This window comes from Vreelandella nigrificans (genome assembly GCF_002374315.1).
GTDB lineage: Bacteria > Pseudomonadota > Gammaproteobacteria > Pseudomonadales > Halomonadaceae > Vreelandella > Vreelandella nigrificans.
Map to the genome: position 1 here is coordinate 1 of NZ_NWUX01000010.1, position 57,671 is coordinate 57,671.

General features: G+C 52.3%; 50 protein-coding genes (1 of these 50 running past the window's edge). 21 read left to right on the forward strand and 29 right to left on the reverse strand.

Annotated features, from left to right (window positions below; all coding sequences use genetic code 11):
• From CPA45_RS12200 to CPA45_RS12235, 8 genes are all read right to left on the reverse strand, one after another.
• Window positions 1–3,866 (reverse strand): non-ribosomal peptide synthetase (locus CPA45_RS12200; RefSeq protein WP_165771549.1); only part of this gene is annotated, 3,866 nt, incomplete at its 3' end.
• A gap of 58 nt (window positions 3,867–3,924) precedes the next feature.
• Window positions 3,925–7,128, reverse strand: coding sequence for a non-ribosomal peptide synthetase (locus CPA45_RS12205; protein ID WP_096651825.1), 3,204 nt, complete (start codon window positions 7,126–7,128; stop codon window positions 3,925–3,927).
• Window positions 7,129–7,153: 25 nt separating this feature from the next.
• Window positions 7,154–11,806 carry a condensation domain-containing protein gene (locus CPA45_RS12210; protein ID WP_096651826.1) on the reverse strand — a complete coding sequence of 1,551 codons (4,653 nt, stop codon included), beginning with the start codon at window positions 11,804–11,806 and terminating at the stop codon, window positions 7,154–7,156.
• Between the two features lie 153 nt (window positions 11,807–11,959).
• Entirely contained in the window at window positions 11,960–12,670 is a 711-nt protein-coding gene (locus tag CPA45_RS12215) for a 4'-phosphopantetheinyl transferase family protein (RefSeq protein WP_096651827.1), read from the reverse strand.
• The gene (locus tag CPA45_RS12220; protein WP_096651828.1) at window positions 12,648–13,388 is read right to left on the reverse strand and encodes a thioesterase II family protein; all 741 of its coding nucleotides are present in this window, start codon (window positions 13,386–13,388) and stop codon (window positions 12,648–12,650) included. The genes CPA45_RS12215 and CPA45_RS12220 overlap by 23 nt, the downstream gene beginning before the upstream one ends.
• On the reverse strand, window positions 13,378–13,623 hold the full coding sequence (locus tag CPA45_RS12225; RefSeq protein ID WP_096651941.1) for an MbtH family protein: 246 nt from the start codon (window positions 13,621–13,623) through the stop codon (window positions 13,378–13,380). The genes CPA45_RS12220 and CPA45_RS12225 overlap by 11 nt, the downstream gene beginning before the upstream one ends.
• A gap of 363 nt (window positions 13,624–13,986) precedes the next feature.
• Entirely contained in the window at window positions 13,987–14,193 is a 207-nt protein-coding gene (locus tag CPA45_RS12230; protein ID WP_096651829.1) for a FecR/PupR family sigma factor regulator, read from the reverse strand.
• A gap of 135 nt (window positions 14,194–14,328) precedes the next feature.
• Window positions 14,329–14,853, reverse strand: a complete 525-nt coding sequence (locus CPA45_RS12235) for an RNA polymerase factor sigma-70 (RefSeq protein ID WP_096651830.1) — start codon at window positions 14,851–14,853, stop codon at window positions 14,329–14,331.
• Between the two features lie 312 nt (window positions 14,854–15,165).
• Here CPA45_RS12235 and CPA45_RS12240 point away from each other — a divergent pair, with 312 nt between their 5' ends.
• A complete protein-coding gene (locus CPA45_RS12240) occupies window positions 15,166–15,960 on the forward strand; it encodes an inositol monophosphatase family protein (RefSeq protein ID WP_096651831.1) in 795 nt (264 codons plus the stop codon).
• Window positions 15,961–16,079: 119 nt separating this feature from the next.
• Window positions 16,080–16,847 carry an ATP-binding cassette domain-containing protein gene (locus tag CPA45_RS12245; protein WP_096651832.1) on the forward strand — a complete coding sequence of 256 codons (768 nt, stop codon included), beginning with the start codon at window positions 16,080–16,082 and terminating at the stop codon, window positions 16,845–16,847.
• A gap of 197 nt (window positions 16,848–17,044) precedes the next feature.
• Here CPA45_RS12245 and ykgO read toward each other — a convergent pair whose 3' ends face one another.
• The gene (ykgO, locus tag CPA45_RS12250; RefSeq protein ID WP_078086519.1) at window positions 17,045–17,188 is read right to left on the reverse strand and encodes a type B 50S ribosomal protein L36; all 144 of its coding nucleotides are present in this window, start codon (window positions 17,186–17,188) and stop codon (window positions 17,045–17,047) included.
• Between the two features lie 14 nt (window positions 17,189–17,202).
• Window positions 17,203–17,469, reverse strand: coding sequence for a type B 50S ribosomal protein L31 (locus CPA45_RS12255; RefSeq protein WP_096651833.1), 267 nt, complete (start codon window positions 17,467–17,469; stop codon window positions 17,203–17,205).
• 198 nt (window positions 17,470–17,667) lie between these two features.
• On the opposite strand from CPA45_RS12255, the gene CPA45_RS12260 reads away from it, so the two are divergent.
• Entirely contained in the window at window positions 17,668–19,014 is a 1,347-nt protein-coding gene (locus CPA45_RS12260; protein ID WP_096651834.1) for a glycerophosphodiester phosphodiesterase family protein, read from the forward strand.
• 127 nt (window positions 19,015–19,141) lie between these two features.
• Here the strand turns inward: CPA45_RS12260 and CPA45_RS12265 are convergent, their stop codons facing one another.
• The 4 genes from CPA45_RS12265 to CPA45_RS12280 form a co-directional block, all read right to left on the reverse strand.
• Window positions 19,142–19,864 carry a hypothetical protein gene (locus tag CPA45_RS12265; protein WP_096651835.1) on the reverse strand — a complete coding sequence of 241 codons (723 nt, stop codon included), beginning with the start codon at window positions 19,862–19,864 and terminating at the stop codon, window positions 19,142–19,144.
• Window positions 19,865–19,935: 71 nt separating this feature from the next.
• Window positions 19,936–20,493, reverse strand: a complete 558-nt coding sequence (locus CPA45_RS12270; RefSeq protein ID WP_096651836.1) for a cytochrome b — start codon at window positions 20,491–20,493, stop codon at window positions 19,936–19,938.
• Between the two features lie 64 nt (window positions 20,494–20,557).
• The gene (locus tag CPA45_RS12275; protein ID WP_096651837.1) at window positions 20,558–20,746 is read right to left on the reverse strand and encodes a tautomerase family protein; all 189 of its coding nucleotides are present in this window, start codon (window positions 20,744–20,746) and stop codon (window positions 20,558–20,560) included.
• Between the two features lie 36 nt (window positions 20,747–20,782).
• Window positions 20,783–21,655 (reverse strand): LysR substrate-binding domain-containing protein, encoded by an 873-nt coding sequence (locus CPA45_RS12280; protein WP_096651838.1) that lies wholly within the window; start codon window positions 21,653–21,655, stop codon window positions 20,783–20,785.
• 100 nt (window positions 21,656–21,755) lie between these two features.
• Between CPA45_RS12280 and CPA45_RS12285 the strand changes: the two genes are divergently transcribed.
• Window positions 21,756–22,655: a DMT family transporter gene (locus tag CPA45_RS12285; protein WP_096651839.1), complete on the forward strand. Its 900-nt coding sequence runs from the start codon at window positions 21,756–21,758 to the stop codon at window positions 22,653–22,655.
• 69 nt (window positions 22,656–22,724) lie between these two features.
• Here the strand turns inward: CPA45_RS12285 and CPA45_RS12290 are convergent, their stop codons facing one another.
• Together CPA45_RS12290 and CPA45_RS12295 are read right to left on the reverse strand one after the other, a co-directional pair.
• The gene (locus CPA45_RS12290) at window positions 22,725–23,498 is read right to left on the reverse strand and encodes an RsiV family protein (RefSeq protein WP_096651840.1); all 774 of its coding nucleotides are present in this window, start codon (window positions 23,496–23,498) and stop codon (window positions 22,725–22,727) included.
• Between the two features lie 268 nt (window positions 23,499–23,766).
• On the reverse strand, window positions 23,767–25,161 hold the full coding sequence (locus CPA45_RS12295) for a hypothetical protein (protein WP_096651841.1): 1,395 nt from the start codon (window positions 25,159–25,161) through the stop codon (window positions 23,767–23,769).
• A gap of 313 nt (window positions 25,162–25,474) precedes the next feature.
• Between CPA45_RS12295 and CPA45_RS12300 the strand changes: the two genes are divergently transcribed.
• The 3 genes from CPA45_RS12300 (at window position 25,475) to CPA45_RS12310 (ending at window position 29,937) form a co-directional block, all read left to right on the forward strand.
• Window positions 25,475–25,855 carry a septal ring lytic transglycosylase RlpA family protein gene (locus CPA45_RS12300; protein ID WP_078090186.1) on the forward strand — a complete coding sequence of 127 codons (381 nt, stop codon included), beginning with the start codon at window positions 25,475–25,477 and terminating at the stop codon, window positions 25,853–25,855.
• A gap of 222 nt (window positions 25,856–26,077) precedes the next feature.
• On the forward strand, window positions 26,078–27,085 hold the full coding sequence (locus CPA45_RS12305) for an NADP-dependent oxidoreductase (protein WP_096651842.1): 1,008 nt from the start codon (window positions 26,078–26,080) through the stop codon (window positions 27,083–27,085).
• Between the two features lie 272 nt (window positions 27,086–27,357).
• Window positions 27,358–29,937 carry a glucose/quinate/shikimate family membrane-bound PQQ-dependent dehydrogenase gene (locus CPA45_RS12310; protein WP_096651843.1) on the forward strand — a complete coding sequence of 860 codons (2,580 nt, stop codon included), beginning with the start codon at window positions 27,358–27,360 and terminating at the stop codon, window positions 29,935–29,937.
• A gap of 94 nt (window positions 29,938–30,031) precedes the next feature.
• On the opposite strand, the gene CPA45_RS12315 is transcribed toward CPA45_RS12310, so the two are convergent.
• Entirely contained in the window at window positions 30,032–32,176 is a 2,145-nt protein-coding gene (locus CPA45_RS12315) for a TonB-dependent receptor family protein (protein ID WP_096651844.1), read from the reverse strand.
• A 405-nt stretch (window positions 32,177–32,581) separates the two neighbouring features.
• Here CPA45_RS12315 and CPA45_RS12320 point away from each other — a divergent pair, with 405 nt between their 5' ends.
• Window positions 32,582–32,788, forward strand: coding sequence for a cold-shock protein (locus CPA45_RS12320; RefSeq protein ID WP_009095703.1), 207 nt, complete (start codon window positions 32,582–32,584; stop codon window positions 32,786–32,788).
• A gap of 137 nt (window positions 32,789–32,925) precedes the next feature.
• On the opposite strand, the gene CPA45_RS12325 is transcribed toward CPA45_RS12320, so the two are convergent.
• Window positions 32,926–33,885 (reverse strand): AraC family transcriptional regulator, encoded by a 960-nt coding sequence (locus CPA45_RS12325; protein WP_096651943.1) that lies wholly within the window; start codon window positions 33,883–33,885, stop codon window positions 32,926–32,928.
• A 252-nt stretch (window positions 33,886–34,137) separates the two neighbouring features.
• Here CPA45_RS12325 and CPA45_RS12330 point away from each other — a divergent pair, with 252 nt between their 5' ends.
• The 3 genes from CPA45_RS12330 to CPA45_RS12340 are packed head-to-tail and all read left to right on the forward strand — an operon-like array spanning window position 34,138 to window position 35,750.
• Window positions 34,138–34,878, forward strand: a complete 741-nt coding sequence (locus CPA45_RS12330; RefSeq protein ID WP_096651845.1) for an SDR family oxidoreductase — start codon at window positions 34,138–34,140, stop codon at window positions 34,876–34,878.
• Between the two features lie 37 nt (window positions 34,879–34,915).
• Complete coding sequence (locus CPA45_RS12335; protein WP_096651846.1) at window positions 34,916–35,374, forward strand: carboxymuconolactone decarboxylase family protein; 459 nt, start codon at window positions 34,916–34,918, stop codon at window positions 35,372–35,374.
• 19 nt (window positions 35,375–35,393) lie between these two features.
• On the forward strand, window positions 35,394–35,750 hold the full coding sequence (locus CPA45_RS12340; RefSeq protein WP_165771550.1) for an Atu4866 domain-containing protein: 357 nt from the start codon (window positions 35,394–35,396) through the stop codon (window positions 35,748–35,750).
• An 85-nt stretch (window positions 35,751–35,835) separates the two neighbouring features.
• Here CPA45_RS12340 and CPA45_RS12345 read toward each other — a convergent pair whose 3' ends face one another.
• Window positions 35,836–36,702: a putative RNA methyltransferase gene (locus CPA45_RS12345; protein WP_096651847.1), complete on the reverse strand. Its 867-nt coding sequence runs from the start codon at window positions 36,700–36,702 to the stop codon at window positions 35,836–35,838.
• A 70-nt stretch (window positions 36,703–36,772) separates the two neighbouring features.
• Entirely contained in the window at window positions 36,773–37,528 is a 756-nt protein-coding gene (locus CPA45_RS12350; RefSeq protein WP_096651848.1) for a helix-turn-helix domain-containing protein, read from the reverse strand.
• A gap of 136 nt (window positions 37,529–37,664) precedes the next feature.
• Here CPA45_RS12350 and CPA45_RS12355 point away from each other — a divergent pair, with 136 nt between their 5' ends.
• The 4 genes from CPA45_RS12355 (at window position 37,665) to CPA45_RS12370 (ending at window position 43,800) form a co-directional block, all read left to right on the forward strand.
• A complete protein-coding gene (locus CPA45_RS12355) occupies window positions 37,665–40,808 on the forward strand; it encodes an acyl-[ACP]--phospholipid O-acyltransferase (protein WP_096651849.1) in 3,144 nt (1,047 codons plus the stop codon).
• A gap of 413 nt (window positions 40,809–41,221) precedes the next feature.
• On the forward strand, window positions 41,222–42,808 hold the full coding sequence (locus CPA45_RS12360; protein WP_096651850.1) for a flavin monoamine oxidase family protein: 1,587 nt from the start codon (window positions 41,222–41,224) through the stop codon (window positions 42,806–42,808).
• 12 nt (window positions 42,809–42,820) lie between these two features.
• Entirely contained in the window at window positions 42,821–43,222 is a 402-nt protein-coding gene (locus CPA45_RS12365) for a c-type cytochrome (protein ID WP_208858506.1), read from the forward strand.
• Between the two features lie 86 nt (window positions 43,223–43,308).
• The gene (locus CPA45_RS12370) at window positions 43,309–43,800 is read left to right on the forward strand and encodes a RidA family protein (protein WP_208858507.1); all 492 of its coding nucleotides are present in this window, start codon (window positions 43,309–43,311) and stop codon (window positions 43,798–43,800) included.
• A gap of 74 nt (window positions 43,801–43,874) precedes the next feature.
• Here CPA45_RS12370 and CPA45_RS12375 read toward each other — a convergent pair whose 3' ends face one another.
• Entirely contained in the window at window positions 43,875–44,648 is a 774-nt protein-coding gene (locus CPA45_RS12375; RefSeq protein ID WP_096651852.1) for an alpha/beta hydrolase family protein, read from the reverse strand.
• A 148-nt stretch (window positions 44,649–44,796) separates the two neighbouring features.
• The gene (locus CPA45_RS12380) at window positions 44,797–46,575 is read right to left on the reverse strand and encodes a mechanosensitive ion channel family protein (RefSeq protein WP_096651853.1); all 1,779 of its coding nucleotides are present in this window, start codon (window positions 46,573–46,575) and stop codon (window positions 44,797–44,799) included.
• Window positions 46,576–46,826: 251 nt separating this feature from the next.
• Here CPA45_RS12380 and CPA45_RS12385 point away from each other — a divergent pair, with 251 nt between their 5' ends.
• Window positions 46,827–47,714, forward strand: a complete 888-nt coding sequence (locus CPA45_RS12385) for a pirin family protein (protein ID WP_096651854.1) — start codon at window positions 46,827–46,829, stop codon at window positions 47,712–47,714.
• A gap of 96 nt (window positions 47,715–47,810) precedes the next feature.
• Here the strand turns inward: CPA45_RS12385 and CPA45_RS12390 are convergent, their stop codons facing one another.
• From CPA45_RS12390 to ycaC, 4 genes are all read right to left on the reverse strand, one after another.
• A complete protein-coding gene (locus CPA45_RS12390; RefSeq protein ID WP_096651855.1) occupies window positions 47,811–48,758 on the reverse strand; it encodes a pirin family protein in 948 nt (315 codons plus the stop codon).
• A 45-nt stretch (window positions 48,759–48,803) separates the two neighbouring features.
• Window positions 48,804–49,106, reverse strand: coding sequence for a GNAT family N-acetyltransferase (locus tag CPA45_RS12395; protein ID WP_096651856.1), 303 nt, complete (start codon window positions 49,104–49,106; stop codon window positions 48,804–48,806).
• Window positions 49,107–49,170: 64 nt separating this feature from the next.
• Window positions 49,171–49,752, reverse strand: coding sequence for an antibiotic biosynthesis monooxygenase (locus CPA45_RS12400; RefSeq protein ID WP_096651857.1), 582 nt, complete (start codon window positions 49,750–49,752; stop codon window positions 49,171–49,173).
• Window positions 49,753–49,842: 90 nt separating this feature from the next.
• The gene (ycaC, locus tag CPA45_RS12405; RefSeq protein ID WP_096651858.1) at window positions 49,843–50,478 is read right to left on the reverse strand and encodes an isochorismate family cysteine hydrolase YcaC; all 636 of its coding nucleotides are present in this window, start codon (window positions 50,476–50,478) and stop codon (window positions 49,843–49,845) included.
• A 149-nt stretch (window positions 50,479–50,627) separates the two neighbouring features.
• On the opposite strand from ycaC, the gene CPA45_RS12410 reads away from it, so the two are divergent.
• Window positions 50,628–51,539 carry a LysR family transcriptional regulator gene (locus CPA45_RS12410; RefSeq protein ID WP_096651859.1) on the forward strand — a complete coding sequence of 304 codons (912 nt, stop codon included), beginning with the start codon at window positions 50,628–50,630 and terminating at the stop codon, window positions 51,537–51,539.
• Window positions 51,540–51,547: 8 nt separating this feature from the next.
• Here CPA45_RS12410 and CPA45_RS12415 read toward each other — a convergent pair whose 3' ends face one another.
• Genes CPA45_RS12415 through CPA45_RS12425 form a run of 3 tightly spaced genes read right to left on the reverse strand, consistent with a single transcriptional unit; the run spans window position 51,548 to window position 54,136 of the window.
• A complete protein-coding gene (locus tag CPA45_RS12415) occupies window positions 51,548–52,087 on the reverse strand; it encodes a GDYXXLXY domain-containing protein (protein ID WP_096651860.1) in 540 nt (179 codons plus the stop codon).
• Window positions 52,077–53,165, reverse strand: coding sequence for a DUF4401 domain-containing protein (locus CPA45_RS12420; RefSeq protein WP_096651861.1), 1,089 nt, complete (start codon window positions 53,163–53,165; stop codon window positions 52,077–52,079). Before CPA45_RS12420 ends, CPA45_RS12415 begins: the two co-directional genes overlap by 11 nt.
• Window positions 53,162–54,136 (reverse strand): DUF2157 domain-containing protein, encoded by a 975-nt coding sequence (locus tag CPA45_RS12425; protein ID WP_096651862.1) that lies wholly within the window; start codon window positions 54,134–54,136, stop codon window positions 53,162–53,164. The genes CPA45_RS12420 and CPA45_RS12425 overlap by 4 nt, the downstream gene beginning before the upstream one ends.
• Window positions 54,137–54,367: 231 nt before the next feature.
• On the opposite strand from CPA45_RS12425, the gene CPA45_RS12430 reads away from it, so the two are divergent.
• From CPA45_RS12430 to msrP, 4 genes are all read left to right on the forward strand, one after another.
• Entirely contained in the window at window positions 54,368–54,622 is a 255-nt protein-coding gene (locus CPA45_RS12430; RefSeq protein WP_096651863.1) for a hypothetical protein, read from the forward strand.
• Window positions 54,623–54,669: 47 nt separating this feature from the next.
• Window positions 54,670–55,371 (forward strand): response regulator transcription factor, encoded by a 702-nt coding sequence (locus CPA45_RS12435; protein ID WP_096651864.1) that lies wholly within the window; start codon window positions 54,670–54,672, stop codon window positions 55,369–55,371.
• Between the two features lie 3 nt (window positions 55,372–55,374).
• The gene (locus tag CPA45_RS12440; protein WP_096651865.1) at window positions 55,375–56,889 is read left to right on the forward strand and encodes a sensor histidine kinase; all 1,515 of its coding nucleotides are present in this window, start codon (window positions 55,375–55,377) and stop codon (window positions 56,887–56,889) included.
• Window positions 56,890–56,985: 96 nt separating this feature from the next.
• Window positions 56,986–57,671, forward strand: the 5' portion of a protein-coding gene (msrP, locus tag CPA45_RS12445; RefSeq protein ID WP_096651866.1) for a protein-methionine-sulfoxide reductase catalytic subunit MsrP. The gene runs 331 nt beyond the window's last position; only the first 686 of its 1,017 coding nucleotides appear in the window; the start codon lies at window positions 56,986–56,988; its stop codon lies off the right edge, out of view.

A 57,671-nucleotide genomic window follows, 5' to 3' on the forward strand; every position in this document is an offset into this window, starting at 1 on the left:
TTGGGTAACTCATCTGCACGGCCTTGCTGGATCAGGGCAATTTCTTCCACTAGTAGCTCAAGGGTGGTGTGATCCATGACTAAGTGGTGGCTAGGTAGCTGCAGCAGCCAGCGATTTTGCTCGGCATCATATGCAGCAACTGCCCGTAGCATGGGGGCTCGACGCACATCGATACGATGGTGTTCAGGGTCCACCTCAGCATGCAGCCGTTCAGCGACGCAGTGAGAACCATTTCCGTCCAAGTCTAGCCATTCGAGGGCTAGTTCGGCATATCGGTAAACCACCTGAACCGGTTCGTGGAGTCCGTCCCAAAGCACTGCAGTACGCAGAATGTCATGACGGTCAATCAGTTTGTTGAAGCAGGCAATAAATGCTTCCAACCGCTCCTGGCAATCAAAACCGAGTAAATGTTGAGTTACATAGGCATCTCCTTCCTGCTGCAGACGGTGATGGAAGAGGATGCCCTCCTGCAACGGTGCCAGAGGATAGATGTCCTGAATATTGCTAGCACCGCCGGGCACTGCCGCTTCGATCGCGTGGATCTCTTCGGCATTAAGCTCGATTAGCGTCAACATCTCAGACTGGAGAGCCTGGCAATCGAGAGGGACTTGATTTGGCGGGATGATAATTTCATCCCGCAATGGCTTCTGGGCTATAGCCTGAGCAAAGGCTGTCAGTTCCGGGTATTGGAACAGGGTACGCACCTGCGCTGTCAGACCGCGATGCCGCATTTTCTCAAGTACTTTCAGAGCCAGCAGTGAATGGCCACCCAGCTCAAAGAAATTATCGTGTCGGCCCACCCGTTCGACGCCAAGTATCTCTGACCAGATCTCTGCCAGTGCTTCTTCTATTTCGCCTTGAGGTGGTTCGTACTGCGAGCCGCTGGCTAAAGCAGGTTCAGGAAATGCCTTGCGATCTATCTTTCCATTGGCATTCAACGGCAGTGCATCGAGGGTGACTACGACGCCCGGCACCATATAATCCGGTAGCTTTTGACCCAGCGCCTCACGTAGTGAGCTGGCGTTGAGTTCAATGTCGGCCTGGGGAACTACATAGGCCACTAGCCTGGAACCATTAGGGCCTTCCTGGGCAATCACCACCGTCTCACGCACTTCCGGCTGAGATAGCAGTTGCGCTTCGATCTCCCCCAGCTCGATACGGAAGCCGCGTATTTTCACCTGATGGTCGGTACGCCCCCAGTACTCAAGTTGACCGTCTTCATGCCAACGCACCAGATCGCCGGTGCGGTAGAGGCGTTCGCCCTGTACAAACGGATCAGCGATAAAACGTTCTGCGGTAAGGCCAGGGCGGTGCAGATAGCCGCGTGCAAGACCTGCCCCCGACACGTAAAGTTCTCCAGGAACTCCTATGGGGACTCTATTAAGCTGGCTATCCAATACATATGCGCCGAGATCTGGAAGGGCAATCCCAATGGGACTACGCTGACCTGTCAGATCATCAACTGTCACACGCCGGTAGGTGACGTGCACCGTGGTTTCAGTAATGCCATACATGTTAATCAGACGGGGATGATCATCACCGAAATGCTCAATCCAAGGACGCAGGCTTTCCGGCTCTAATGCTTCACCACCGAAGATCACTACACGCAAAGCTAGGCCTTCCGTATTATAGAGATCAGGGGTGGCCATCAACTGCCGGAAAGCTGAAGGGGTCTGGTTTAGCACCGTGATGCGTTGTTGGCAGAGTAATGCGAGGAAGTCCTCCGGCGAACGACTTACCCAATAGGGCACCAAGACAAGTTTACCGCCTGTACACAGAGCCCCAAACACCTCCCACACTGAGAAGTCGAAGGCGTAAGAGTGGAACATCGTCCAGGCATCCTGCCCGTCGAAATTGAACCAAGGCTCCGTGGTATCAAGCAATCGCGTCACATTGGCGTGACATAGCTGCGCCCCTTTAGGTTGCCCTGTGGAGCCCGAGGTGTAGATCACATAAGCAAGATTTTCGCCGTGCAGCGCCACGTTTGGATTGGTCGACGCATGATGCGTCACATCCAACTGATCCATTTCAATGGCATTCAGGCTCCCCACAGCCGGCAAGATGTCGCGCAGGTGCTGTTGGGTAAGCAGCAGCTCGATGCCACTGTCCTCGACCATATAGGCCAACCGATCACTCGGATAATCTGGATCTAGCGGCACATAGGCGCCACCCGCTTTGAGAATACCCAACAGCCCCACCACCATCTCAATAGAGCGCTCAACAGCGATACCCACCCGCGTCTCAGGCTTTACGCCTAGGCCGATCAGGTAGTGGGCCAACTGGTTGGCGCGGGTATTGAGTTCGGTGTAGTTGAGCGACTGATCTTCGAATACTAGTGCCGTAGCCTCTGGGGTTGCCGCAGCTTGGCGCTCTATCACGTGATGGATGGGTTCGACCGGACTATCGGTTGCTTCGCGGCTTCCCCAATCGCGTAACAGTGCTTTTTCGGCATTGTCAGGGAGCTCTATGGAGCAGAGTTGTGTTTCTGGCTTCTCTAATAAGACTCCTAGTACTTCCTGGTAATAACCAATCAATCGGTGGATGGTTTTTTCATCGAATAGATCGGAATTGAACTCTAGAGCGCCAACCACTTGCTCCTGCTCGATGAAAATATCCAGAGATAACTCAAACTTTGCACTCGTCTGCGAAATATCGATCAGTTCGATAGACACATCATCTAACTGAAGCTGTTCGGTATCAGATCTGAACTGAAGGCCAAATATGACCTGAAACAACGGTTGTCGAACGGGATCCCGCTTTACTTTCCGTTGTTCGAGCAAGACTTCCAACGGCATATCAGCATAGTTAAGCGAGCCCACTGCATCCTTTTTAACCTGCCGACATACGTCACGCAGCGTCATAGCAGGATTCACTCGTACTCGAAAAGGCAGTGTCGTGATGAAGAAGCCAACGACCTCCTGAAACTCCTCCTGCTGGCGCCCTGACGACGGTACGCCAATAGCGAAATCATGCTGCCCACAATAGCGGGCCAGGACTACTTGCCAGGCGGCGAAGAGTGGCACGAAAGGAGTAAAGCGCTCTTGGTGACAAAAGGCTTTTAGGGAACTGGCGAGGCTGCTATCCAACACGAAACGCTTTGTGGCACCCCGAAATTCTTGCTGTTTGGGATAGACATGATCAGTGGTGATTTCTAACGGCGGGACATCATCCCCAAGATGCTCATTCCAATACTTAAGTTCCTTATTAATATCTCCCGTTGCCACTCTCTTTTGTTGCTGTAGTACATAGTCGCCATATTGCACGGGCAAGCTTGGAAGCTTTGCATTTCTGTCTTGGCTCAATGCCTGGCGATAGGCTTCACTCAGGTCGGATTCGATGATGCGGTTAGACCAAGCATCCGAGATAATGTGGTGAAGACAAACAACTAATACGTAACTCTTTTCCTCCAGCTTGATCAAACGGGCTACCAGCAATGGTGGCGCGCCTAAATCGAAGACATGCTGCGCGACATTCTGGATAGAACGCTCCAGCCTTTCGCCCTGCTCCGGTGCAGCCAGCTCAGAGAGATCTTCTCTACGAATAGAAAAAGGGACGCTGGGGAGCACAGACTGGTGTGGTACACCGTTGCGCTCGAAGAATCGGGTTCTCAATACGCTATGGCGTTGAATCAGTGCTTGAAAGGCGCGCTCTAGCGCCCCTGCATCCACGTTTCCGGTAAGCTGATAAGCACGCGGCTGGTTGTAGGCGGTAAGATCCGGCGAATAACGATGCAGGAACCAAAGCTGCTGCTGGGAGTATGACAACGGCAACACAACATCTTCACGAACGGCTTCAGACACTCCATCTTGCCCTTCCCTGCCATTACCAGGTGCTGCCACATCTTGTGGATGAGCCACTTCCTTCATCGCTAAATCCTCGTCCTTAACCACATTACAAATATTTTTGCCAGGTAAACTTGGCATCTCAATTGGTATCAAACGCGGCTAGCGCGCTCGTGCTGACTTCAGCGACACTCTCGCGTAGAGCAGCACCCAACTCAGCAACGGTGGGATGATCGAACACCACACCGGGGGCTATCTCGACCCCGAACTGCTTACGAATGCGTGCCACCAGCTTGATCACCAGCAAGGAGTGCCCACCCAGCTCGAAGAAATCGTCATCAATGCCGATCTCATCACGACCAAGCAGATCAGCCATGGCTTGACACAGGTTGGCTTCCACGGCATCCCGGGGCTTCACCAGGGTTTTTCTTTCCGCGGTTTTTTGGGCCAAGGCTTCTAGCGCGGAGGTGTCTACCTTGCCGTTACCTAGGCGGGGGAAATGCTCAACAGGGATAAAATGAGAAGGGCGCATGGGCTCGGGTAGCAGGGCCGTCAGCTGCTTGCGAAGCTGGGCCTGGCCTTCAATGGACGTTACCTCGGCGTCAGCGATCAGGAACGCTACGAGCTCCTGGGTATCACTGCCCCTCCCCATCAGGCGAACCAGGCTCTGTTTAACCCCTGGCTGTGCTTGCAACATGCTTTCGATTTCCGCAGGTTCAACACGAAAGCCGCGTAGCTTGATCTGGTCGTCAGCTCGCCCAATAAGGCGTACGCCACCCTCGGGTAGTACACACGCCAGATCGCCAGTGCGATAGAGCCGTTCACCGGGAATAAAGGGATCTTCGACAAACGAGGAAGCATCGCTATTGAGATAGCCGCGCGCCAGTTGGGCGCCGCCCAGATACAGCTCACCTACGGCACCAGTGGGGGTCGCGTGCAAGTTATCGTCAAGTACTCGATAGCGGCAGTTCGGTAGCAGCTGGGTTAGCGGCAACGGGCCTGCAATATCCTGCGACAGCGATACCGGGTGCACCATAACGCCCACCGTAGCTTCTGTAGGGCCATAGTGGTTGTATAGTTGGCTCTCAGGCGAAATCCGCGCAATGCTCGAAAGTAAGGCAGGTGAAGCTGCCTCGCCGCCTAGAACCAGCGTTTTAGGCAACCGGGGAACTTCGCACTCCAGCAGGGCCTCCAGATGAGACGGCACTATCTTGAGCGCATCGATATCGGCCACCGACATAAAGCGCGCAAAGTGGTCGCCATCCTGCATATCGTCAGGTGCGGCGATCACCAGGCGGGCACCATTGAACAATGCACCGAACAGCGCTGTATTACCCAGGTCGGTGGCTAGCGACCCGGTCAGTGCCCAGCGCTGGCATACCGATAGCCCCATGGCCTTTGTGGCACCGGCGACGTAGTTGAGCAGTTGACCATACTCAATCACCACGCCTTTGGGCGTGCCTGTGGAGCCAGAGGTATAGAGGATATAGGCCACGTCGTTGAGGCCAGGTTCTGGAAACGACAATGCGCCACTAGCCGACTCTTCGATGCCTATTGGCAGCCCTACACTGCGGATACCAGGCAGGGCCAGTGCTGTGAGTTCCGCCTCGTCGTTTTCAGCGCTCACCACTAGAGCGGGCTGGGCATCCTCAAGCACTCGCCGCTTACGCTCTACGGGCCACTCCGTGTCGAGCGGCAGGTAGGCGGCACCTGCACGCCATACTGCCAGTAGCAGCACGACCAAATCGGTGGAGCGGGACAGGTTGAGCGCAACATAATCCCCATGTTTGACGCCCTGGTTATCCAGCCACTGCGCGATACCATAAATGCGGGTTTCTAATTGGGCGTAGCTCAGCGTGCGGCCCTGCTCCTCAATGGCAATGGCATCCGGCGTCGAAGCAGCCCAAGCGGCGATATGGGCAGCTACGCTACGCTCGCCCACGTCGAGCACACTCCCCTCACTCGACAGTAATCCCTGCTGTTGCTCTAGGGAAATCAGCGGCACCGAAAATAGCTTTTGCGCGGGGTCAGCCAGGCCCGCCTGTAGCAGCGTCTGGTACTGACCCAGCAGACACTCGGCCGCTGCTCGGCTATAGCATGATGGGTCGGTATAGAGCGTCGCCACCACGCCGCTCTCAATGCGACCAATGTGCAAGGCAAGTTCAAATTCTGCCGATGGCCCAGGCAATTTTCGCAAGCGCCACTGCAAACCGGTCGTATTTAATTCATCCACTCCCTCTGAAAATCCGAATCCCGCTGCGAGGTGGCGCTTATCGGGCAGCGCATCAATCGACCAATACTCTTGAGCCTGGGTATGCGCCTCTAGCTGCTCTGCTAAACGGGTAATCCAGCTAGAGAAGTCACTATCAGCGACACCTTCAACCAGCACCGGCAGCACCTTGTCGAAGAGCCCGATCGCCCCTTGCATCACCTCGTAATCCTGGCGACAGTCGTGTTGCCAACCACCTATTACACTCTCATTACTACTAATTCTGGCGAGTAACGCCCACCAAGCCGCCTGCAGCACTACCTCTGCGGATACTTGAAGCTCGTCTGCCAGGCTATCGATACGCGCTACCAAGTCTGGTTCTAGTTCCCAGGCCACATACTCATGTTCTGCTCGCACGTCATGGCGGTTCGCTTGCCTGGCAGGTAAACGGCATGCTCCTGCCTGCTCGGCATGCTGCTGGTGCCCTTGCCAGTACTCACGGCCCTCTTCGGCGTCATCGTCGTTTTCGAGCGAAGCGCGCCACTCGATGAACTGGGAATACTGCAGCGCAGACTCATCATCGGCGCCTCCGCTCTGATCGTAAGCATCCGCCAACGCCGAGAACAGCGACTGCAGGCTGCTACGATCCGCCACTAACGCCGAAACAGCCAGTACTAATACCCAGGTTGTTTCACCAGTACGCAGCAGCGCTGGACGCAGCAGCTCACCACTCTCAATGGCCATGGGCCGGTGCTTGAGTGACTCGCTATAGTTATTAAGCCAGTTGTTAAGATCGTCGTTGAGCAGCGCTTCCTTGTCATCGCTGCCACGTAAGTCCTCATGCCGCCACTCGATAGCAGGAAGGTTTTCAAGCGCTTGGTGACGCAGCCCGCGGTACCCGGCCACGCTCTTCAAAGCCGTTGATAGGGCTTCATGCTGTAGCCTAAGGTCGCTCAGTGCACGCTCCAACCGCGAGCTATCAAGAGCACCTTGGATATCGACCACCATGACAGTAGCCTGCGCCGATGCTGCCTGCTGGGTATCATTTTCATTAGCTTCCGCCGCCATCAACACTGCGCGCTGTTCAGGGCTAAGCGGCCAATGGGCAAGGCTCTGCTGTTCCGTTATCGCATTCATTTATCGACTCCCAATACCCGTAACTTTATTGGCCGACCAACTCGGCATCGGCACTTGCCCCTTGGGCCTCTTCCAGCGCCGAACGCTCATAGATGTCTCCCATCGCCACCACAATCTTGCGTGGCCCCTCGTAGGGATCCCGGGCATGGGCCGCTAACATGTTGTCGACCATCACCACATCGCCCCGGCGCCAGTCGAAGCGCACCGCGCAGGCTTCGTAGGCATCGCCGACAACCTTCATCATCTCGTCGCTAATCACGGATCCATCACCGAAATAGACATTGCGTGGCAGGCGCTCCTGGCCAACCATCCCAAGCAGGTCTTCTTTCACATCAGGCTCAAGGCAGCTGACGTGGTGGAGCTGCACCTGATTGAAGAACACTCGATCACCGGTCACTGGATGCGTCACCACTGCAGGGCAGCGCGTGCGTGTCTGCAGCTCATCATCGCCCAACCACTGCCACTCGATTCCCCCCTCTTTGAGCCGCGCTTCAACCTCCTCCCTGCTATCGGTTTTGAAAAAGTCTCGCCAGCTCACGTCCAGATTGCGGGTGAAGGTGCGCACATAAAGCAGCTCTTTGCGCTCGAACTCCTCCACCACGTCGGCGGGCAGTTGGCGTAACATCTCGCGGCAATCAACGATCGGGGTGGCGCCTCCAACAGGAGAGGGGAACTCGCAGAAGAACAGCTGCTTGCGCGGCCAACGCTCCAAATGCGAACTCTCATTGTGATAAAGAATCATCTGGCGCTCAGGGTAGGGAGTTGAACGATAGGTATTGCGCCCCCCTTCTTTCTTGGGCAGGTCACCATAATTGCCGTAAAGGCCCGGCTGGATAGCCTCAGCAAAAGCTTCAAACTCTTGCGGAGTGGTCAGACCAAAGTTACGGAACAGAATGCCTGCGTGCGTGCGTAAGTGTTGCTCGATAAAATCACGCTGGGAGGTTGCCCATGCAACCGCATCAAGGTCAGCGTCCGTCGCTTCGATCACGAGAGGAAAGACTCTTTTTTCGTCGAGCAATGCCGTTCGTATCGGTGAATCACTGTTGGTCGAGGGGCGCGCACCTGGCTGGGATTTCAGGCTGCCAAGCTTGTTGAGTTTGGAACCTTTTGAAAGCTTGTTTTGCATAGCGTGTTTCTCCATTAGGGGTAAGCGAAACTCCTCGACGGGCATGTTGGGAGCTTCCACGATCTGCGCTAGTAGCGACTGCCAGGCACCGGTTAAGTGCTCAATGGTTTCGCGTCGGTACAAGGTAGTGGCGTAGACCCACTCGACTGATAGTCCGGTATCACTCTCATCAACGAATACCGCCATATCGAACTTCGACTCCTGCCTGGGCTGAGGCATTACCTCCACCTCAAGACCCGGTAGTGAGAACCGCTCGGTTGGCGTGTTTTGTAGTACGAAGAGGGTTTGTATTAGGGGGGAGCGATCGCGCTCACGGCCAATCCCCGAAAGCTCGACAATTCTGTCGAAGGGAACATTTTGATGATCGAACGCATCCAGCACGCTGGTCTGTACTTGCTCAAGCCAGTGGCCGAAATCAATCTGTCCATCAGTCAAACGAGACCGCAGCGGGATTACATTGACAAAAAATCCTATCAACGGCTCAACACTGGGATGGCTACGGCCAGCGACATCGGTTCCCACCACTAAGTCATGCTGCCGGGTCTGGCGATGCATCAACAGCTGAAAACTCGCCAACAGCAGCGTAAATAGCGTGGTGCCACGCTGTGCGGCAAGCTTGTTCAACGCTTGTGATAGGTCTGGACTCAGTTTCATGCTCAGGGCACTACCGGCATGCGATACTTGACTAGGCCTAGCGAAATCCGCCGGTAGAGTTGAGAGCGGTGGGGCACTGTTTAGATAACGGCGCCAGAAGGTTGCGCTTTGCTCAAAGGCCTCTCCCGACAGTGCTTTCTCATGCCAAGCAGCATAGTCCACGTACTGAATACCAAGTTCGGGTAACCCAGACTCCTCCCCTTCCAGCAATCCCCCGTACAGAGTGGCAAATTCCCGGATGAATACGCTCGTGGACCAGCCGTCGAAGACGATGTGGTGAATCACCAGGATCAGGGCGTGCTCTTGTGCACCAAAACGCAGTAACCCCGCCTTAATTAGAGGCCCAGTGGCAAGATCTAACGGTGTGTTCGCATACTCGGTGAAAGTATCTTGCAGATATCGCTGTTGCTCCTGCTCTGCAAGATCGCTGCAGTCCAAAACAGGAAGTTCGATGTTTCGCTGATCCTCTACAACCGCGATGGGATCACCGCTCTCGCTTTCAGGGTAGTGGGTACGTAATGCTTCATGCCGCGCAACGATGGCATTAACAGTTCTTTCCAGAACCTCTATATTCAATTCCCCTTTCAGGGAAAATAGCGCAGGAAGGTTATAAGCGGCACGCTCAAGGTCGCCCGCCTGACTTGCTAAGCGATCAACCAACCAGAGCCGACGCTGGACAGGTGCTAAAGGTAGTTCCGAATGGCGAGAAATCGGTATCAGTGGATTCTGGACACCTCCCTGATGGGAGGCCAAAGGAGTCGCCAACCGGCGCTCTACCTCATCAACCACGTCACAAAAGCGCGGCTTTTCCATGACCGATCTGGTTGGGAAATCAATCGCCCAATGGTCGCTAATGCGTGAAGCCAACTGCACCGCCGCCAGAGAATTACCACCGCTGGCAAAGAAGTGGGCATCTCTTCCTAGTGACTTACTTTGCGACAGAGTCTCGTCATCCCCCAGCACTTGGCACCAGAGCTTCGCTAACGTCTGCTCCGTTTTGCTCCCGAATTCCGCGATAGATTGCGATGCCTTTCCACCACTGGTGTTACCGTCACCACCGCTGACAAAATGCCCAAAGGCGTGAACGGCGTAGGCATCCAGACTCCCCGTCTCCCAGCCTTGACGGCAGGCGCTGCGCTGTAGCTTGCCGCTGGAGGTTTTGGGGAGGCCACCGGGGTTGAGTAGTAGCACAACAGAAAGTGGTTCATGGCAAGCGGACCCTACCGCCTCACTCAGCGCTTCGACCAACTTCTCGGCGGGCACTAGCTTCTGTATGCCGCGAGAGACTTCTGCCGCAACGCCGATCCCTTCAGCACCTTCGGGGGTGGTCACTGCAAAGGCTGCAATGCGCCCCTTACGGACCGCTTCTACCTCAGCCTCGATAGCACACTCGACATCCTGGGGGTAGACGTTATGGCCGCGCAGAATGATCAAGTCTTTAATACGCCCGGCGATATACAGCTGCCCTTGGTGTAAAAAGCCTAAATCGCCGGTGCGTAGCCAGCGATCGTCTTGGGCGTCGTGGCCCAGTGCATTGGCATCGTGAGCATCGCTATCGTGGGCACCGGTACGTTGCCAGCTAACGCCATCACGGGTAACAAAGGTTTTGGCGGTTGCTTCAGGGTTATGCCAATACCCATGCGCCACGCTGGGCCCATTGACCCAGATCTCGCCAACGTCGCCTTCGGGCAGCGAGTGAAGCCCTTCGGGATCGACAATATCGATAGTGTGATCGGGTTGCGGCGTGCCACAGCCCACCAGGGTATTGCCTTCGGCTGTTGAGGACGCCTGCCCCTGAGCCAGCAATTGTTGCGAAAAAGCAGTGCCAAGTACCCCCGTACCACGAGGATTACAGCTAACCAGCAGTGTGGCTTCAGCTAAGCCATAGCAGGGAGCGGCGGTGTCAGCGGCGAACCCCGCTGGCAGGAAGCGCTCAATAAAGGCTGTAAGGGTATCGTAGCGCACGGGTTCAGCGCCTGAGAACGCTACCCGCCAGCTGGATAAATCGAGTGTCTCAATCTGTTCGTCGCGAATACGCTCAAGGCACAGCCGGTAGGCGAAATCGGGGCCACCACTGATGGTACCTCCGTAGCGGGAGATCGCTTCCAGCCAGCGTACCGGCCGCTGCAAAAAGAAGGTCGGGCTCATCAATACCGCAGGAATGCCACGATAGATGGGCTGGAGTAGGCCGCCGATCAGCCCCATATCGTGGTAAAGCGGCAGCCAACTAACGAAGACATCGTCAGCACCAATCGAGAAGCCTGTCTCGATAGCGCGCTCGTTAGCCATCAGATTGCCATGGCTGACCATAACGCCTTTGGGCGTGGCCGTGGAACCGGAGGTGTATTGCAAAAAGGCGATATCACCACGCTTAGGGAAATGCTCGACCCAGTGTTCAGCGCGGCTCTCATCTACGGCATCCACGGGGATCAATTCCGCACTACCGAAGCCTTCACTTGCCGATGCGACCACATCGATAATCGTCGTAGAGGTAAGCACACAAACGGCCTGGGAGTCGGCTGCAATGGCCAATAAGCGTGCCAAGTGCTGCTGTTTGGCCGACTCCGGTGGGAAGACCGGTACAGCAATTACCCCAGCGTACAGGCAAGCGAAAAATGCCACTACATAGTGCTCATCGTTATCCAGCAGGATCAAAGCACGCTCACCAACCGCGAACCGCTGCTGTAGCTCGCTGGCCAAAGCACGTGAACGCCACTCTAGGGTGGAGTAATCAAGGATAGTTTCACCTTGAGCGTTCACCACAATCAGCGCCCTGTCGCTGGGCCTTTCACGGGCTAAGCGACTTAAATGCTCGACATAGCTTTTAAAAGCGTCGTTTCTAAGAGCATCGTTATGGGACGGATGGCTGTTCATTGTCTGGGTGTGCCTTGTATCCATGTGCGTACCTGCTAAAAGTTCGAATCCTGAGAATAAAGAGTCAGTACAGAGCGTTGCTGCTGTGGCAGCGTCGAGGAATACTCAAGCTTGGCAGCTCCAGTCCCTTAGATGATTTAAACTCTGTCCTGATATGCCTCACTGATGTGTACATACTTAACCTCCAGAAAGACGGGTGCAGTGACACCCTCTCGGCTCGGTATCGACATACCCCAGGGCTGCCGCATAGCCATATGGCGCTGGCAGCGGCCATGCTTGCAGAGGCAATGAAACGGGAAGCGAATGATCAAGGTAATAGGTGTCTGGCTGCCCTAAAAAGGAGGCAATCGAGAGTGCTTGCAGATGGTCAGCTATGCCCAGTCCCAGTGCCTTGAGCACTGCCTCTTTAACCACCCAGCGCTCAATAAAGGGCAAGGCAGACCGGCCGCTATCGTGATAGCGTCGCTCACTCGGCGATAGAATCAGGTCGCTCAGTGATGCAAGCTCAGCCTCGGGCCGACGGCGTTCAATATCGACCCCCACCTGCCCACAAGTTGCCAGCGCAATAAGGGCATATCCCCCTGCATGGGAGACATTGAACGCCAGTCCATTAGCGCTCTTCAGAAGAGGTTTGCCATAGGCGTTCTCGCTGAACACCAGCTTTTCTGGCGCCATACCGGTTTGTGCTGATAGCAGCCGCCGCAGAGCAGCACGAGTCGTCACGGCACGCACTACATCGGCGTGATGACGAAACCGGCACGCACGCTGCCGCTCTGTTTGACTCAGCAACCGATAGTCCTCATCTGCAATAGGGGCCTCCAGATCAAGAGGCAACTGCCAGACCGTGAGCCCCACGGGTAGCGTTTCAGCTAACCGCAGGCGCTGCATAAAGCACCTCCTCTAGGCGCAGGGTCAGTGCCTGTTCGATGGCTGCCACTACTTGCCCTTCCTGCTGGCGAATAAAGAAGTGCCCTCCCTCGAACCAGTTCAAAGAAAACGCCTCGCCCGCTACGCGCTGCCATGCTTCCAGGCGCACTTTCTCAATATCATCAGCAAGGCCCGCTAACACTTTGACGGGATAGTCGAATGGCGCACTACTGCGATAACGGAAACTACGGCAGAGGCGATAGTCCGCCGCCAGAACATCAAGCGTGAGACGCATCAGCTCTGGGCTTTCGAATACTTCCTCTGGCGTGCCGCCCTGTTGGCGAAGATCCGCAATCAGGGCCTTATCGTTATCAAGGCCCGCCAAGCGCTCTGAATCACGCATTGAGGGCGCTGCACTACCTGAAGCGAATAGCATCCGTGGCTGAGGGCGCCCCACATCGCGCAAGCGAGCAGCGATGCCATAAGCCAGCAGCGCCCCCATGCTGTGACCAAACAGGGCAAAGTCACCGCGCATCCGCGTTGCCTGCTCTTCGCACAGCTTTACGATCTGAGTTTCGAAGTTGTCGACGAGCGGCTCACCCAAGCGCTCACCCCGCCCCGGCAACTCAACGGGGCACACCTCAATCCACGCTGGCAACTGGCGCTTCCAGCGTAGATACATGGTGGCACTGGCCCCAGCGCAGGGCAGGCAGAGCAGCTTTAGCCGCTTAGCCTGCATCCGCAGGCTCCGCTTCAGCAGCCTGCTGCTCGTCCATCCACTGACGCAGAGAGAGCGGCCGCATGTCGGTCCAGGTTTTTTCGACGTACTCTAGGCAGGTTGGCTTATCGCCAAGCACACCGGTATCCGTCCAGCCAGCAGGAATTGCTTTCCACTCAGGCCAGAGGGAGTACTGCTCTTCGTGGTTAACTAACACGCGGAAAACAGCATCTTCACGATCAAAACAGCTTGTCATGGAACTAACCTCATCGTTGACAAAGAAATGAGAAATAAAACGCAATTGCTTCTCATTACTTAACGACGAGTGAGATGACTAAAAATTTAATGAGGAGGGAGAAGAAAGTAGAAAAAAATATGACCGGGTCTAAACGGCTCTATATGTTTTACACGTAAGTGCCGCTACACCGCCAAAGGAGGAGAATCAGGAAAGGGAACTCTGAATCAGAAGAAGCAAAAGCAGGAACTTGCCAGGCACGCACCAAAAGACAGCCGGATTCAATCGACCGCTACTGGGCATAGATTTCGTGCCAGCCGGTTCGAAAGAAATTGGCCGGAAGACAGGAATTTGCAGTCGATCAGCATTAGATTTGGCAGTCGCCTAGCTACGCTCATCGCTGCGAGGGATTAATCCTGTCAGTAGCCACAGCTGTTCTGCTTCATGGAACACTCGGCGATGCTGAGGGGAATCCGCCAACCACGCTTGGAAGACTTCACGATCAGCATCACTCAACGTCTTCTCATGCTCGCGCATCAGCCAGTCAAGCGCAGTTTGCCAAACGGCATCATCGCCGCTGTCGTTATTCATCGTTACTGTCAATCCTCGCTACTGCTGCCTGCCATCGGCCAACTGACTAGGGAAGCGTCCAGGGTTTTCAACGCTATCGTTGTTCTTTGACAGTGTAACAAAGCAGCCACAAAGAGGGGATGGAACGTAGGCTTACTAATCTGGCAACGTCTGACTTTGTAGCGACTGGCGGCAATGAGTCAGTGCATCGCGAATCATAAAGTTAACCAATGTGGTCGAAATGCCTAACTGTTGCGCCACTTCACGCTGAGTGTGCCCCCCTGAGCGATATAGCTCAAAGGCATACCGTGTGCGCTCAGGTAGCTCATCCAATGCTTCCACAACGCACCCCAGCGCTTGGCGATCAATCGCGATTGTCTCTGGTGAGTGCGTATTTAAAGCAGCGTTAACGCCTTCCTCTTCTTGCGCAAAGAGGGTTGATTCAAACGCTGAACGCCGACAGCGATCAATAGCGAGGTTACGCACCACTCGTGATGCGTAAGCGATAGGCTGCTTAATGACAAAAAGGGTCTGTGTTTCTGAAATTTTTAAGTAGGCATCCTGCACAACATCATCGGCTTGATCGGCGCTTCCCAATACTCTTGCAGCGACACAACAGAGCCTTTGCCGCTGATTAACAAAGATATCTTCTAACTCAGCGTTCCACGTCTGGCTATCCACGGCTAGGCCTCCTGCCTTAACGAGTGCCACAAATCAAATAGCAATAATTATTATTTGCGTTAGAGAGTGATAAAGTCAACCATCTACACCTAATGCGTTTTTTATAATGTTATGCCTGTTGATAAAACAACGGTGTGGGGTGCGAATCTTCTTCGCATTAAGCACTCGTTAATTATCATCGCAAACTGCACTCATCAATGTCATTTTCGTGTCATTAAGTGGGAGTTACAGTTATCTAAATGGGTTGAGAATGACCATGCACCCAGTGCTACGAAAGCTCAGCCGTTCTAGTTCTACATCTGGAGACAATCAATGTTTGCTAGCAGCAACGACTTACTCGAAACAATCAAGCAAGCAGCCTATGAGGCTGGCACGTTGTTGCGCGAGGGGTATACGCAAAAGGGACGGATTGCTTTTGAGCAAAAGGGGGCATCTGACTTTGTTAGCTACTACGATACGACAGCCGAGAACATCATTATCGACTGCATCAGCAGCGCTTTTCCGGATATTGCTTTCCTTGGCGAAGAGAGCGGCCTGACGCCCACCGATAGCGAGTATACCGTCATCATTGACCCCCTCGATGGTACCAGTAACTTTCTGCATGGGGTGCCGCACTTCTCGGTATCCATTGCGGTGACTAAAGGTGATGAGCTGGTCATCGGTGTTGTTTATCAACCATTACTTGATGAAATGCTTTGGGCAAGCCGTGGCTCTGGCGCCTTCCTCAACGACACACCACTCGCCACACCGGAACCACGCCCATTGACCGAGATGCTGGTGAGCACCTGCCTGCCCTACCATGCCAAAGGAGACTGCACGACGGCAATTAGCCAACTCGCTGCGCTAATGCCCCAAGTGGCTGGTATCCGCAGCCCAGGCTCTGCGGCCCTTGAGATCGCCTATACCAGCCTGGGCCGCTTTGATGCCTTTTGGTCCCAGGGCGCTGCACTCGACTTTTGGGATATCGCCGCTGGCATTGTGATTGCTCGTGAAGCTGGCTGCACCGTAACCGACCTCTCTGGCCAGGAAAACCCAGCCCAATGGGATAGCTTGCTTGCGGCACACCCTGAACGGCATGGCCAACTGCTGGTATGTTTACGCTCTTGATGATATTCGCACTGCGCACCGTGTCTAACGGCGTAAATCTTTTCATTTTTTAGTTAAAAATGAGAACCATTAGCACTAGAATGGAGCTATTACTGTTAAGCCAACGCTAGGAGTTATTCATGTTCGAGGTCAGAGGCGCTACCTTTGCAATTAATGGCAAGCCCCTTTTGCAGCCCATTGAGCATACCTTTCAAGAAGGTAAGATCTACGGCTTGATTGGTCACAATGGGTCAGGAAAATCGACCTTGATAAAACTGATGGCGCAGCAGCAACCCACTAGCCAAGGTGAAATTCACTTTGACCATCGCCCGCTGAGCGACTGGGGCAACCGTGAGTTCGCTCGCCAAGTGGCTTACTTACCGCAGCATTTGCCTAGTGCCGAAAACTTAACCGGACGTGAGCTAGTAGCTTTCGGCCGCTACCCTTGGCATGGCCTGCTGGGGCGTCATACTCAAAAAGATAAAGACGCCATTGATCGCGCTATTACCCTGACCCATACCGAGGCCTTTGCCGACCGCTTGGTTGATACGCTTTCCGGCGGTGAACGCCAGCGGGTATGGCTCGCTATGCTGTTGGCACAAGGCAGCCGCTTTTTACTGCTGGATGAACCACTGGCAGCGCTGGATATCGCCCACCAGATGGAAGTATTGGCGCTAATCCGCAAGCTATGCGATGAGTTGAACCTTGGGGTCATCATCGTGCTACACGATATCAATATGGCGTCGCGTTATTGTGATGAGTTGATGGCGCTACATAGTGGCCGATTGTTAGCCCACGGCACACCAGACCATATGATGCGCGAAAGCACCTTAGAGGCCATTTACGGACTCCCCATGCAGGTGATGAAGCACCCAAATGGAGCACACAACATCGCCGTGGCCCAATAGCCAGGTCCCAATAACCCAGTCCCAATAGCCAGGTCGTTGCGACTAAGCCATTGCTCTATAAAATTTAAAAGTCTATAAACTTTAAAAGAAAATAACGCGCTAATGCTAGCCGTAAGTCACTATTAACTATTAACACTAGTCACCATAAAACTGGTCACGATAAACATTAGCCACTACCAGCATTAGCGCGAATTAACTTATTTACTCTTTCTTTTGCCCCCCTGGCGCGCCTTAAAACGAGGGTTGGTTTTGCAAATCACATATAAACGACCCCGACGTTTAACGACCTGACAATCCTGATGACGGTTTTTGGCGGACTTGAGTGAGCTAAGTACTTGCATGGCATCTCTCCCGACTAAGACTCAGAGGTTTGGCGTGAAATCTTGCCAAAACGCTGCTGAAAGCGGGCCACTCTTCCTTCTGCAGAAACCCTTCGCTGTTCGCCGGTATAGAACGGGTGTGAGGCGCTGGAAACATCCAGGTCAATGACTGGATAAGTCTTGCCATCTTCCCATACGACCGTCTTCGAAGACGTACAGGTAGAACGAATCCTGAACATAGCCCCGCAAGTGGTATCGCGAAAAACCACATAGTCATAGGCTGGATGAATACCTTTTTTCATAATATACGACCCCGAGTTATGAGATAACATAACAATTAGATATGATTCTCATTAACAAGTAAAGTGGCACATTGCCACCTTCTGAAAGATTTCATTGCCTATACAACTCCCAGGCCATTTCCTGGCAATGCTGCTGGGAACGACTGAAAACCCGTCTACACTCAAATGACTTATCAGGCTGCCTAGAGAACAATGTAGATGACATCCTCAGCTTTTCTATTACCCGTAATTATGACGGGAAGCTTACTATCGGTAAGCGTAGCTAATGCCCAAACATCGAGTGACTCACCGCTTTGGGATGATGCCTTGGTTAGCGCTGCAAAGCAGGTAACACTAGGGCCTCGGCCGCTGTTTTTAGTTAACGATATGAGTACGGACAACGATCACGAGCGGGCGCTAAAATCTTCTTTACTAACCTGTGCCGCCGAGCACACCCAGTGGCAACACTCTCCGCTCACTATTGGCCACCGCGGTGCGCCGCTACAGTTTCCTGAACATACCTTAGAGTCTTACATTGCTGGAGCCCAAGGCGGTGCAGGCATTATCGAGTGCGATGTCGCCTTTACCGCCGATGAGGAGCTTGTCTGCCGTCACTCCCAGTGCGATCTGCACTACACCACTAATATCGTCGAAACCGAGCTAGCTGAAAAATGCAGCGTGCCTCCCGCTTTAGATGAAAACAGCGGAGAGCTAATGAATGCGGCAGATATTCGCTGCTGTACAAGTGATATTACGTTAGCCGAGTTTCGCAGCCTCCAAGGCACGATGGAGGGAGTGAATACTGATGCAACCACCCTTGAAGAGTACCTTGCAGGCACGCCAGAGTGGCGTACGGAGCTTTACGCTACCCGCGGCACATTGATGAGCCATGCGGACAGCATTGCGCTGTTTCAGCAACTGGGAGTACAGATGACTCCCGAGCTAAAAGAACCCGAAGTCGATATGCCATTTACAGGCCATTCAGAAAACGGGTTCACGCAGCAAGCGTACGCACAAAAAATGATAGATGAGTATAAAGCGGCTGGCATCCGCCCCAGTGATGTGTTTCCACAGTCATTCAACCTGGATGACGTGCTGTACTGGATTGAGCATGAACCAGAGTTTGGCAAACAAGCAGTTTACCTGGATGGCCGATACAGCGATGACTCGTTTGATCACACTAACCCCGATACGTGGCAGCCAAGCATGCAGTCCCTAGTAGAAAGTGGCGTTAAAATTCTCGCACCACCAACTTGGATGCTACTGGAAGCGAACCCAGAGTTCGGCAGCGATGAACACGCAAAGCGCTTGCAGCCTTCTCTCTATGCTCAGCGTGCTCGTGAAGCAGGCCTAACCATGATCACTTGGACACTCGAGCGGTCAGGGCCTTTAGCAGATGGCGGCCAGTGGTATCACAGCACGACTGAAGATGTTATTCAGCGTGAAGGGGATAAATTGATCACCTTGGATGCTTTAGTGAATGATGTTGGCGTCATCGGCGTATTCAGTGACTGGCCTGCAACGGTGGCCTTTTACGACAACTGTGCACAGCGGGGCGCGCCCTAGGTCGAAATCAATACGACCAGCCTGTTGATAAATCAACGCCGTGGGGCTTGGCACTACGATATTCTGGCTCGTTAGCCTTAAGTCGCCAAGTTCCACCAACATGAAGACAAAAGCACCAGATGAAAAGCTAAGAGAAGACCAATAACGCCGCACATATTGCCGCGCCGCTGGCAAATGGCCAAAAACGGCTATGGCGGTCTTCTGGCAACTCTTCTTTCAACACATTCAAGACAAGACCACCCGCCACAAAGGCATAAAGTAAACTGATAACCGCTTCTGTCACTTCATAAGTATTGCCCACTAACCAGCCTGAGACGACTGCCGCAGCTAACACCCATCGCCCTTTCGCCAAGTAATTATGCTTATGGTGCTGAGCTAACCCATGATCATTGACTAAGAAATGGAACCCCATGGCCAAAAAGAAGAACACAATTTCCGGGAATTGGTTGTCTCGGTATACCAAAAGGTAGCCAATCAGCGCGTTATAAAGCGAAAAGGATCCTATATGGATCCAAAAAACGCCTTTCTCTTTCTGTGGTGATACCTGCATTTGTACACGATCACGGCGTGTATGCTGCTTAGCCACTTGCTCTAAGCCATAGAAAACACTTAATCCAATTAAGGCAACAATATAAGCATTGTGTTCCAGCACAACTAGCGGACCATGCTCTTCTATTGTTTGATGAGCATCATTAAGCGCAGGAAAAATATGGATAAAGACATAACCAACCGATACGCCACCCGCAAACGAAAGCCAAGCACTGCGTGGGAGCGCACTTAGGCGCTGTAGCTTACCTGCGAACAGATGGATAGCCGCGAGACCCATAACAAAGGCAATTTGCAGCCCCATAAAGAATACGCTCCCTGTCTCCTACGATGCCGACAGTACTTAATCAAAACTGTACTTAATCAAAACTGTACTTAATCAAATAAGCTCATTCGCTTCATCACGTTATCGCGCTTAATCTTCCAGTGAAAGAGTGCTCCTGACACGTGTAGCACTACCAACCCTAAAATGATCCAACCAAGCCGCCCGTGCCACATAAATAACTGTTCTGAAAGCTCTTCATGCCTGCCAATAAGCCCCGGTAAATGCCAATGGAAAAATTCCACAGGAAAGCCGCCGCTAGCAGTTGCTGTCCAGCCTATTATCGGCATGACAATCAATGCCAAGTAGAGCAAGTGGTGCACGCTGGTGCTAACAATACGCTCAAACGCATTAAGCGGCGGGTCATGATCGGGGATGACAAATGCTAAACGGGTAATAATCCGTAACGTCATTAACAGCAAAAGAGCCACACCTAGGGTTTTATGGCTGGTATAGATTACGTTGGTAAGCGCATTGCCCAATAAGCTTACTGCTCGCTCATAACCTAAAAAACCCAGTGATAGACCGCTTGCCAATGAGAGCAGCACGACACCGGCTACCAGCCAATGCAGCACCCTGTGCGGGTAGATATAGTGATCCAACTCATGCATGAGATACTCCTAGCGGCTAATCACATGGGCTAATCGTGCACCACAAAAGTTTAGCGTAGTTCAGTCACAAGGGATTCGAGGAGTTAATAGTGCCCCCCTTCGACCAATTTTCCGCCTCAACTTCTTGGAAAAACACCTGCACACTTTGCGGGTCAACGCTATATACCTCAACAAAGGCTTCTGTAATACGTTTTGCCAATTCACGCTTTTGCGTTAGATCACGGGGGAATTGCTGAATAGTTACAATAGGCATCATGGTTTCCTATACATCGGTCAGTAAAATCTCACCTTATAACGCTTCGCTGGGCGCCGCCAGCTGTTCACGAATTAGCTCGCCCAGCCTGCGTGCAGGCTCTGAGGGGCGATGCGGCGCACGGTGCAGCGCTAATTCAATTACGGGTAATGCAGGCATGCCGCTGCTCTCATCCAGAGGCCGTAGCGAAGGTGTCAGCATGCTGCGGGTAACCACCACCACGGCCAACCCCGCCATTACAATAGGCGCAAGACCTGCCATGGATTGGCTGGTATACGCCACACGCCACTCTCGGCCTGCCGCTTGTAACGCTTGTTCTGCCACCTCACGAAACACATCCGCGCCTGGAGAGTAGAGAGCAAGGGGGATAGGGTCACTTAGCGAAGGCTGCTGGTTAATACCTACTGCCCAAATAAGCGGCTCACGGCGAATGACCTCCCCTCCGGGCGAGTTACGCTGGCGAGTCACCAACGCCAGGTCAATCTCAGCAGCCTTAACTTGCTCCACAAGATGCGCGCTGGTGCCGCAAATCACCGTTAACCCCACGGCGGGATAAAGTTGGTGAAAGTAGGCAAATACTGAAGGTAGCAGAGACGCATAGTCCTCAGGGATCCCGAGCGTTAGATCACCGGTTACCTGCCGGGCCTGCATATCGCTCCAGGCTTCGTCATTGAGTGCTAGCAATCGGCGAGCGTGGGTTAGTAAACGCTCACCTTCGGGTGTGAAGCGTAAGCGCCGCCCCTCCCGCTCATGCAAACTTAGTCCTAACTGGGTTTCTAAACGCTGCAGCTGCATGCTAACAGTGGACTGGGTATACGCTAACCGCTTGGCCGCAGCAGTAACACTACCCGTATCAGAGATTGCTACCAAGGTTCGCAGAAGTGTCAGGTCTAATGTAGGCGCTCTCATACATCACCATTATTGATAAAACCAATCATAAAAGATCGATATTGTGATGAATTAATTCTGAGTATGCTGCGGGATGTTCATCGAAGACAAGGAGAATTCCATGCATCCCGTTCACTCCCCCGTTGTGGCGTCACCTTGGTACAGCATTGTCGCGGCGTTAGTGGCCGTGATGCTATGGAGCGTGGCACCGCTACTCGCAGAGCTTGCCCACACTTCTTCCCCACTTCAATTGACGGCACTCACGTTATTAGCAGGCGCCCTGGCAACACTTCCACTTAGTCGAAAGGTTCCTACGGCTACTTTAAGCAGAGGGTGGCAGCTAAGTGTATGGCTCGGCGTTCCACTGCTTATTTTTGGTGCTGTCAGTAGTTATTTTATAGGAATGCGCCTAGCGCCTGCCGCAGAGGCAGCACTTATTACTTATACGTGGCCAGTTTTATTCGTGTTGTTAAGCCAGTGGAGTCGTTTTGGCAAGCTACGCATGGCAGGTGTTATCGGGGCGCTCATCGCATTTTCCGGCGCCGCTCTACTATTGCTACCTCAGGCACTAAGTGGAGGTCTTGGCGGCGCAACCAATGGCTATGCATTAGCACTACTCGCTGCCTGCTGCTGGGCGCTTTATTCTTGGTTAGGCCAAACGGCCCCGATAGCATTAACGCCACTATTGCCACGCTTATTACTGATTGCTTGCGCTATTGCAGGCTGTGCCAGCCTGCTCGTGGAAGGAAATTTTGGTGTCCCCGATAATGAAGCCCTACTAGCGGGCATAGCACTGGGGTTGGGGCCCTACGGCATAGCAATGGTAGCCTGGGATAAAGCTTTGCGTTTTGGGCAAGCAAGCGTAGTAGGTAGCCTTGCTTATGGCGTTCCTATACTGGCGGCCATTTTGCTAGTGCTGGCAGGGATGAGCGTACTGGACTGGCGCCTCCCCACCGCTGCAGCTTTGGTAATAGTCGGCTGTTTAAAAGCTGGCTATGGAGGTGGACATAATCACCCATGAATGGCCAAATTGCTCTTTACCAAGGTAGCGAGATTAGTCCATTCACGGGCTAGCATTAACGACATAGCATTAACGACCTAGATAGCGCGGCTTTGCGATGCCCTCTAACTCATCCACAGGCAGTTTTAAGGTCGGCTGGCCTACCGCATAGGGGGCAATTTCATAGACGTTATATTTCACTTCCCAGGCCGTTTCCAACGGCGCAATGTTGCGGCTTTCGCTTAACGGCCAGTTGGAGATGAACTGATCATCATGGCCCATTTCCGCCACCCAACGCCGATGGGCTTGATTCAGTACTGTTTGAAAAGCCGCTTGTTGCCCTTCTAACAGCATGTCATTCGCATCAACAACACGCTGCAACTTTTCGTCAATCACCATAAATTCTGTCATTGGCAGGCCATGCGCTTGCCCGGCATGGTAGACATAGCTATTAAGCTCTATGACCAATAAGTCGTTATGCTGGGCGTTGACCTTCGCTTCCAGTACTGCCTCGCTGGCCATAAAGTTAGGCAATAAATGCTTATCTTCTTGTGCCAATTCAAAGAAATTCTGCGCATAGCCATCCCAATTCTCAGCAGGTAATGTGCCCTCCTCGGTAATGCCCATCGCAAGTTTTAACAAACGCGTTTGCAACTGTTCACTTAGCTCAGGTGATTGAGGGAAGGTTAGCGCAGCCACCTTCACTTCTGAGCAGTTCTCTGTCTGACAACCCGGCTCAACGTAGTGCTTTTCTAATGCCAGAGTGGCAAGCGAGCGTGATTCGACTTGCTCATCCGCTGGCGCTTGGCAGCCGCTCAATACGAGCGCTGTCACAGCACATATTCCACTGGCTAGACGCAGCATAAAACCTCCTTGTTGGTCGTCAGTATGTCGTATTCGTTTACATAACGATTAATGTCTTACTAATGTTACGTATCAATGTATTAGGCATCTACAATCGCCCTTGCAGCAAAAAGCATACAAGGGCGTGATGAGATCGTGCCACTACAAAAGCGCCATTGGCTGGCCCAATTAGTGATGGCCTACTTGAAACATCTAGAGCTTGAGCCCGAGTACCTGCTTATTAAGTACCCAAGCTCGAACGTCTGACTAAGCTTAAGGGCTTAAAAACTTAAATATCCGGCTGCATATCAGCTGGCTCAGTGCTCACTTGAAGCTCAAACATACCGCTGCCACTGGCGCTGAAGCCCCGAGCAGTCACAGTATAGGTTCCCGGCAACAGTGATTGCTCTAATAGCGCATCAGTACCGCTACCACCGTCATCATCACTGTAGGAAACACCTTCGCCATATAACTCAATATAGGCATCAAAATCGCTTGAGCGCATTGATAGCGTGACGTGCGAACTTTGCTCTAAAGTGAGTTCATAGGTCAGCGGCTCGCCACTGAACCAGCCATTTAACGTTTCATCGGGCGTTAAGATACCTTCGTTGCGCAGATCTACTCCCGCTGGTACATCGCGAGGCTCAACCGAAAGGGTAAATAAGCCGCTCCCCGTACCAAACGCAGTACGCGCTGTTAGCTGGTACTCTCCTGGGGCTAAGAAGTCCGCAATACGAGCATCCAGATCACCCGCACTGTCATCGTCTTCACGGTAATAACCGTCATCCCCTTCTAATACAAGGTAGGCATCAACATCACTGGAATTCATCTCAATTTGATAAATACCTGCTTCTTCAACCTCTAGCTCGTAGTAGAGCTCCTGGCCACTGTACCAACCATTTAAGGTGTCGCCTGGCTTAATAGTGCCGTCGTTACGCAGCTCCCCATCTCCGGGTAACTCTTTTGTCTCAGCGGTTAGTGTGAATAACCCGTTGCCTTCACCGTAGGCAGTACGCGCTGTTAATGTGTAGTCGCCGGGGGCGAAAAAGTCAGCAATACGCGCATTCAGATCGCCCGCGCTATCATCATCTTCACGATGGTAGCCATTGGGGCCTTCCAGTACTAGATATGCATCAAAGTCATCAGCCAGCATCTCTATTTGATACATGCCAGCGTCTTCAATCGTTAATGTAAACTCGCGAGATTCACCATCAAGCCAACTATCAATGGGAGTTTCAGTGGTGAGAGTGCCTGAATCGCTTAGCTCAACAGTGCGGCTATTGATGCTAAAGGGGCCATAACTATGCTCATCGGCCCCACTAACAACCACCATGTACTCTCCGCTCTCTTTGATCTGCTGGCGCAGCGTGGGCGCACTTCCCAATAGAGCTAACTGGTCGTCATATAAAGTAACCACACCCTGTAGGGCGCCGCGTAAGGAGACTTCAACCAACTCCCCTTCTTCTAAGTTGATCGCGTAACGCAAAAAACGGCTTCCATCCTTGCCATTTAGCTCGCTTGCTGAGGTGATCTCGCCACTTGCACGCTCGCCTAACGTTAAGCTTTCAAGTGTTACTTGTTCGATATCAGATGGTGCACTGGTGATCGTTTGCGCTGCTAAAAAACCAACAGCAGCGCCGCCGACTGCAACAATGATCAGCGATAAAGGTGAAGTTTTGGCCATGATGGCTTCCTTGTTGGGTGTCAATAGTAGGCAGCTACAGTGACCGGAATTATATGATGGTTAACTGAGCAAAGTGAGCATTTAAATATACTGCAGCGCACAAAAAAATTGTTCGGCCATGAAAAAAGCTGGCGGCGTTAACTTACTGAATCTCAAGCGCATAGCGAAAGAATAGAAAAATCGCAATTATGGAGCTATTTGCATCGATCTTCTTAAAGCTTGCCGACTCCAAAAGAGCACGCTACTATCCATAGGCCTACTAGGCACCTCCTTGATGCTAGATCCGCGATTTGAAAAGAACCGAGGTACTCCCATGGGAGCCCATAAGCAACTGATCCGAACGAGCTGCTTAGCAGCGGTGCTTATTGCCTGCACTGCTAATACTGCGTTTGCTCACGAGTTAGAAGTCCAGCGAGGCGTAGCCTCTTTCTATAGTGACCGTTTCCAAGGCGCGACCACTGCCAGTGGTGAACGCTTCGACCAACAGGCGCTAACTGCTGCTCATCCGAGCTTGCCGTTTGGCACCAAGGTACTGGTTACACGCCCCGACACCGGGCAGAAAGTAGAGGTGCTGATCAATGACCGCGGCCCATTTGTTCAAGGGCGTGTGATTGATCTATCTAAAAGAGCGGCTAGTAAACTAGGTATGATTCGCCGTGGCGTCGCACCGGTTATGATTACCCTAGTGGACTAACTCTGCTATCTAGCCCTGTAGAACGATCGAAATAGCGAGTTAACGGATAGCACACCCGCAAGTGTGTGATACCCCTTAAACGGTCAACGTTGCAGAACAGTCAGCTAATCAAAAGCGGCCCCACCCAGGGCCGCTTTTTTATTGCACAGCGAACTTGCAAGCATGCTAACGGTCTCTATCCTACTAAGGAGATGATTCACCCCGCATTGGCAGGAGACACATATGCAATCACGTTTCTTTACCTTAACCGATTACCCCACCGGCTTGCCAAGCCGTGAGCTATTTTCACTGGCAAGCAAGAAACTTCCCGACCTTGGCGAAGGTGAAGTACGCATTCGCAATCACTGGCTATCGGTTGACCCTTATATGCGTGGCCGAATGACCAGTATGCGCTCTTCCTATATTGCTCCGTTTGAGCTGGGGCAGCCGATGGAGGGCGGTGCTATCGGAGAAGTCATTGAGACAAACGACTCACGGCTTAATGTAGGAGACACCGTTAGCCATATGGGTGGCTGGCGAGATATTGCACAAATTTCTGCAACAGGGGTAACACCACTACCCGATATCAACGTGCCGGAGCAGGCTTATCTAGGCATCCTTGGGATGCCTGGCATGACGGCCTGGACAGGACTTAACCTAATTGCCGAGTTCAAGCGTGGCGATAACGTACTGGTCAGCGCTGCCAGCGGTGCTGTTGGGTCATTGGCTGTTCAGCTTGCCAAGGCTAAAGGTTGTCATGTGGTCGGCATTGCAGGGGCCGCTAATAAGCTAGCCTGGTTGGAATCGCTGGGTGTCGAGCCAGTTAGTTATCGAGACCGAAGCGCCCAAGAGCTAAGCGATGCCATTAAGCTCGCTAGCCCCAATGGCATTGATGTTTATTTTGAAAATGTTGGCGGAGCTTGCCTAGAAGCGGCGCTGAGCCAGATTAATGAAGGCGCTCGGATTGCAGTCTGCGGCATGATCGATAGCTACAATGCTGCAACTCCTCCCCCTGGGCCTCGTAACCTGTCTCAGCTAGTCGTGCGTAAAGCAAAAATGCAGGGGTTCATCGTTGCAGACCACTGGTCCAATTACCGTCAATTCCTCGATGAGGTGGCTCCGCAAGTCGCGAAGGGCGACCTTAGCTATAAAGAAACTATTCAAGAAGGGCTGGAGAGCACGCCTGATGCATTTTTAGCCCTTTTTGAAGGAGGCAATACCGGAAAAATGCTGGTGAAGCTCACAGACTGAGCAAAGCCCTAGCCCCAGCACAACCAAAGCACTTCTTTTCTTCCTTTCTTCAACAGCAAGCCGCGCCAAGGTGACTAGCGTGGCTTTTTTGTGTATGTGCTTTAATTAGCCAGCAAATTATTAGACCAAAATCGAATTGATTATTAAAATTACCGATAATCAATGTGTGTTTTAACCCATCGGCATTCCCGATGGGTTAGGGCACGCTGTAGAACCGCTGCTTATAGTGCTTCGCTAAGCGGCATTAACTCATTGTTAATAGGGGTTTTCTCATGGATGGACACACGCGTGCCCGTGGCAAATGGCCAGCACTGCTGCTGGGTCTATTGCTCATAGTGGCTGGAATCGCACTGACCATTGGCGGCGGAAAGCTACTGAGTCTAGGCGGTAGCGCTTACTACTTAACCGCTGGGGTTGGCCTTTTTGTGGCCGGTGTGTTGTTGGCACTGCGCAAAGGCGCTGCATTATGGCTTTATGCGTTGATACTCTTTGCAACCCTTTTATGGGCACTTTGGGAAGTAGGTCTGGACTGGTGGCAGTTGGTGCCTCGGGTCGCTATCCTCTGCTTAATTGGCATTATTTTACTGCTTCCCTGGTGGCGAAAACCGCTACATTCACGCGGTGGCAGCTTGGCGCTCATGGCAAGCATTGGGGCAGCTATAGTGGTCGCGATTGCTAGCCAGTTTAGCGACCCAGGTACTATCACAGGCACTATCAAAGGTACTATCACAGGTACAATCGAAACTGCCAATCATAGCGAAAATGTGAACCCTGCTCAGGTGGCTGGCGATGACTGGCCAGCTTACGGCGGCACCAATGCAGGTACCCATTACTCTTCTCTTAGCCAAATTACGCCGGATAATATCGGCAAGCTGGAAGAGGTATGGCGTATCCAAACTGGTGACAAACCCGGCCCCAATGCGCCGCCGGAAATTACCAACCAAAACACGCCTCTAAAGGTGAACGACAGCCTTTATATCTGTACTTCTCATAGCCGTGCGATGGCGCTGTCACCGGAAACCGGCGAAACCCTATGGGAATTTGACCCTGAAATCAGCACCATGGGTGCGGATGACTTCTCCGGCTGGGCACATATGACCTGCCGCGGTCTTGCTTACTATGATGCGGCTAGCTATGACGTAACTAACGATGGCGACGCTGAAGAAACCAATAGCGTTGCTAATATCAACAGTAACGCAGTAGCAGTGAGCAGCCCGCTTTTTGCCGATGACAGCCAGTTTAGTATCGACCTATCCTTCCTGCTCTTTATCAGTGGACTAGGCAATAACCCTGCAACAGCTGCCGATGAAAACAACACTCAAGCCATGCTTAGTGAAGCCGATGTAATGTGCCCACGCAGGCTTTACCTGCCCACCGCCGATGCGCGCCTGATTGCGCTAAACGCGGATACCGGTGAGCGCTGCAATAGCTTTGGCGACAATGGAGAGGTCGACCTTACTCACAATATTGGCGATTTCTCACCAGGCGGTTACTACTCCACCTCCCCCGCCACTGTGACCGAGAACCTGGTTATTCTAGGCGGACATGTCACCGACAATAGCTCTACTGACGAACCCTCCGGCGTTATTCGTGCGTTTGATGTGCACACTGGCGAGCTAGTATGGAACTGGGACAGCGGCAATCCTGATGACACCGCACCGTTGGCAGAAGGCGAAATCTACACACGCAATTCACCCAACGTATGGGCGCCAATTAGTGTTGATGAAGAGTTGGGCTTGGTTTACCTGCCTATGGGCAACGCCACGCCGGATCAGTATGGCGCTAATCGCAGCGAAAATGATGAAATTTACAGCGCGGGTCTAGTAGCGCTTAACGTAGACGATGGACAAGTGGCATGGGTCTACCAGTTCGTTCACCACGATCTGTGGGATATGGACACGCCAGCCCAACCAGTGCTGATCGATCTTGCTACTGAAGACGGCACTCAGCCTGCGGTTATTCAGCCGACCAAGCAGGGCAGCCTGTATGTGTTAAACCGTGAAACCGGCGAACCGATTGTGCCTATCGAGGAAGTACCCGCTCCCCAAGGTGCTGTCGAAGGTGACTGGACTGCAGAAACTCAGCCTCGCTCGGCACTGAACCTGCTGCCCCCACCGCTTACCGAGCGTGATATGTGGGGGGCATCACCCTTTGATCAGATGATGTGCCGTATTCAGTTCAACTCATTACGCTACGAGGGCCAGTACACTCCGCCTTCGCTGGAAGGTAGCATTATCTACCCCGGCAACGTAGGGGTGATGAACTGGGGAGGTGTTGCCGTTGATCCCGAGCGCCAAGCGTTGTTTACCGGCGCTAAGTATCTGGCGTTTGTTTCCAAACTGATCCCACGTGATGAGGTTGAAGATGGCCAGGGCTCAGCTAGCGAGCAAGGCTTACAGCCCAACACAGGCGCACCCTACGCAGTCGAGCTTGGCCCGCTACTTTCAGTGTTAGGCCTACCCTGCCAAGCACCCTCCTGGGGCGATGTGGTCGGTATTGATTTGCAAAGCAATCAGGTCGTGTGGAAACACCGTAATGGCACCACACGCGACAGCATGCCCTTCGGTTTGCCCATTGCTTTAAATCTAGGCGTTCCTGCGCTAGGTGGCCCGCTGACCACAGCTGGCGGTGTTTCCTTCCTAAGCGGCACGCTGGATCAATATCTGCGCGGCTACGACATCACCACTGGCGAAGAGCTCTACAAAGCGCGTTTGCCAGCAGGAGGGCAAGCAACGCCAATGACCTACACCGGGGCAGACGGTCGCCAGTATGTGGTCGTGACCGCCGGTGGCCACGGTACCTTTGGCACAAAAATGGGTGACTACGTGATTGGCTACGCCTTACCGGAATAGCCAATTAACTTAGTGCAACCACTAACGAGAACGGGCGACCAAATGGGCCGCCCGTTTTTTATGCTAAACAAACTCGGTTAAATACTTAGTTCTTTTAAAAACTCAGCTCCACGCCACCGTAAACGCTGCGCCCTGGGGCAGGTTCGTAGAAACGCCCGAAGGTGCCATTCAAGCGCACATTGGAGTAGTGCTCCTCGTCAAATAAGTTGCGTACACCTACATACGCACTAAGCCGGGTATCGCCGCTTAGTTGCCAACCATCCCCCACACGCAGGTTCACTAACCAGTAGCTATCGACCTCTGTCTCATTGGCATTATCTGCCACTAGGTCTCCCACGTACTCGGTTTCCAAGGTCGCAAAGCGCTCGTCAAGACCCTGCCAGGTAAGCTGACTCACCCAAGTTTGCTCGGGCAGGCCGGGGATACGGTTACCATCAAAGCTTTCGGACGGTGTTGCAAAACGGTCAAACTCATAGCGCGCCAGCGTTAAGGCGCTATTTAAGCGCCATTGGTCAGCAAGCTGCCAGCCCAGCGCTAGCTCAAGACCATCGCGATTTGTGTCGCCCGCATTCTGATAGAAAGTGCGGCCACCTTCATCATAGGGCACTAGCTCATCACGTACGCGAACCGAAAATAGCGCAAGATCGTAATCCATCGCCAACGGTTCAATATAGCCACGCAGCCCTATTTCGCGGTTCCACGCTTTTTGTGGCTCAACATTGGGATTGAAGCCCCCTCCTGCTGGGTTCGCAAACTCAGCAAACGTGGGTGTCTCAAAGGCGGTGCCAGTATTGATATAAGCTTGGTGCTGTGGCCGATAGCGGTAGCTTAAACCAGCGGAACCGCTCCATTCGCTAAAGGTGCGTAGGCCACTTTGATCGCCATCATCAAAATAACGGTCATCCACTTCTAGCTCAACCCGGTCAAAACGGGCGCCGAGCGAGAGTGTCACCTGCTGGGTAAGTGCCAAATCACCCTGAGCAAAAACACCACCAGAAGTTGCCGTTTGGGTCTCTTCAGCCGTCTGTTCACCAACGGCTCCTGCAGTATTCACGTTATTACGAAAGCGTTCATCCTCTTGGCGCGCTATATCAACACCCACAATGTAGCTAAGCGGTAGGTTGCCCAAAGTGATGCTGTGATGGTATTCGCTGCTTGCCCCTAAGTAATCTCGCTGGTAGCCCAATCGGCTATCACCAACGAAAGGCAATTGCTGCTCAAAGTCACGCTGGGCGATAAACCCCTTGAGGTAAAACTCACCTGGGCCTGCGGCTAAGTCTTCATACTGGAGGCCAATCATTTGCTGATTAACCTGCTGTCGCGCATCGAGCGCTAAGGCATTAGGGGCCGCTTGATGGCGCCCACCCGCAACTTCTATCGCGCTTAACGCCCCTGGGTCCTCTGAACGTGGGTTTTCAAGCAAGTTGATAACGGCCGTTAACGCCCGTTCACTGCCTAACTCACGACGCAGCTTGGCATTCAGTAAATATTTTTCCGTAGAGCTTTGCTCACGATAGCCATCCATATTGAGGGCCGAAAAACTCACATGATGGGACCACTCTTCATGTGCACCACCTTGTTGTAGCGCCACTTTTTGGTAACCGTTGCTGCCCGCACCAATACTAAGCCGTGTGCCTTGGCGATCTCTCCCATCGGCAGTGGTAATATCAATCACCCCACCAGCCGCGTTGCCATACAGCACCGAGGAAGGACCGCGGACTACTTCAATGCGCTCGACGCTGTCTAAATCAATCGCATCCAGCTGGGCTTGCCCATCCGGCAAAGTGTAGGGAATACCATCTACCATCACCGTGATGCCGCGTACGCCAAACGGTGCACGGGCGCCAAATCCTCGAATGGCAATTCGCTGCCCTTGGGCAAAGTTATCGCGGTTTTGTAAAAAAACGCCGGGTACTTGTGTCAGCGATTCATCAAGCCTGACGCGCTGCTGCCCCCTGGCAATATCCTCATACTCCAGTGTAGAGAGTGCCGCTGGAGTAGCATAAAGCTCACGGACTAAACGCGGGGCACTTACTTCCACCGTTGGTAGTTGCTCCGCTGCTTCTGTTTCCACCGCTGTTTGAGCTGCTGTTTGAGCTGTGGTTTGAGCTGTGGTTTGAGCTGTGGTTTGAGCTAACAAAGGAGTAGCAGCAGTAGCGCCACTCAGTAGCAGAGAACCGAGTAGCAAAGAACGTAGCCGAGAGGGTGAAATCAACCTTCCAATGACATCCTTTCCCATGAGATTCCTCTCGCTGGTGAGTTTTTAACTTGGCACACGATGCCACGCGATATGATGCCATACTCATATCAGCTCGCTTAGTTTTACGCGGATTAGTTTTACGCGGAACATCCACGCCTTTTACGTCAAATTACAGCACTCGCCTGTTAACGCTAAATTGCAAACACCTTTGGGTACCCGTACCGCCTAGCATCACCACCTGCTTTATAAAAATAATCATAAAAGGCTTTGACCTGAGGGTAGAAACATGTCACTGTAGCGTCAGTTGGTTAGCAAGCGGCATGGTTTCAGAAGTGTACGATTCTTTTCGTAAGCCTGATATTGTATTCCTTGTTTCGCCCGCTACTTCATCTGGGTAATACCAGGAACTTTATTACGGCGCATTAGCGCGAAAGGATCTTCACAATGGCAACTGGCACAGTTAAATGGTTTAACGACACTAAAGGCTTCGGTTTCATCGCTCCTTCTGACGGTGGCGACGACCTGTTTGCACATTTCTCTGAAATTCAGTCTGACGGTTTCAAAACCCTTCAAGAAGGTGCTAACGTTTCTTTTGACGTTACCCAGGGTAAGAAAGGCCTTCAGGCTTCTAACATCAAGCAAATCTCCTAAGCCTAAGTCTTTAAGACATAACGCTTTAGAGTTTGTTCGAACCTTTCGAGGTTCGGTTAACAAGGCCCGCTTATGCGGGCCTTGTTGCGTTTGTCGTCTTTTATCTGGCTATCATCGGCTTTCTACGAAAGAAGAGCTTAGTGCGCCACAGCGATCTCTACCAGATGAGTAGGTGCCAAGTGAGTCGGTGGCAATATATCAAGGCTTGCCTTCATAGTGCGCGCCTCCGCCGATGGGGAGCGGCCGAAGAAGCGCTTAAACTCACGGCTAAATTGGGAGGGGCTCTCATACCCAACTCGGCTTGCCGCTGCTGCCGCTGTTAAACCATCACGTATCATCAACAAACGAGCATGATGCAAGCGTGTCGATTTAATGTACTGGATAGGCGAGGTTTTGGTAACCGCTTTAAAGTGCACATGAAAGGCTGGCACACTCATTCCGGCTTCGCTAGCTAAGCCCCCCACCTCCAGCGTATCAGCGTAATTCAGATGAATACGTCGTAGCGCCTTTGCGACTTTTCCAAACTGACCATAATGGGCAAGCGCTGATCGAACACTCCCGCCCTGCTCTCCAACCAGCACCCGATAATAGATCTCTCTGACAATGGAAGGCGCTAGTATTTGTGCATCTCTAGCGGTGGCCAGAGTATCCAGCAAACGCAATGTGGCACTCGCCAGGGTTTCTCCCAGTGGGGTAGAAAACATGCCCCGCGGTGCCTCTAGCGTATGACCACCTGACGCTTCTAGCATCGTTGCCAATTCGGCAATAACCATCGCATCAAGACTGATAGCAATACCCAGCATGGGCTCTTCTTCACTGGCCTCTGTTTCCGAGGTAAACGGCAACGGCACAGAGAGAACAAGATAATGCTGAGCATCATAAAGATAGACCTCGTCACCTAAATAGCCACGCTTACGGCCTTGGCAGATGATAACGATACTTGGCTCGTAGAGAACCGGCGTGCTTTTCAGTGGGCGGTTTGAGCGCATAAACCTCACACTATCCAGCAGCGATTGGGTATATCCTTCGTATGGAGCAAGTTGGTATAAGCGCTTGACGATTTTGCTGTGTACCTCAGCATCGATCTTCGATGACATAAAAATTACCTCGCCAGCAGTTACCCGCAACTTGGTCATACAGCTTGTATCACACAACGTGTGTCTGTCATTACCATGAGAGTAATATACATACCCTACAACTAAGTTACCTACTCCTTGCTACGTAAATAATAGGATTAGGCAAACATGCAATAGGAACGTCTCTATTGCCACTGGTTGCCATTGGCTACTCTTCTTCAAGTACTGATTCAAGTGCTGATTCAAGTACTTCACCAACAAGGGGATTAGCATATGACCAATTCATCGACCTATCCGTCAAAAGTCATTTTATTGACTGGCGCCAGTAGTGGTATCGGCGAAACTACTGCCCGCTGGCTAGCTAGCCAAGGGCACCGTTTGATCATTGGTGCACGTCGTACTGACAGATTAGAAGCATTGGCCCGTTCCATTCGCACCGAGAGTGGCAATGTGGACTATCTGGCGCTGGATGTCACAGACCTTAAGGCTATGCAGGCTTTCGCGGATTTCGCTATCAAAACCTATGGTCGCATTGATGTGATCATCAACAACGCAGGCGTTATGCCGCTCTCACCTTTGGCAGCGCTCAAGGTAGATGAGTGGAATCGTATGATCGACGTTAATATTCGCGGTGTGCTCAATGGTATTGCCGCCGTTCTGCCAACTATGCAGGCTCAGAAGAGCGGTCAGGTGATCAACATCTCCTCTATCGGCGGCCTCACCGTTATGCCTACCGCCGCCGTTTATTGCGCCACCAAATATGCGGTACGCGCTATTTCCGATGGATTGCGTCAGGAGACTGACAATATTCGCGTGACCTGTGTCTACCCAGGCGTGGTGGAATCGGAACTGGCCCACACCATCACCGATGCTGAAACGGCAAAGGCGATCGACCTTTTCCGCCAGATTGCCCTAAAGCCCGAAGCCATCGCCTCAGCCATCGCACATGCCATCAATCAACCCGATGACGTTGATACCAGCGATATTGTTGTGCGGCCTACAGCGAGTCACTAACCCGCACACCCTTAGTGACGACTCAGAGGAGCCCACAATGAACGCGCTATTACGGCGTCAACTGACCACTCTCCCAAGTCTGCTGCTCACTGCAGCCCTGTTGCCACTTTCTGCCCAGGCGACTACTACGGAAGCACGCAGCGAGCGAGGAGCAGAAGTGATCCGGAGCCTTAATCAGGGTGAAAACCAGTCAAATTTGAAAGCGATGCGTGAGGAATTTCCCTTCCTTGCCGAGGCTACTGAAGCCTACGCGCTTGGGGATGTCTGGAGCAGGCCGGGCCTTGATAACCGAACACGCCAACTTGCAGCAGTCGCGGTGATGGCAGCCTTGGGCGAGGTTGGCATGATGCGTGTTCATGCGGGCTACGCACTCAACATTGGCGTTAGCGAAGAAGAGCTTAAAGAGATGATTTACCTGATCACAGTGCCCGCAGGTTTCCCTCGGGCTATTGCCGCTTCCCAGGTACTCTCCGAGCTATTGGCCGAACGTCATTAATGTAGAGCGAGCGATACTGATGCACAAAACCAAGCCTCCCATTTACTGGAAAAGAGCACTGGTGATCGCTGGCATTATCACTATTTTTCCAGTGGCCACTTCAGCGCAAACCACTCCCGACGAAGGAGACGATAGCATGGCAAACCACACCTATGTTGGCATGTGGGTCACCAAAGATGGTCGAGTTCGCCACCAACTTTTAGCCAACCATCGTTACGACGAGGCCCGCGGTGAGCGTGAAAGCGCCTACCAAGGGCGCTATCAGGTGACGGGTAACCATATCGAATACTGGGACGACACCGGATTTACCGCAGATGGTGAATTTATAGATGGCGTGCTGTATCACGCTGGCATGGTGCTATATCGCAAGGAGTAATTCTCATCGCATGCAAGGCACTTTATTAAAGATGTTAGCTCTTATTGATACCGTGAATTCGGCCCACTCATGCGGGCCGAGATTGTTAAACACGCTGCCACTGCACCATCCGCACATCCACCGTCAGCGTCAGCACGTCAAGTGCCTCAGCGCGGGCGCGGCCTTCTACACTCGCCCGGTACAGATGCGGTGTCATCGCTAATAGATCAGCAATTGGCGCTTTGCCTTCCAAGGTTATTTGATAACTAAACGATTCCGATCGCAGATGCGCAAAACCCTCTGGCGCTGCACGCTCACTAGCTCGCTCTTCTTTAAGAGAAGGGTAAATAATCTCCCGTAGCTCACGCAGGTGGTCTGGCCCCGCCTCAACCTGTAGCAATACGCCATTTGGTTTTAATACGCGAGCAAACTCACTATAAACGGGAAAACCAAACATACACAGTACGCTGTCCAAAGCTGCCACCTGCACTGGCAAGTGCGCATTACTGCCCACCAACCAACTGGAAAACGGCGCCTGTTTATCATCCTGCTTAGCGGCAGCCAACACTGCCCACTTGGAAATATCCAACCCCACCAGTGACAGTGCTTGCCCACTCGATGCGGCACTGACTAGCTGGCGTAGGTAATACCCCTCACCGCACCCGGCATCCAAGCAGCTAAACAGCTCCGTACCTCTTGACGGAACCTCAGCATGGCCCAAAAGCGTACGACTCACCGCCTCCGCAATAGGCTGATAATGACCGCTCCCCAGAAAGCGCTGGCGTGCCGCGACCATCGCTTTACTATCGCCAGGGTCAGTAGAGCGCTTTTGCTGCACGGGCAACAGATTGACGTAGCCCTGCTTAGCAATATCAAAGCTATGCCCAGCGGCACAGCGCCAAGCACTGCCTGTTAGGTGAAGAGGTTCGCCATCTAACGGGCAGGCCAGTGCTTGAAAAGGAACAGTATTCATAACGACATAAACTCGTACTCATTGAAGCTTGGGTTCATTAACGTAACAACGGATAAAAAGCAGCGCTTCATCAGTGGCTTTTTTTCGGATATGAGGCACGCGCAATATCTTTAAACAGCGTTGACTGCCACTGGCGTACTGCCAGCACTGACGTTGTGCCGAAGCGTGTGTGTAAAGGTAAACTGCTTTCTCGTTCACATAGCGCATGGAACTCGTTTGCCAGGCGCTGCATAGTCTGCTGCCACTCTGCATTACCCGCATGAGAAAGCAAGCCGTTCAGTACCACCAGCTTTTCACCCTCACTATCAAAACGGGAGTGGAAAAACTCCGTGGCAATATATTGCTGGAAAAAACGTTGGATAGGGCCGCCTGGCCGCCAACGAAAATTCGCAGCCACACGCCGTCGGATTCGATTGCCCGGTAACAGGTCAATCAACTTTAGTCGTTCCAGCGCTAATAACTGCCGAGTGCATTGTGCTTCGCTGAGCTGGTACTGATGATGCATTTCGTCAAAGCTATAACCGTTGATGACACACACCGCGACTAAAAACAGTTCGCGATCATCAACAATACTTTGCTCTTGTGCCTGGGTCAGCTCCTGTAAGCGATGCCCTTCCTGTTGCATGGCTTGCACAAGTTCGGAAAACTCCAGGTTAAGTTGGTCGCAAATACGTTCTAGCCGCTCTAAGGTAATGTGTTGTTCAGCAAACAACCGCTTTACCGAGGCCTCGCTTAGCTCAAGCCACATTGCGACATCGGCATAGGTTTTACCCTGAGCACGCAGCTGGCGTTTTAAAGTATCAATTAATGCACCTGTCTGAGTCATACGGAACCTCCATGCACAAAAAGTAGCGTATAACGATACTGGAAAGCCCATATAGCACAACTTGAACTACCAGGGTTGCAACACTACCCCCATTTGCCGAAAGTGCTCAAACTTTAGGTTTATAAGGCGACATACTATGCAACCATTGCTGCGTACTGCGAGCATTTGGCCCTACTTGATTGCCATTTTTCTAAATGCCTTTGTGGATTTAGGGCATAAAATCGTCATTCAAAACACGATTTTTAAAAGCTATGACGGTGGAACGCAGGTGGTGCTCACCGCGCTGGTCAATGGGCTTATCCTGCTACCCTTTATTTTACTGTTTAGCCCAGCAGGCCATGTAGCCGACAGCTACCCTAAGGTACGTATTTTACGCATTTCCGCCTGGACCGCTGTGGCGGTTTCACTGGGTATCACCGCCGCCTATTACCAGGGCTGGTTTTGGTTGGCGTTTGCCATGACACTCTTACTGGCGATTCAATCGGCGTTCTACTCGCCGGCCAAGTATGGTTTGGTAAAAGGACTTTTTGGAAAACCGCGCTTGGCGGAAGCTAATGGGTTGGTCCAAGCCATTACCATTGGCGCCATTCTGGCGGGTACTGTGGCCTTTACCGCTCTGTTTGAAACATGGGTGTCACCTGAAGCTCAAACACCAGCGCAATTGCTGCGCCAAATAGCGCCTTTGGGTTGGCTATTAGTGCTAAATAGCGCCATTCAGGTAGTGACGCTTTACCGTCTTCCTCTGGACAACACTACTCGGTCAGATACACCGCTGACCTGGCAGCGCTACATTAAGGGCACTGCCCTGAAAGACAACCTGCGAATTATCGCTCGCCAGCCAGTGATCAGGCTCTCAATCATCGGCCTTGCGACCTTCTGGTCAGTAGGCCAGGTTCTATTGGCCGCCTTCCCCTCCTACGCCAAAGACGCCCTTAGTATTGATAATACCCTGGTACTCCAAGGCATTCTTGCCGCCAGCGGTATTGGTATTGCGATTGGCTCACTGCTAGCCACCAAACTTTCCCGTAACCGGATTGAAACCGGCCTGATTCCATTGGGAGCCGTTGGCGTTGCGGTAGGCCTATGGTGCCTGCCGCTGTTTAACACTCCCACCAGCCAAGCGCTGAACTTTGTGTTTATCGGCACGATGGGGGGATTGTTCATTGTACCGCTCAACGCGTTGATTCAGTTTCATGCGGCGGATCATGAACTAGGCACGGTGCTAGCAGCCAATAACTGGATTCAGAACATCGCCATGCTCGGCTTCTTAATACTTACAGCGCTGTTCGCCCTTGCTGGTGTAGATAGCCTCTACCTACTGCTGTTGGTTGCCAGTGTGGCCATGGTGGGTGGTGGCTACACTATTTTCAAACTTCCTCAAAGCTTGGTGCGCTTTCTGCTCTCTTTCCTACTTACCCGCCGTTACCGTGTTGATGTGCATGGGCTGGAAAACCTACCATCCCAAGGCGGCGTACTCCTGCTAGGCAATCATATTAGCTGGATAGACTGGGCGATGGTGCAAATCGCCAGCCCCCGCCCAGTGCGCTTTGTGATGCTGAAAAATATTTATCAGCGCTGGTACTTACGTTGGTTTTTTAAAGCGCTGGGCTGCATTCCTATTGAGCGCGGTGCGGCTGCTGACAATGCCTTGTCTGCCATTGCTGAATTGCTTAATAACGGCGAAGTGGTGTGCCTATTTCCAGAGGGAGCCATTAGCCACAACGGTCAGCTAGGCGAGCTGCGCCGTGGCTATGAACGGGCCTGTAAGATGGCAAATCCAGAGGTCTGTATTGTCCCGTTCTACTTACGTGGACTATGGGGAAGCCAGTTCTCCCGATCATCAAGCAAGCTTAAAGAGCTGCGCAACGCGCCACTACACCGCTCAGTGGTGGTGGCATTTGGTAAGCCACTACCCAAAGATACCCCTGCTGATGTGCTCAAGCGGCGCATTTTTGAGCAAGCCACTAGCTCTTGGCAGCATGCTGTCGACGAATTACCCACGCTTCCCGAGGCCTGGATACGCAGCGTTAAACGCAACCCCGGCCAACGCGCACTCGCCGATACGCTTAGCCGCCCGCTCAATGCAGGCCAAGCGCTGGCCACCAGCCTGCTGCTAGCAAAGCGGATTCATAAATTGAACCCAGGGCAGAATGTTGGACTACTGCTGCCTGCCAGCACCATTGGCGCACTTACCAATATGGCCACACTGTTGGCTGGTAAAACGGTGGTTAACCTCAATTACACAGCCAACCAAGCCACGCTTGCTTCAGCGCTCTCCCAAGCGGGTATCACCACGCTGTTCACCTCGCGCCACTTTGTCGAAGAGCTAGCGAAACGCGAGCAGAATGTTAGTCAACTACTTGAGCAAACCCAGGTGGTTTACCTGGAGGACCTGCAAGCCGCTATTAGCCGTGCCAAGTACCTTAGCACTTGGCTTGCCGTTCGCCTGCTGCCTAGGAGGCTACTTCAGTACCTTTATTGCCGAAGAAGCAAAGATGCCGACGCTACCGCCGCCATTGTGTTTTCAAACGGCCAGGATGACCAACCAAAGGGCGTTATGCTGAGCCACCGCAATCTAATGGCCAATATCAAACAGACATCCGATGTGCTCAACACCCAGAATGACGATGTAGTCATAGGATCGCTGCCGCTGTTCCACGCTTTTGGACTAACGGTCACTCAGCTCTTACCGCTGATCGAAGGCCTACCGTTAGCATGCCACGCAGACCCTACCGATGCCCCCGGCATTGCCAGTACCGTTGCCGAGTATAAAGCGACGATTATGTTTGGTACGCCGAGCTTTCTACAGTTATTGAACCGCAGCCAGAAGGTGCATCCACTAATGCTGGAAAGCCTGCGTGCAGTTGTCATCGGTGCCGAAACACTGGATGAGCGTATATGCAATAACTTCAAACTTAAATTCCATAAACCTATATACATAGGCTATGGCGCAACCGAAACCGCACCGGTGGCCTCGGTCAACCTGCCGGATGCCCTAGGCCGACACAACCAGCAGATTCAGCAGGGTAGCAAAGCGGGCACCGTTGGCATGCCACTGCCCGGTACCAGTTTTAAAATTGTCGACCCTGCGAGCATTGAAGAGCTACCCACTGGAGAAGCGGGCATGATATTGATCAGCGGCCCTCAAGTGATGCTGGGTTACCTCAATGCTCCCCAGCGCACCGCTACCGCCATTAAAGAGATCGATGGCCAGCGCTGGTTTGTCACAGGAGATAGAGGATTTATCGATGAGGATGGTTTTTTGACCCTGGTTTTCTGACACTGCTTTTCTGAAACTGCTTTTCTGAAACTGTTTTTTTGAGTCTGACTGCTAGCTGGGGAGAGCCACATTAGTTGATGAGCAAAAGCAAACACCTGTTTATCAGTAAAAAATCTCCCCAGTTCGCACCAAAAAAGCGATAAAACCTAAAGGCGCGCACTAATTTGGCTTTTACCCCCATGCATGCAGCCTTAAAAACACCTTGGCGATTTCTGTTATATATCTAAAACAAAGGGTTATTAAATCTGGCACGGTACATGCATAGGTTCGCATGTACCGTATATTGGCTGGATAACTAGAGCCCTGCAGATAAATCCTTAAAATAAAACAATGCCCTTATTGCTATACGTAAGATGGCATTACGCTGCCAAAGGATTCTATTTACCTGCCTCTGACTTCATAGAGAGGTAGCAATGTCATTCAACCCAGAAGGTGTTACGCGTAGATCTTTTTTGGGCATGGTAGGCGCGGTCGCAGGGGCGGCGGCCATGTACTCTGCAATGAGTACAATGGGCTTCGCATCCCCGTCCAATTGGCGGGGTCGCTTAAACCTCCAGGGAGCACCTGATAATACCAACATTTTAATTCTGGGAGCTGGCTTAGCAGGCATGACGGCAGCCTTCGAGCTTCGCAACGCAGGGTATAACGTCAAGATACTTGAGTATCGCGATAAGGCCGGAGGCCGCTGCTGGACATTGCGTGGCGGAGACAGCTACACCGAATTAGGTGGCTCTACTCAGCATATTGATTTCGCCGAGGGCAATTATTTCAATCCAGGCCCGTGGAGAATTCCCTCGGATCATTTTGCCGTATTGGATTACTGCAAACGCTTCGGGGTAAAGCTGGAGCCCTTTATCCAAGTCAATTATAACGCGTACTTACATGACTCAGAGGCCTTCAATGGCCAGCCCCAACGCTTTAAAGAAGTAGCCAGTGACTTCAGAGGGCACGTAGCAGAATTACTTGCCAAAGTCGTTGATCAGACAGGCCTGGATCAGGCGGTAAGCACTGCAGATGCGGAAAAACTGGTTGCCGCACTTAAACGCTATGGCGCACTAAACGACAATTTAGAGTATGTCACAGGCAGTGAGTCCTCTAAATTCCGTGGTTGGGCACACCCAGAAGGTGGGGGTGTAGATGGAAAGCCAGAGCCATCTCAGGTCAATTCATTATCAGACCTACTGAACTCAACACTGTGGCGCAACCTGACGGCTGGCGACAACCTGCATATGCAATCCACTATTTTCCAGCCAGTGGGTGGGATGGACATGATTGCCAAAGGGTTTGAAGAGCAGGTTGGCGAACTGATTACCTATAACGCACAAGTCACACGGATTAGGCATGAAGGTGATCAGGTAACCGCCTCTTGGGTCTCTACCAATAGCGGCGGCAGCGAACAAACGGAAACGGCCGATTACTGCATTTGTACTATTCCGTTTTCCGTGCTGAGCCAGATTGACCACGATTTCTCACCACGCATGAGCAAGATCATTGATTCCATGCCCTACGCGTCAGCGTTCAAAGCGGGCATTGAATTTAAGCGGCGCTTCTGGGAAGAGGACGAGTATATTTATGGCGGCATTAGCTATACCAACCTGCCCATAACGCTAATTTCTTACCCACCCTACGACATGTTTAGCGATGGCCCAGGCGTCCTATTGGCCGCTTACCCATGGGGCGCTTACTCCTATCAATTTAATGCGCTCTCTCATGAAGACCGTATCGCTAAAGTAATGGAGTACGGTTCGCAGATTCATCCTCAGTATTACGATGAATTTAAAGCTGGCGCCTCAGTGGCATGGCATCGTGTTCCATGGTCGTTAGGCTGCTATGGTCTATGGAAAGATCGCGAAGCTGACTATCAGGATGCCACTGCAATGGACGGCCGCACACTGATGGCTGGCGAGCATATTTCATATCTCCCTGCCTGGATGGAAGGAGCGGTGCTCTCGGCCCTGGATGCCGTAGAGCGCTTACACACCACCATTACTGAGGCTTGAGGAGTCCGCGATATGAAAATGTTATTCACTTCAATGACAGTACTCTTACTCTCTATGCCAGCTATCGCTCAGGAAGTTGCTATTGATACAAGCAACTGGTTCGACGACCCTTCCACCTTGACGCAAATAGATGGAGCGTCCATCTATGCCTCTGTTTGTGCTGGCTGTCATATGTCCAATGGGCAAGGCGCCCAGGGTGCCGGTAAGTACCCAGCACTGACTAACAACCCCAACCTAATGGCAACCGCCTACCCCATCAGCCTTATTATCCACGGTCATAAAGCCATGCCCTCTTTAGGCGGCCTACTGGATGACGAACAAATTTCAACAGTAGTGAACTTTATACGGGCCAACTTTGGCAATCACTACACTGATAACCAAGCAAGCGCAGAACTGGTTAAGAGTATGCGCTAAGGCTTTTTCACTGAGCTGCAAGCACTCTTTAACAGAACTACAAGTAACCTAAAACGCTTTCATTAGCCCCCAAAAGGAATGACATGATGAGTTTTAAAAGCGCTATTATCGGCCTAACACTTCTTTCAGCTTATGCAAGCACTGCACTAGCTGAGGATATTATTCGCCACCCTATTCCCAACTCTGACTTCCCCATACTGCAAGCTGTTGAAGTCCCCTCCGGCAGCACAACGGTTTATCTCAGTGGCACCGTGCCTAGTATTATTAATGAAGATGCCGACCCAAACAGTGTTGAAGCCTTTGGAACCACCGAAGAGCAAACAGTGACGGTTATGAACCGTATTAAAGCGCAGTTAGAAGGTTTGGGATTAGGTGTAGGCGATATCATCAAAATGCAGGCGTTCCTGGTAGCGCCAGAAGGTGAGACCGTCGACTTCCAAGGTTTTATGGCTGGCTATACACAGTTCTTCGGCACTGAAGAACAGCCTAACCTGCCGGTACGTTCTGCTATGGTGGTTGATGCCCTGGTCAATCCTGGTTGGCTGGTCGAGTTAGAAGTTACCGCCGTTAGACCATAATTTAAAGAAGAGAGAAGCAAAACAGCCGGCTCCATAAAAGGCAGTCGGCTGTTTTTTGTAGTGCTACCAGCTCGTTAGCGGCTAAGAGGTTTTATCAAACTCTTGGTGAAAAAATCGAGCAGCCGTTGATAGTGAATATTCTGCCCAGCACTACTGGAGATATGATCCTCACCCTCATAATAATGCACCTCAGGGTGACGGCCATGTCCATACAAACGTTTCTCCAGGCGCTTGGTCATTTCAACCGACCACATGCGATCTTGCATGCCATGGGAAAGAAACAGTGGGCCAGGATAGCGTTCGATCTCAATCGGCGTGGTGGGCAATAAGCCTTCATGGCTACCTTGCCATGTCCAAGCACGCTTACTGACATCCCAGGCTTGCCAGCCTGGGTCACCCGCATCGCGAAAGCCACGTGCATCGAAGGCGCCACAGACGGCATCGGGCGGGCTATGGGCAGCGATAGCGTCAGGCATACCCGCTACGGCATCTTTGGCCATCAGTGAGCCTAGCAATAATGCATGCTCAGCACCGCGTGAAATACCATAAAGCCCTACCTGCTTATCAACAAACTGGAAATCCCTTAAGGCATTAAATGCCTCCACGCTGCGATCCAGTGGGTAATCGATAATATGCCCGGCATTCCATGCATTACCGCCACTTGAGTAGCCATAGGGGAATGCCAAGAAGCCATGGGCGGCGAATAGCATCGCGTCACGATGGCTCCAGCCTGCCCAGGCACCTTCTGAGCCATGCAGGAGCATCACCGCAGGAAAAGGGCCATCACCAGCTGGGCCGTAAGTGACGCCCCAGCCGGGAAGCAAGCGTTGCGCAATATTTAACGACATTTAGGCTTACCGTAGGCTTCCCATACACTCACACGTTACCCCGCATACCATCCACGAATCTCAATACGACATAACGCATCTCAAAGAGATGAATTTTCATCAATAATAGCAAGGAGTCACCTATTCACAAGTTAATCCTAATTTATTCTTATTTTTTAGCAGGCGATTCAGAGTTCTCTTCTGAGCCATTTTTAGGGCTATTTTCAGGGATTTCTTCAGAACTATTCGCGGGGGACGAGCGCTTGCTTTGGACCTCTCCACGGGCAATATCTTCATGGCTGATAACAACGACATCTCTGGGCCACCAATCCGGGTGATTATCGCGGATAAAGGCCATCAGTTTCTCACGCACGTTCATTTCTGCGGTCCAACCCGATAATGGGTCAGAGGCCATTAAATAACAGGCAATCGTTTGGGCCGTGCCGTTTTGTCCAGTGACATAACATAGGAGCTTATGGTGTTCGACGATGCTCTCTTCTTCTTTAGCGTACTCCAGGAATTTTTCGCGTAGCAGTTGAATATCAGCACTAAGGTGGAGTGTGAGCTCTAAGCAGCGGTACATTTTGGCGCTTTTGACTGACAAGTTCTCAAAAGGCTTGGAAACAAAGTAGGTCACCGGCACAATCAACCGCCGCTCATCCCATACCCTTAAGCGAATAAAGGTATAGAAGATACCTTCTACATAACACCACTGCCCCTCAAACATGACCAAGTCGCCAATGCGAATAGGCTTTGCGAAAGATAATTGAAACGAAGAGAGAATATTGCCAAGCACTGCCTGACCAGCAATACCCACCAACACCGCCAATACACTGGCCGAGGCAAGAATGGATAATCCTAACGACTCAAAGAGCTGGATTTGTCCCAGTACATAAACTGATACTGCAATAACCGTAACAAGGATAATGATCCGACGCAGCGCATAAAGCGATGTCAGTAGCCTGCGCTGGTCTTTGGGCTTAGTGTCATCAATTGCACCCACAAGCCGTCGCGTTAAACGCAGCATGATGGTATCCACTAAACGGAGTGCGATGGTGCCAGCCCCCCACGCAAGAACAGCGATCAGCAATACCCGGAACGTGGTAGTAGCCACCGCAGAGAAGGACACCACGTAATCCAATAGCATCTGAGTAATCAGCGAGATAACGATCAGCGCCATGGGTACTTTAATACGGGCAGCGAAAATACTCTGCGCCCCGGAAGGCAGTAGTCTGGCCGTTAACCCGACAAAACCATACACCCCCCACCCCACTAAACCGATAAACAATAGAAAAGCGGGGATAGCTATCCACTCCCACACCATCAGTATCCCAAACGATGACTTGAAGCGGTCAGGAATATACTCTTCCAGCAATGAGGGGCCATACTCTTCATACAGCACAGGAATAGATGAAACGCTCTCTGGCATAATCAGCCAGACAGGATCTTCGCCCTCCACTTGATAGCGGCCAAGGCGAATATCATAGGCTTCACCGCCAGCCTGAAGAGAGGTAATTTCAATATCTCGACGCGGCACTCCCGCCAGCGGATTCTGGCCAGTGGTATCCTCAATCGCAGCATCCTGGCGACCCGAAAGGTTGGAAACATTCAGCCACTCACCACGCTTAAAGATCTCGGCCAGTTGCCTGGCAAGCTCACTACCCTGTTCGGCCTGCTCATCAAGAGATAAATCAGAAAGGTTAAGCAGGTGAGCCGCCGCGGCATAGTCCTCCTCTTCGGTAAGCTCGACAAAACTGCGCACCGATTCCCGTGGCGTTCTACGCTTCACTTCATCAGGGATCTCACCCAGTCCAGCGTTCAGCGTATCGACACTGAACCACTGGCTATCCTCGCTCTCTCCTCCTTGAACTTGTGCCGTGCAGATGCTGGAAAAGGTAACTATTAAAACCAGCGCCAACCACACAGGCCACGAGCTATTTTTTTGCATACCAACCTTAATCGGAAAAAGTGTGCCAATGAATCCATCACCAACCAACGAACAAAGCCGCTAGCACTGTGCAAAGCTAGGCACAGCACATCCATGTCAGTGGTAGAACAAAGTACAGACTACGTTCTTCAATCAAGCAAGAACCTAGCGTTCCAGCAGTGCAACGCTGAGTCTCAACTGCACTGTCTATTCCCTTCTTCCTCTAAGGCGTACTCTCCTTACATAACGTCTTCCTCTTCAAGGAGAAAAAGATGAAAAGGTTAGTATCTGTTACCAGCGCACCACGTCCCCACTGGGTTGGCGATGGCTTTCCGGCCCGCTCGCTATTCTCTTATGGCCCGCGCTCTGAACCGTTAAGCCCCTTTCTGCTGTTGGACTATGCAGGCCCAGCAGACTTTACCCCGACGACACGCCCACGGGGTGTTGGCCAGCACCCGCACCGGGGGTTTGAAACCGTCACGATTGTCTATCAAGGGGAAGTGGCGCACCGGGACTCAACTGGTAAAGGTGGCGTAATTGGCCCAGGTGATGTGCAGTGGATGACAGCAGGCGCGGGCATTTTGCATGAAGAGTTTCACTCACCGGCGTTTACACAAACCGGTGGCACCCTCGAAATGGTTCAGCTGTGGGTAAACTTACCAGCAAAAGACAAAATGGCCAAACCAGGCTATCAGGCGATTTTTAATGCGCAGATCCCTGCTGTGGAGCTGCCTGAGCAAGCTGGTAGCGTGCGCGTTATTGCTGGTGACTATATCGATAACAGCCTAGATGACGATAACTACAAGGGGCCTGCGCACACATTTTCCCCAATGAATGTATGGGATGTGCAGCTAAAAGGCGGCAAGACAACCATGCTAACGCAGCCGGAGGGTTGGACAACTCTAGTGGTTGTACTGAAAGGCACGGTGCAAATCAATGGCGAAGAGGTATTGCGCGAAGCGCAAGTGGCCGAACTGACAAGGGATGGAGAGACATTGACACTTGAAGCCAATAACGACGCAACCCTTCTGCTGCTGAGCGGCGAACCGCTCAATGAGCCAGTGGTAGGTCATGGTCCGTTTGTTATGAATAGCGAACGTGAAATCATTGAGGCGATAGAGGACTTTAACAGTGGCCGCTTTGGCCAAATGCCCAGTTGATATCATCATGTTCGTTACGCTGGCTGCCATCAGGCAGCCAGCCCTGCCTTGTCTTGTCTTGTCTTGTCTTATTTACTCTTATTTACCGGGCTCCCCTTATTTACCAGGTTGCCCTGGGAAGGGAATAAACTCGGCATCGTCCCCTGGCGGAAGCCTAAAGCGGCCATGCTCGAAATCACCTTCGATCCAGTCCTGTTTGGCTGCGGCTAGCTTTTCCCGTGATGAAGCGACGAAGTTCCATGAGATATAGCGAGGCCCGTTTAGTGTTTCGCCACCAAGCAACATTAGCTGCGCACCATTCTCACCGGCGACAACAGTGATAGGGTCTCCAGGGCGAAATACCATCATTCGTCCAGATTCAAACGTTTCCCCTGCGACACTAATGCTTCCCGATGCCACATAGAGGCCACGATCTTCGTGTCCATCTGGTAACGGAAGTTTGGCCCCTGCCATTAATACTGCATCAGCATAAAACATCTCTGAGAACGTTTTCACTGGCGACCGCTCGCCCCAAGCCGTCCCCAGGATCAAGCGCACTTCCTTGCCTTCGCCTTTAAGTATCGGCAGCGCTTCTTTACCATGGTGTTCAAAACTAGCAGGCTTATCTTCATGAGCCTCAGGCAGTGCCACCCACGTCTGAATGCCAAACAGCGAGTGTTTGTTCTGACGCGTGGTTGGGGTGGTTCGCTCTGAGTGAGTCACACCGTTACCAGCCACCATCCAGTTAACAGCCCCTGGATAAATCATCTGATTAGTCCCAAGGCTATCGCGATGCTGAAACTCCCCCTGGTACAGGTAAGTGACCGTGGCTAGCCCAATATGAGGGTGAGGGCGAACATCAATACCGTCTTCTCTTAGAAACTCAGCAGGCCCCATCTGATCGAAAAAGATGAACGGCCCTACCATCTGCCGTTTAGGGGCAGGCAGCGCACGGCGCACTTCAAAACCGCCTAGATCTCGCGCACGCGGAATAATCAGCGTTTCGATATCGTGCAAATTACCTGCGGAAGGACATTTAGGCTCAATATCAGGCATCCAGCTCATAGAGACTTCTCCAGAAGTGAGAGGCAGGAAAGCATGTAACGTTCGTTAAGCGAGCACATCACGCCACTCTGGGTGGCGTGCAAACTGCGCCTTCGCAAATGGACATAACGGCATGACTTTCTTACCCGAGGAGCGTGCATCACCCACCGCTTGAGCAACCAGCGCAACACCAACTTTTTGCCCACGCATGGCATCAGGCACAGCGGTACTATCAATGATAATCATCGAGTCACCCGCTTTTGAATAAGTCATTTCCGCTTCGGCCCCATTGAGCTCGACAACATAGCGCCCCTTGGTATCGCTGGTTTCATGTTCAATGGTAAAGGGGCTTGCAGGTGTATCAGACATCGCCTTCTCCTTCTTGTATTGCACATTACCCAGCCAAGGGCCTATTGCTATAACTTAATAGATATCAGCGAAACATCCATGAGGCGACTAGGCGTACCACACGAGGCATCACCACATAGACCACCAACCCGACCACGCTGGCCGCGACAATACCGTGGCGAATACCCCACGTATTCAGCCAGGGAAGTAGCGCAAAAATCGGCCCCCAAAGAAGCGGAACCACCATGGTGAGAGGCCAGATAACCGAGGTTGTTACGAGCCATTGCTTCCAGCGCACAGGCTGTTTGTTAACGGGTGCATTGGGTGGCGAGAACCAGTAATCGATACCGCTTTGAACCTGGATGACTTCCGCTTCCCGAAAGGCGGGTAAGGCATCATTGATCAACGCTTTTCGCTCGGCAGACTCAAGCCATCTTCCAGCATCGGCATGGGAAGAAAACCTAAGGGCGATCTCATAGTCATTGTGCCCCTCAGCGGGACGAAGAATATGCACGCCAAGATGACCAGGATACTGGCCCGCCACATGAATAATTCTTTTTAACCATACTTCATACTCAGCCCGGGCATCGGGTTTCACGCGATGACATATCTTCAGTGTTATCGCACCTGACTCATCGGGTCGCTCTGCAATATGTTCAGGGCTCATTGTGATATTCCATAACCAATGGACAACTGGTTAATGCCATCCTTGAAAGCAGTGACCAGGAGCTTACCTGCCCCCGGTCATGGACATGGTTTACTTCTTCGCAGAGGCTTGTGTCAGAGTACTGTAGCTATTCATTAAGTTGCGATAGTCGGGGATATGATTAGAGAAGAGCGCCCCTAAGCCTTCGATATCATTTCGCCAGTCACGATGAAGTTCGCAGGCAGCACCAAACCAGGTCATTAACTGGGCACCTGCACCGGACATACGGTCCCAAGCAGAATCACGTGTAAGCTCATTAAAGGTACCCGATGCATCGGTGATGACAAACACATCGAACTCTTCTTCAAGTGCGGAAAGCGCTGGGAAAGCAACGCACACTTCTGTTACCACTCCCGCAATGATCAGCTGTTTCTTGCCAGTCGCCTTAACCGCTTTTACAAAATCTTCGTTATCCCAGGCATTAATTTGTCCGGGGCGTGCGATATAAGGCGCATCTGGGAACATCTCTTTCAATTCGGGCACTAGCGGCCCGTTAGGTCCATCTTCAAAGCTCGTCGTTAGAATGGTTGGTAGGCCAAAATAGTTAGCTAGATCGGCTAGCGCTAAAACATTATTTTTAAAGCGGTCAGGGTCAATATCGCGAACCAAGGACAACAACCCGGTTTGATGATCTACTAAAAGAACAGCGGCATTATCTTTATCGAGACGAACATAGGGCTTAGCCATGACGTACTCCTTTTATCTATTCGGCTGGGTGAGCTTTTGGAAAATGAAGTTCCAACATGCGTTTCCACATGCCTCATAGAGTGTAGTATCTCGACTCCTTGATGATTAGATTCAAAATTAAGACACAGCGTTGCATAGGGAGAACACTCATGGCAGCCCCTAATCTGAATGACCTTTATTATTTTGTGAAGGTAGTCGACCACGGCGGTTTTTCCCCGGCAGGCCGTGCTTTAGGTATTGCCAAATCGAAGTTAAGCAGACGGGTTGGCGAGCTAGAAAATCAGCTTAACGTGCGGCTAATGCACCGCTCGACCCGCCACCTAACGCTCACTGACATTGGCCAACGCTACTACCAGCACTGCAAAGCAATGCTGGTGGAAGCTGAAGCAGCCCAGCAGTTTATTGAAGAAACCAAACAAGTCCCCTGTGGCACCATTCGTATCAGTTGCCCCACTGGGTTGCTGAGCTTTCACGTAAGCGCGATGCTGGCGGATTTTATGGTGCTCTACCCTGATATACAGGTGCATTTGGAAGGCACTAACCGCCGCATTGACCCATTTGTTGAAGGCATTGATATTGCGCTGCGTGCCCGCCCCCTTCCTTTGGAAGATAGCGAACTTGTCCTGAAAGTGCTATCGGATCGCGGACAGTGCTTAGTTGCCAGCCCAGCACTGATCAATCAGTACGGCATGCCATCAGAGCCACACGCCCTTTCCGAGCTGCCTAGCCTGAGCCGAGCAAGGCCTGAAGAAACCCATGTGTGGCATCTACAACGTGGCACTGAAGAACAAAAAATTGAGCATTCACCACGGTTTATAACCACCGATATGACCGCACTCTATCGCGCAGCATTAGCAGGCGTTGGCATCGTTCAATTACCAAGCTTAATGTTGGGGGATGCACTAACGTCAAAAACCCTTATTTCGGTATTACCCGAATGGCAGCCCAGGCGGGAAGTCATTCATGCCGTTTATCCTTCCCGTCGAGGTTTACTACCTTCTGTCAGAGCACTGCTAGACTTTCTTGCCGAGCGCTATGCAGCGATTGGGATTGAACACTAATACACCCATCACCGTTCCATCTCACCCAGTGCATTGAGTTCCTCGTCATATAGCGCGGCCAGCAACAGTTCGCCGTGGCGATTTAGCCGAAATTGACCATAGTGGGCAGGCTCAAAACGTTCGCCGTGGCCCTCCTGGAAGAAAAATGCATCGGTGGCGAAGCGTACCTGACCATGGCGCAGGCGATAGCGTAAGCGGCGTTCATCATTAGCTAAAGATCGACCGTCATCCAAGCGCTGAAAATGCGCGATACGCTGTTCATCCAAGCGAACAATCACACTGCCATCTGCTGCCTTTAGTGGCTCGTCATCCTCCGCGTGCCGGTTGAGTGCACGCTGCATACGTATACGGTCGGCCAGCGCAAAATTTAGCACCATATAGTCGCCCTGCATTAATGAGCGTGGATCAACAGGCGCAAGCGCCAGATAAATAATCTCACCTTCGGCTAAGTGGCGCTCTTTTTGCCAAATTGACCAATTGACCACCGCCAGCACCAGTAATGCGGTTGCAATGACTATCCAGCGGTTTCGCTTGGTATTATTGCTCATTGGAATCTCCTTTCACTGCTGGAGTGAGCGGTGTTAGCCACCGCCGCAGCGCCCAACGCAGCGCCAACAGGCCCGCACCAACCACAAACAGTAGTAGCGCCTTTACCAACAGCGTGACATCCAACCAGTAGTAATAACTGCTAATGGCGATCAGTAGCAGCAAAATACCGCATCCCATTAGCCTACGATGGCTAATAGCAAACCCAAGCAACAACACAGTCACCCCAAGGCATAGCCCCGGCACATACACCGACACTAGAGCCAAGACAGCAACCGCTCCATAAATAGCGAGCCGCTCCCCTATGGCAGGCTGAACATACTGCTGACGAAACACTTTTTGGATAACGCACAATAGCGCTAGTGCCGCCAGCCCAGCGCTCACCCAACCAACTAGCCAAGCAGCAAACCATTCAGTGGGAGATTGATCACTAAACCACCAGGAGGAGCCGCCTGAATGAGCAAGCCCCTGTAACACTAGCAAACCCACTAGCAGGCCAGAGCACCACGCCTGGACCAAGCTTACACGACTTAACCAGCGAAATTCATTTAGCCAAAGTAGCGTAAATATCAACAGCACCAAGCCACTGGCTACTTGCTCAAGCCCATTGTTTGCCAATGCCATATAGAGTGCCAAACTTGCCGCAAAAGTAGAGAAACTACGGTGAACTTGGCTGGGCATAATCAATGCCAATACACACTGCAAACCAAGCAATGCCCACCATAGATAAGCGGAGCTCGCTAATATTTCTACCATTCCCCAAGCCACTAGCAACTGCCCCGCCATGCTAAACACTAGTGCCATATGTTCAAGCACATCACTTTGTGCTGTGCGCAGCAGTGCAAACGCACCCCCTATCAAGATGCCACCAACAACAAACGAAGCCACTGGGCTTTCCGCGATAAACACCATGCCCATGGCGATGAACCCAAGCAAAAATAGCGCCGCCAGCCAGCCAAAAAACGCCTGAAGTATCCGTACAAACCAGGGTGATTCCAGCGGCACAGGAGATAGTGACTCATTGACCACAACACCTGCTTGGGCGAGCTGCTGTTTGAGCGCATCAATGGAGCGGTTCATGGTGCCACCTCGGCATTTAAGCGCTTCAACCAGGCCACTGCTAACGCCCCCATCCCAAAGACGGCGCCCGCCAACAGTAGTAAGCTTTCGGCATGCCAGCTTCCCCAAAACACATGGCGTACAAGCAGTAATGTCACCACCGTAATTACCGAGACACAGCCGCCTGCCAACATAAATAGCTCAAGCCGCCAATGGCGGTAAACGCCATACAACGCAGCCAACCACACTGGATATGCCACCATAATTGGCGCAAACACATAGCTCTCCCCAGTCACCCACTCCATCATCAGCAGCGTCATTGGCACCCCGCCCCCTAGAGCTAGCAAACAAATAGCCCAGCGCCCTGGCCAATCTCGCTGTTGCGCCCCCCACTCCCACACCACCTGCGCAGTAATATTGATACACACAATGCCCCACAAGACAGCATCACTGGCAGTAAACATAGTGCCCAATATGCCGCCACCCCAGGTACTGGCATAAAGCCATACCGCCAAGTTTAAAAGCCCAAGCCACGCCACCCACAGTACATCAAAGCGCGCTACCCATACCCAGGGCAACACAAGCACTGCCCATAGAAAAAACAGCTGCCACGGATCTGCACCGGTTTGATACACCTGCCCAAACAGCGCCAGCAGCACCCCCACCAACAGAAACGCCGCCGTTAATGCCACTCGAACAAGCATCGTGCTAGCCCGCCCCCACAACACGATACCCACCGCCATCAATAACGCCGCTTGCACTAAACCAAAGCGAGATAAACGGCCCATCTCCGCCCAGTTATAGGCCACAAAAAACAGCACTCCGAAGGCAAGCGCCAAGCCCCCCAGCCATAGCAATAATCGGTCAATCAACAGCGCCCAGGCACGGGGCCCTGGATGTAGCCCGACAACCTCTGTAGCCAACGCCACTTGCTCAGGGGGGATCGCGCCCCGCTCAATTAACGATACGAGGTCACGCCGCTTAGTGGTCATGGAAGCTCCTTTTTTGTGATGGCATTAAATTATTGTCGGTTAGCAACCGGAACTCAAAACACAGCGGTGCTGTACTTAACTCATCGCGCGATCTTTCCCGCGCCCGTGACACATTTGTGAACTTTGCGCGATACACTCTTTAACTCTTGGTGACTCTCCTGTGATGGTGTGCAGTGAAGATAAGTTTCAAGCCTGCCAGTTTGGCAGGCATAAAGCTTGAGGAGACACCATATGAACAAGTTCATGACAATCGTAGCTATCGGCCTATTCAGCCTGATGGCAAGCGCCAGCCACGCGGATGAAATGATGCCCAAAGATGGCATGATGGAAGACGACATGCATGAGGCGATGGAAAGTAAGCCAATGGAGCATGGCGATATGGAGATGGATGAGATGCCCGACGCGATGGAAGGTGACATGGAAGGTGATATGGAGATGGACAGCGATATGGAGATGGAAGAGGAGATGGAAAGTGGGGGCATGTAAGCCTCAGGCAAACAAATTCATTTTGGGCGTTTAAAAGCCAGGCACCTATGACACGCAACGTACTGATCGTAGAAGATAACCCAGGTATCGGTGAGCTCGTGCGTATACACGTGGCTGAACTTGGCATGAACCCCATTCTTTGTGCGCGGGGGGATACTGGACTTGAGCGTTTTCGTGAAGGGGGTATCGATCTGGTGATTCTTGACCTGATGCTACCCGGCCTGGATGGACTATCGGTGTGCCGCGAAATTCGCTCAGGCCCAGGTTATGTTCCAGTATTGATGCTAACGGCTAAAAGCACGGAGTTGGATCGGGTGTTGGGTCTGGAAATGGGTGCAGATGATTACCTCACCAAACCATTTAGCGTGGCGGAATTGTCCGCCAGGGTGAAGGCCTTGTTCCGACGCGTGGATGCCATGGCGTCCACGCCAATCGAGAAAACCAGCGATGATGAGCTGATCGCCGATGGGCTGCGTATTGACCCACTGCGCCGACGGGTGTTTATAAAGGAGCAAACAGTCGAGCTCACCGCGCGGGAATTTGACCTACTTTGGCACTTTGCCAGCCATCCAGGGCGGGTATTCAGTCGTGTTCAATTGCTCGACACCGTATGGGGCTACAGCCACGAAGGTTACGAGCATACCGTCAATACCCACATTAACCGCCTGCGGGGGAAAATCGAAACAGACCCGGCTCGACCGGAGTTCATCCAGACCGTCTGGGGGGTGGGCTATCGCTTCCGCGAATAAGTTATGCTGAAAACACTCTACACCCGGCTGGCCCTCGGCCTATTTTTGCTATTGCTGGTCGTCGGCCTGCTCTATACCTTTATCAGCCTCTATGCGCTGCGCGAATACAGCGCTTCCGTTAACCAGGCGTTGCACCAGGATCTGGCTCAGAACCTAGTGTCTGATAGAAACCTGGTTAGTGGCGGGCAGCTTGACCGGAGCGCTCTGGAAGAGTTGTTCGCCCTCTACATGGCCATTAACCCCAGCATCGAGATCTACCTACTGGCTTTGGATGGCACTATTCTCTCCTACTCAGCGGACCCAGCGAAGATCAAACGCAACCAGGTCTCGCTGCCCCCCATACGCAGGCTGATGGATGACATGAGCCTGTATCCAATACTGGGGGATGATCCGCGTAGCCATGACCGGCAGAAAGTATTTTCCGTTACCCCAGTGCCCACCGCAGATAACCCAGAAGGCTACCTCTACGTCGTGTTACGAGGCGAGGAGTACGACGCCGCAGAAACCATGGCCCGTGGCGGCAAAGTGCTGCAGATGAGCGCGTGGGCACTGCTCGTCAGTTTGGCAGTGGCCATGATCGCAGGGCTGACTATTTTCCGCCTGTTAACTCGCCGGCTGAGATCACTCACGCACCTAGTGGCAGAGTTCGAGAACAGCGATATGAACCAAGGCACACCCGGTGCTTGGTGTAGCAAAAGGTGGCGCGACAAGCGACCCACTGTACGTGATGAGATCGACTACTTAGGCGCCACCTTTGATGATATGGCGTGCCGAATTGCTTCTCAAATCGAGCAGTTAACGGAAAAAGATGCCCAGCGCCGTCACTTGATTGCTCAGGTATCTCATGACCTTCGCACGCCACTGGCATCCATGCAGGGCTATATCGAAAGTTTGAAATTAAGGCGTGACCGGCTCAGCCCACAAGAGCAGGATCGCTTTCTCGATATTGCCCTAAAAGAAGGCCGTCGCTTAAGCCGCCTGGTGGACGAGCTCTTCGAGCTTGCCGCACTCGAGGCAAAGGAAAAACAGCCGGCGCCAGAACCCTTCCCGCTCGCCGAACTGGTACACGATGTGGTTCAGAAACACGGCCAGACAGCTCGGGATAACCAACTGGAACTCACGTTGAGCGGAGACCCAGCGCTGCCAACCGCTTATGCAGACTTGGCTATGACCGAACGTGTGCTGGATAACTTGATCAGCAATGCCATTGCCTATAGCCCCTCTGGCGGCCGCATTGACGTTATTGTTGGCCAAACGGACGGCGAACCGGAGGTTTGCGTGCGAGACAGCGGCCCAGGCATTGCGGAGCAAGACCTACCGCATATCTTTGAGCCTTTCTATCGCGGTGAAACCTCTGACGGATCCGGCCATGCCGGGCTAGGGCTGGCGATTGCACGCCGAATAATGACACTTCAGGGCGGTGATATCTGTGTGGAAAACCTTACCACTGGGGGAGCATCCTTCTGTATACGCTTACCGACGTACGTTCCTGTCCCACCCAACGTTATAAATACGTAATAACCTGGGGAGCTAGCTGTGATAAACCTCACTCATACTGGTCACAGTAGTTACAGCTCACATTATCCATAGGCTTTTCCCTAGTGGAGGCATCACATGTTGATAAAAATTGCCAAACCGAGTGACTTACACGAATCCGATGTAACGCCAGAATCAATCTATCTCTCTCGGCGACGCTTTATGGGCGGCATGGTTGGCTTAGGTGCGGGACTCGCCCTCTCCGGGAATGTAAATGCCAATGAAGACTACTCTGATGTGCCAGAAGGCAACGCGCCGACCTGGCTAAAGGAAAAAATTAGTGAGACGGAGTGGCGAGCCATCACTCCCAGCGACCCCGAAAAAGATACGCTAACCCCCTTTGATGACGCCAGTGGCTACAACAATTTCTTCGAGTTTGGCTCCGACAAACGCGATCCCGCCCGCCATGCAGGCAGCCTGCAAACCGAGCCATGGAGCGTGGTGGTCGATGGCGAAGTCAATAACGGCGGGCGATTTGCCTTAGAGGACTTCGCCAAGCCTTCGCAGTTCGAAGAACGTATTTACCGCCTGCGCTGTGTAGAGGCATGGTCGATGGTGATTCCCTGGCTGGGCATTCCTCTGGCCGACATCATCAAACGCGCTGATCCCACTAGTAAAGCTAAATACGTGCGCTTTGAGACCCTGGTGGATCCAGAGCAAATGCGCGGACAGCGCTCCTCGTTCTCAATCATTGATTGGCCCTATGTGGAAGGCCTGCGCTTAGATGAAGCCATGCACCCGCTGACGATATTGGCCATGGGCAT

Coding starts and splice junctions, on each gene's coding strand:
- CPA45_RS12205 (WP_096651825.1), bottom strand. CDS start 7,128: ATGAATGCGATAACGGAACAGCAGAGCCTTGCCCATTGGCCGCTTAGC.
- CPA45_RS12210 (WP_096651826.1), bottom strand. CDS start 11,806: ATGGATACAAGGCACACCCAGACAATGAACAGCCATCCGTCCCATAAC.
- CPA45_RS12215 (WP_096651827.1), bottom strand. CDS start 12,670: ATGCAGCGCCTGCGGTTAGCTGAAACGCTACCCGTGGGGCTCACGGTC.
- CPA45_RS12220 (WP_096651828.1), bottom strand. CDS start 13,388: ATGCAGGCTAAGCGGCTAAAGCTGCTCTGCCTGCCCTGCGCTGGGGCC.
- CPA45_RS12225 (WP_096651941.1), bottom strand. CDS start 13,623: ATGACAAGCTGTTTTGATCGTGAAGATGCTGTTTTCCGCGTGTTAGTT.
- CPA45_RS12230 (WP_096651829.1), bottom strand. CDS start 14,193: ATGAATAACGACAGCGGCGATGATGCCGTTTGGCAAACTGCGCTTGAC.
- CPA45_RS12240 (WP_096651831.1), top strand. CDS start 15,166: ATGTTTGCTAGCAGCAACGACTTACTCGAAACAATCAAGCAAGCAGCC.
- CPA45_RS12245 (WP_096651832.1), top strand. CDS start 16,080: ATGTTCGAGGTCAGAGGCGCTACCTTTGCAATTAATGGCAAGCCCCTT.
- ykgO (WP_078086519.1), bottom strand. CDS start 17,188: ATGCAAGTACTTAGCTCACTCAAGTCCGCCAAAAACCGTCATCAGGAT.
- CPA45_RS12255 (WP_096651833.1), bottom strand. CDS start 17,469: ATGAAAAAAGGTATTCATCCAGCCTATGACTATGTGGTTTTTCGCGAT.
- CPA45_RS12260 (WP_096651834.1), top strand. CDS start 17,668: ATGACATCCTCAGCTTTTCTATTACCCGTAATTATGACGGGAAGCTTA.
- CPA45_RS12265 (WP_096651835.1), bottom strand. CDS start 19,864: ATGGGGCTGCAAATTGCCTTTGTTATGGGTCTCGCGGCTATCCATCTG.
- CPA45_RS12270 (WP_096651836.1), bottom strand. CDS start 20,493: ATGCATGAGTTGGATCACTATATCTACCCGCACAGGGTGCTGCATTGG.
- CPA45_RS12275 (WP_096651837.1), bottom strand. CDS start 20,746: ATGCCTATTGTAACTATTCAGCAATTCCCCCGTGATCTAACGCAAAAG.
- CPA45_RS12280 (WP_096651838.1), bottom strand. CDS start 21,655: ATGAGAGCGCCTACATTAGACCTGACACTTCTGCGAACCTTGGTAGCA.
- CPA45_RS12285 (WP_096651839.1), top strand. CDS start 21,756: ATGCATCCCGTTCACTCCCCCGTTGTGGCGTCACCTTGGTACAGCATT.
- CPA45_RS12290 (WP_096651840.1), bottom strand. CDS start 23,498: ATGCTGCGTCTAGCCAGTGGAATATGTGCTGTGACAGCGCTCGTATTG.
- CPA45_RS12295 (WP_096651841.1), bottom strand. CDS start 25,161: ATGGCCAAAACTTCACCTTTATCGCTGATCATTGTTGCAGTCGGCGGC.
- CPA45_RS12300 (WP_078090186.1), top strand. CDS start 25,475: ATGGGAGCCCATAAGCAACTGATCCGAACGAGCTGCTTAGCAGCGGTG.
- CPA45_RS12305 (WP_096651842.1), top strand. CDS start 26,078: ATGCAATCACGTTTCTTTACCTTAACCGATTACCCCACCGGCTTGCCA.
- CPA45_RS12310 (WP_096651843.1), top strand. CDS start 27,358: ATGGATGGACACACGCGTGCCCGTGGCAAATGGCCAGCACTGCTGCTG.
- CPA45_RS12315 (WP_096651844.1), bottom strand. CDS start 32,176: ATGGGAAAGGATGTCATTGGAAGGTTGATTTCACCCTCTCGGCTACGT.
- CPA45_RS12320 (WP_009095703.1), top strand. CDS start 32,582: ATGGCAACTGGCACAGTTAAATGGTTTAACGACACTAAAGGCTTCGGT.
- CPA45_RS12325 (WP_096651943.1), bottom strand. CDS start 33,885: ATGTCATCGAAGATCGATGCTGAGGTACACAGCAAAATCGTCAAGCGC.
- CPA45_RS12330 (WP_096651845.1), top strand. CDS start 34,138: ATGACCAATTCATCGACCTATCCGTCAAAAGTCATTTTATTGACTGGC.
- CPA45_RS12335 (WP_096651846.1), top strand. CDS start 34,916: ATGAACGCGCTATTACGGCGTCAACTGACCACTCTCCCAAGTCTGCTG.
- CPA45_RS12340 (WP_165771550.1), top strand. CDS start 35,394: ATGCACAAAACCAAGCCTCCCATTTACTGGAAAAGAGCACTGGTGATC.
- CPA45_RS12345 (WP_096651847.1), bottom strand. CDS start 36,702: ATGAATACTGTTCCTTTTCAAGCACTGGCCTGCCCGTTAGATGGCGAA.
- CPA45_RS12350 (WP_096651848.1), bottom strand. CDS start 37,528: ATGACTCAGACAGGTGCATTAATTGATACTTTAAAACGCCAGCTGCGT.
- CPA45_RS12355 (WP_096651849.1), top strand. CDS start 37,665: ATGCAACCATTGCTGCGTACTGCGAGCATTTGGCCCTACTTGATTGCC.
- CPA45_RS12360 (WP_096651850.1), top strand. CDS start 41,222: ATGTCATTCAACCCAGAAGGTGTTACGCGTAGATCTTTTTTGGGCATG.
- CPA45_RS12365 (WP_208858506.1), top strand. CDS start 42,821: ATGAAAATGTTATTCACTTCAATGACAGTACTCTTACTCTCTATGCCA.
- CPA45_RS12370 (WP_208858507.1), top strand. CDS start 43,309: ATGAGTTTTAAAAGCGCTATTATCGGCCTAACACTTCTTTCAGCTTAT.
- CPA45_RS12375 (WP_096651852.1), bottom strand. CDS start 44,648: ATGTCGTTAAATATTGCGCAACGCTTGCTTCCCGGCTGGGGCGTCACT.
- CPA45_RS12380 (WP_096651853.1), bottom strand. CDS start 46,575: ATGCAAAAAAATAGCTCGTGGCCTGTGTGGTTGGCGCTGGTTTTAATA.
- CPA45_RS12385 (WP_096651854.1), top strand. CDS start 46,827: ATGAAAAGGTTAGTATCTGTTACCAGCGCACCACGTCCCCACTGGGTT.
- CPA45_RS12390 (WP_096651855.1), bottom strand. CDS start 48,758: ATGAGCTGGATGCCTGATATTGAGCCTAAATGTCCTTCCGCAGGTAAT.
- CPA45_RS12395 (WP_096651856.1), bottom strand. CDS start 49,106: ATGTCTGATACACCTGCAAGCCCCTTTACCATTGAACATGAAACCAGC.
- CPA45_RS12400 (WP_096651857.1), bottom strand. CDS start 49,752: ATGAGCCCTGAACATATTGCAGAGCGACCCGATGAGTCAGGTGCGATA.
- ycaC (WP_096651858.1), bottom strand. CDS start 50,478: ATGGCTAAGCCCTATGTTCGTCTCGATAAAGATAATGCCGCTGTTCTT.
- CPA45_RS12410 (WP_096651859.1), top strand. CDS start 50,628: ATGGCAGCCCCTAATCTGAATGACCTTTATTATTTTGTGAAGGTAGTC.
- CPA45_RS12415 (WP_096651860.1), bottom strand. CDS start 52,087: ATGAGCAATAATACCAAGCGAAACCGCTGGATAGTCATTGCAACCGCA.
- CPA45_RS12420 (WP_096651861.1), bottom strand. CDS start 53,165: ATGAACCGCTCCATTGATGCGCTCAAACAGCAGCTCGCCCAAGCAGGT.
- CPA45_RS12425 (WP_096651862.1), bottom strand. CDS start 54,136: ATGACCACTAAGCGGCGTGACCTCGTATCGTTAATTGAGCGGGGCGCG.
- CPA45_RS12430 (WP_096651863.1), top strand. CDS start 54,368: ATGAACAAGTTCATGACAATCGTAGCTATCGGCCTATTCAGCCTGATG.
- CPA45_RS12435 (WP_096651864.1), top strand. CDS start 54,670: ATGACACGCAACGTACTGATCGTAGAAGATAACCCAGGTATCGGTGAG.
- CPA45_RS12440 (WP_096651865.1), top strand. CDS start 55,375: ATGCTGAAAACACTCTACACCCGGCTGGCCCTCGGCCTATTTTTGCTA.